General features: G+C 36.4%; 54 protein-coding genes and 2 pseudogenes (1 of these 56 running past the window's edge). 15 read left to right on the top strand and 41 right to left on the bottom strand.

The window, feature by feature from the left end; translation table 11 throughout:
- The 5 genes from hutG to hutP form a co-directional block, all read right to left on the bottom strand.
- Positions 1 to 709: the 5' portion of a formimidoylglutamase gene (gene hutG / locus FH036_RS22755; RefSeq protein ID WP_044793433.1), read on the bottom strand. The gene continues 263 nt to the left of window position 1, outside the view; the window shows 709 of its 972 coding nt (coding positions 1-709); its start codon is at positions 707 to 709; its stop codon lies beyond the left edge, outside the window.
- Positions 688 to 1,959: an imidazolonepropionase gene (hutI, locus tag FH036_RS22750; protein ID WP_000887529.1), complete on the bottom strand. Its 1,272-nt coding sequence runs from the start codon at positions 1,957 to 1,959 to the stop codon at positions 688 to 690. The genes hutG and hutI overlap by 22 nt, the downstream gene beginning before the upstream one ends.
- A gap of 13 nt (positions 1,960 to 1,972) precedes the next feature.
- Positions 1,973 to 3,631, bottom strand: a complete 1,659-nt coding sequence (gene hutU / locus FH036_RS22745) for a urocanate hydratase (RefSeq protein WP_044793434.1) — start codon at positions 3,629 to 3,631, stop codon at positions 1,973 to 1,975.
- A 23-nt stretch (positions 3,632 to 3,654) separates the two neighbouring features.
- Positions 3,655 to 5,172, bottom strand: coding sequence for a histidine ammonia-lyase (gene hutH, locus FH036_RS22740; RefSeq protein ID WP_000631846.1), 1,518 nt, complete (start codon positions 5,170 to 5,172; stop codon positions 3,655 to 3,657).
- 103 nt (positions 5,173 to 5,275) lie between these two features.
- Entirely contained in the window at positions 5,276 to 5,716 is a 441-nt protein-coding gene (gene hutP, locus FH036_RS22735) for a histidine utilization transcription antiterminator HutP (RefSeq protein ID WP_000926516.1), read from the bottom strand.
- A 194-nt stretch (positions 5,717 to 5,910) separates the two neighbouring features.
- Between hutP and FH036_RS27675 the strand changes: the two are divergent.
- A pseudogene (locus FH036_RS27675) lies at positions 5,911 to 5,982 on the top strand (class I SAM-dependent methyltransferase); the annotation flags it as partial.
- Positions 5,983 to 6,058: 76 nt separating this feature from the next.
- Here FH036_RS27675 and FH036_RS22730 read toward each other — a convergent pair.
- Positions 6,059 to 6,631, bottom strand: coding sequence for a DJ-1/PfpI family protein (locus tag FH036_RS22730; protein WP_044793437.1), 573 nt, complete (start codon positions 6,629 to 6,631; stop codon positions 6,059 to 6,061).
- Complete coding sequence (locus tag FH036_RS22725) at positions 6,628 to 7,215, bottom strand: AAA family ATPase (RefSeq protein ID WP_139896245.1); 588 nt, start codon at positions 7,213 to 7,215, stop codon at positions 6,628 to 6,630. The genes FH036_RS22730 and FH036_RS22725 overlap by 4 nt, the downstream gene beginning before the upstream one ends.
- Before the next feature lie 247 nt (positions 7,216 to 7,462).
- Between FH036_RS22725 and FH036_RS22715 the strand changes: the two genes are divergently transcribed.
- Both FH036_RS22715 and FH036_RS22710 read left to right on the top strand, forming a co-directional pair.
- The gene (locus tag FH036_RS22715; protein WP_000262403.1) at positions 7,463 to 7,759 is read left to right on the top strand and encodes a hypothetical protein; all 297 of its coding nucleotides are present in this window, start codon (positions 7,463 to 7,465) and stop codon (positions 7,757 to 7,759) included.
- 103 nt (positions 7,760 to 7,862) lie between these two features.
- Entirely contained in the window at positions 7,863 to 8,303 is a 441-nt protein-coding gene (locus FH036_RS22710; protein ID WP_044793439.1) for a DUF2621 domain-containing protein, read from the top strand.
- A gap of 29 nt (positions 8,304 to 8,332) precedes the next feature.
- On the opposite strand, the gene FH036_RS22705 is transcribed toward FH036_RS22710, so the two are convergent.
- Positions 8,333 to 9,388: a hypothetical protein gene (locus FH036_RS22705; RefSeq protein ID WP_000896233.1), complete on the bottom strand. Its 1,056-nt coding sequence runs from the start codon at positions 9,386 to 9,388 to the stop codon at positions 8,333 to 8,335.
- A gap of 50 nt (positions 9,389 to 9,438) precedes the next feature.
- Entirely contained in the window at positions 9,439 to 10,509 is a 1,071-nt protein-coding gene (locus FH036_RS22700; RefSeq protein ID WP_180358393.1) for a hypothetical protein, read from the bottom strand.
- A 277-nt stretch (positions 10,510 to 10,786) separates the two neighbouring features.
- On the opposite strand from FH036_RS22700, the gene FH036_RS22695 reads away from it, so the two are divergent.
- On the top strand, positions 10,787 to 18,349 hold the full coding sequence (locus FH036_RS22695) for a DUF7507 domain-containing protein (RefSeq protein WP_139896243.1): 7,563 nt from the start codon (positions 10,787 to 10,789) through the stop codon (positions 18,347 to 18,349).
- A gap of 63 nt (positions 18,350 to 18,412) precedes the next feature.
- Here the strand turns inward: FH036_RS22695 and FH036_RS22690 are convergent, their stop codons facing one another.
- Both FH036_RS22690 and ccdA read right to left on the bottom strand, forming a co-directional pair.
- Positions 18,413 to 18,919 carry a CcdC family protein gene (locus tag FH036_RS22690; RefSeq protein ID WP_001028639.1) on the bottom strand — a complete coding sequence of 169 codons (507 nt, stop codon included), beginning with the start codon at positions 18,917 to 18,919 and terminating at the stop codon, positions 18,413 to 18,415.
- A gap of 90 nt (positions 18,920 to 19,009) precedes the next feature.
- Entirely contained in the window at positions 19,010 to 19,717 is a 708-nt protein-coding gene (gene ccdA, locus FH036_RS22685) for a cytochrome c-type biogenesis protein CcdA (RefSeq protein ID WP_001152681.1), read from the bottom strand.
- A gap of 486 nt (positions 19,718 to 20,203) precedes the next feature.
- Between ccdA and FH036_RS22675 the strand changes: the two genes are divergently transcribed.
- Together FH036_RS22675 and FH036_RS22670 are read left to right on the top strand one after the other, a co-directional pair.
- The gene (locus FH036_RS22675; protein ID WP_139896242.1) at positions 20,204 to 21,112 is read left to right on the top strand and encodes an EamA family transporter; all 909 of its coding nucleotides are present in this window, start codon (positions 20,204 to 20,206) and stop codon (positions 21,110 to 21,112) included.
- Between the two features lie 87 nt (positions 21,113 to 21,199).
- The gene (locus tag FH036_RS22670; protein WP_139896241.1) at positions 21,200 to 22,345 is read left to right on the top strand and encodes a M20 peptidase aminoacylase family protein; all 1,146 of its coding nucleotides are present in this window, start codon (positions 21,200 to 21,202) and stop codon (positions 22,343 to 22,345) included.
- 38 nt (positions 22,346 to 22,383) lie between these two features.
- On the opposite strand, the gene FH036_RS22665 is transcribed toward FH036_RS22670, so the two are convergent.
- The 4 genes from FH036_RS22665 to alsR form a co-directional block, all read right to left on the bottom strand.
- Entirely contained in the window at positions 22,384 to 23,328 is a 945-nt protein-coding gene (locus FH036_RS22665; RefSeq protein ID WP_000482766.1) for an ABC transporter permease, read from the bottom strand.
- A complete protein-coding gene (locus FH036_RS22660) occupies positions 23,321 to 24,232 on the bottom strand; it encodes an ABC transporter ATP-binding protein (protein ID WP_000180642.1) in 912 nt (303 codons plus the stop codon). Before FH036_RS22660 ends, FH036_RS22665 begins: the two co-directional genes overlap by 8 nt.
- Positions 24,233 to 24,322: 90 nt before the next feature.
- Complete coding sequence (locus FH036_RS22655; RefSeq protein WP_139896240.1) at positions 24,323 to 24,898, bottom strand: FtsX-like permease family protein; 576 nt, start codon at positions 24,896 to 24,898, stop codon at positions 24,323 to 24,325.
- 231 nt (positions 24,899 to 25,129) lie between these two features.
- A complete protein-coding gene (alsR, locus tag FH036_RS22650) occupies positions 25,130 to 26,035 on the bottom strand; it encodes an acetoin biosynthesis transcriptional regulator AlsR (RefSeq protein WP_000423223.1) in 906 nt (301 codons plus the stop codon).
- A 152-nt stretch (positions 26,036 to 26,187) separates the two neighbouring features.
- Between alsR and FH036_RS22645 the strand changes: the two genes are divergently transcribed.
- Together FH036_RS22645 and FH036_RS22640 are read left to right on the top strand one after the other, a co-directional pair.
- Positions 26,188 to 26,553 carry a CidA/LrgA family holin-like protein gene (locus tag FH036_RS22645; RefSeq protein WP_000872364.1) on the top strand — a complete coding sequence of 122 codons (366 nt, stop codon included), beginning with the start codon at positions 26,188 to 26,190 and terminating at the stop codon, positions 26,551 to 26,553.
- Positions 26,550 to 27,227 carry an LrgB family protein gene (locus FH036_RS22640; protein ID WP_000578957.1) on the top strand — a complete coding sequence of 226 codons (678 nt, stop codon included), beginning with the start codon at positions 26,550 to 26,552 and terminating at the stop codon, positions 27,225 to 27,227. Before FH036_RS22645 ends, FH036_RS22640 begins: the two co-directional genes overlap by 4 nt.
- 12 nt (positions 27,228 to 27,239) lie before the next feature.
- On the opposite strand, the gene FH036_RS22635 is transcribed toward FH036_RS22640, so the two are convergent.
- Positions 27,240 to 27,653 (bottom strand): NUDIX hydrolase, encoded by a 414-nt coding sequence (locus tag FH036_RS22635; protein WP_139896239.1) that lies wholly within the window; start codon positions 27,651 to 27,653, stop codon positions 27,240 to 27,242.
- 141 nt (positions 27,654 to 27,794) lie between these two features.
- On the opposite strand from FH036_RS22635, the gene FH036_RS22630 reads away from it, so the two are divergent.
- The gene (locus tag FH036_RS22630; RefSeq protein ID WP_000576449.1) at positions 27,795 to 27,995 is read left to right on the top strand and encodes a DUF3903 domain-containing protein; all 201 of its coding nucleotides are present in this window, start codon (positions 27,795 to 27,797) and stop codon (positions 27,993 to 27,995) included.
- Between the two features lie 315 nt (positions 27,996 to 28,310).
- On the opposite strand, the gene FH036_RS22625 is transcribed toward FH036_RS22630, so the two are convergent.
- The 15 genes and pseudogenes from FH036_RS22625 to FH036_RS22555 form a co-directional block, all read right to left on the bottom strand.
- Positions 28,311 to 29,066, bottom strand: coding sequence for a sulfite exporter TauE/SafE family protein (locus FH036_RS22625; protein ID WP_000974646.1), 756 nt, complete (start codon positions 29,064 to 29,066; stop codon positions 28,311 to 28,313).
- A gap of 98 nt (positions 29,067 to 29,164) precedes the next feature.
- Complete coding sequence (locus tag FH036_RS22620) at positions 29,165 to 29,311, bottom strand: BC1881 family protein (protein ID WP_000644411.1); 147 nt, start codon at positions 29,309 to 29,311, stop codon at positions 29,165 to 29,167.
- A gap of 221 nt (positions 29,312 to 29,532) precedes the next feature.
- Complete coding sequence (locus FH036_RS22615) at positions 29,533 to 31,260, bottom strand: S-layer homology domain-containing protein (protein ID WP_139896258.1); 1,728 nt, start codon at positions 31,258 to 31,260, stop codon at positions 29,533 to 29,535.
- Between the two features lie 215 nt (positions 31,261 to 31,475).
- Positions 31,476 to 32,042: a hypothetical protein gene (locus FH036_RS22610; protein WP_014481737.1), complete on the bottom strand. Its 567-nt coding sequence runs from the start codon at positions 32,040 to 32,042 to the stop codon at positions 31,476 to 31,478.
- A gap of 6 nt (positions 32,043 to 32,048) precedes the next feature.
- Entirely contained in the window at positions 32,049 to 33,068 is a 1,020-nt protein-coding gene (locus FH036_RS22605; protein ID WP_001110285.1) for a nuclease-related domain-containing protein, read from the bottom strand.
- A 149-nt stretch (positions 33,069 to 33,217) separates the two neighbouring features.
- Positions 33,218 to 33,493: pseudogene (locus tag FH036_RS22600) on the bottom strand (SH3 domain-containing protein); the annotation flags it as partial.
- A 64-nt stretch (positions 33,494 to 33,557) separates the two neighbouring features.
- Positions 33,558 to 35,321, bottom strand: a complete 1,764-nt coding sequence (locus tag FH036_RS22595) for an ABC transporter ATP-binding protein (protein ID WP_139896238.1) — start codon at positions 35,319 to 35,321, stop codon at positions 33,558 to 33,560.
- Positions 35,321 to 37,072, bottom strand: a complete 1,752-nt coding sequence (locus FH036_RS22590) for an ABC transporter ATP-binding protein (protein ID WP_000862463.1) — start codon at positions 37,070 to 37,072, stop codon at positions 35,321 to 35,323. The genes FH036_RS22595 and FH036_RS22590 overlap by 1 nt, the downstream gene beginning before the upstream one ends.
- A gap of 123 nt (positions 37,073 to 37,195) precedes the next feature.
- A complete protein-coding gene (locus FH036_RS22585) occupies positions 37,196 to 37,417 on the bottom strand; it encodes a YneF family protein (RefSeq protein ID WP_001123317.1) in 222 nt (73 codons plus the stop codon).
- Positions 37,418 to 37,495: 78 nt separating this feature from the next.
- On the bottom strand, positions 37,496 to 37,936 hold the full coding sequence (gene sirA, locus FH036_RS22580; protein WP_000860645.1) for a sporulation inhibitor of replication protein SirA: 441 nt from the start codon (positions 37,934 to 37,936) through the stop codon (positions 37,496 to 37,498).
- A gap of 156 nt (positions 37,937 to 38,092) precedes the next feature.
- Positions 38,093 to 40,093, bottom strand: a complete 2,001-nt coding sequence (tkt, locus tag FH036_RS22575) for a transketolase (protein WP_000019767.1) — start codon at positions 40,091 to 40,093, stop codon at positions 38,093 to 38,095.
- A 302-nt stretch (positions 40,094 to 40,395) separates the two neighbouring features.
- Positions 40,396 to 41,199 (bottom strand): phosphonate ABC transporter, permease protein PhnE, encoded by an 804-nt coding sequence (gene phnE, locus FH036_RS22570; protein ID WP_044793449.1) that lies wholly within the window; start codon positions 41,197 to 41,199, stop codon positions 40,396 to 40,398.
- Entirely contained in the window at positions 41,199 to 41,993 is a 795-nt protein-coding gene (gene phnE / locus FH036_RS22565; protein WP_138321303.1) for a phosphonate ABC transporter, permease protein PhnE, read from the bottom strand. Before phnE (FH036_RS22565) ends, phnE (FH036_RS22570) begins: the two co-directional genes overlap by 1 nt.
- On the bottom strand, positions 41,990 to 42,763 hold the full coding sequence (gene phnC, locus FH036_RS22560) for a phosphonate ABC transporter ATP-binding protein (RefSeq protein ID WP_044793451.1): 774 nt from the start codon (positions 42,761 to 42,763) through the stop codon (positions 41,990 to 41,992). Before phnC ends, phnE (FH036_RS22565) begins: the two co-directional genes overlap by 4 nt.
- Before the next feature lie 83 nt (positions 42,764 to 42,846).
- On the bottom strand, positions 42,847 to 43,785 hold the full coding sequence (locus FH036_RS22555; RefSeq protein ID WP_000915049.1) for a phosphate/phosphite/phosphonate ABC transporter substrate-binding protein: 939 nt from the start codon (positions 43,783 to 43,785) through the stop codon (positions 42,847 to 42,849).
- Positions 43,786 to 43,970: 185 nt separating this feature from the next.
- Here FH036_RS22555 and FH036_RS22550 point away from each other — a divergent pair, with 185 nt between their 5' ends.
- On the top strand, positions 43,971 to 45,554 hold the full coding sequence (locus FH036_RS22550) for a bifunctional metallophosphatase/5'-nucleotidase (RefSeq protein WP_001075247.1): 1,584 nt from the start codon (positions 43,971 to 43,973) through the stop codon (positions 45,552 to 45,554).
- A 29-nt stretch (positions 45,555 to 45,583) separates the two neighbouring features.
- Here the strand turns inward: FH036_RS22550 and FH036_RS22545 are convergent, their stop codons facing one another.
- On the bottom strand, positions 45,584 to 45,823 hold the full coding sequence (locus tag FH036_RS22545; RefSeq protein WP_000948565.1) for a DUF896 domain-containing protein: 240 nt from the start codon (positions 45,821 to 45,823) through the stop codon (positions 45,584 to 45,586).
- Between the two features lie 45 nt (positions 45,824 to 45,868).
- Positions 45,869 to 46,525 carry a YneB family resolvase-like protein gene (locus FH036_RS22540; RefSeq protein ID WP_000991471.1) on the bottom strand — a complete coding sequence of 219 codons (657 nt, stop codon included), beginning with the start codon at positions 46,523 to 46,525 and terminating at the stop codon, positions 45,869 to 45,871.
- Between the two features lie 140 nt (positions 46,526 to 46,665).
- Between FH036_RS22540 and lexA the strand changes: the two genes are divergently transcribed.
- On the top strand, positions 46,666 to 47,286 hold the full coding sequence (gene lexA / locus FH036_RS22535; RefSeq protein WP_000413738.1) for a transcriptional repressor LexA: 621 nt from the start codon (positions 46,666 to 46,668) through the stop codon (positions 47,284 to 47,286).
- Positions 47,287 to 47,372: 86 nt separating this feature from the next.
- On the opposite strand, the gene FH036_RS22530 is transcribed toward lexA, so the two are convergent.
- The 7 genes from FH036_RS22530 to hflX all read right to left on the bottom strand — a co-directional run bounded on the left by FH036_RS22530 (position 47,373) and on the right by hflX (position 53,903).
- The gene (locus FH036_RS22530; protein WP_041184133.1) at positions 47,373 to 48,179 is read right to left on the bottom strand and encodes a DUF4097 family beta strand repeat-containing protein; all 807 of its coding nucleotides are present in this window, start codon (positions 48,177 to 48,179) and stop codon (positions 47,373 to 47,375) included.
- Positions 48,180 to 48,722, bottom strand: coding sequence for a DUF1700 domain-containing protein (locus tag FH036_RS22525; RefSeq protein WP_070806710.1), 543 nt, complete (start codon positions 48,720 to 48,722; stop codon positions 48,180 to 48,182). It lies immediately after the preceding gene.
- Positions 48,715 to 49,038, bottom strand: coding sequence for a PadR family transcriptional regulator (locus FH036_RS22520; RefSeq protein ID WP_001102620.1), 324 nt, complete (start codon positions 49,036 to 49,038; stop codon positions 48,715 to 48,717). Before FH036_RS22520 ends, FH036_RS22525 begins: the two co-directional genes overlap by 8 nt.
- 377 nt (positions 49,039 to 49,415) lie before the next feature.
- Entirely contained in the window at positions 49,416 to 50,750 is a 1,335-nt protein-coding gene (glnA, locus tag FH036_RS22515; RefSeq protein WP_000135330.1) for a type I glutamate--ammonia ligase, read from the bottom strand.
- Between the two features lie 48 nt (positions 50,751 to 50,798).
- Positions 50,799 to 51,188 carry a transcriptional repressor GlnR gene (gene glnR, locus FH036_RS22510; RefSeq protein ID WP_000656783.1) on the bottom strand — a complete coding sequence of 130 codons (390 nt, stop codon included), beginning with the start codon at positions 51,186 to 51,188 and terminating at the stop codon, positions 50,799 to 50,801.
- Between the two features lie 176 nt (positions 51,189 to 51,364).
- Positions 51,365 to 52,636 (bottom strand): methionine gamma-lyase family protein, encoded by a 1,272-nt coding sequence (locus FH036_RS22505; protein ID WP_000460296.1) that lies wholly within the window; start codon positions 52,634 to 52,636, stop codon positions 51,365 to 51,367.
- Positions 52,629 to 53,903 carry a GTPase HflX gene (gene hflX, locus FH036_RS22500; protein ID WP_139896237.1) on the bottom strand — a complete coding sequence of 425 codons (1,275 nt, stop codon included), beginning with the start codon at positions 53,901 to 53,903 and terminating at the stop codon, positions 52,629 to 52,631. Before hflX ends, FH036_RS22505 begins: the two co-directional genes overlap by 8 nt.
- 92 nt (positions 53,904 to 53,995) lie before the next feature.
- On the opposite strand from hflX, the gene FH036_RS22495 reads away from it, so the two are divergent.
- Together FH036_RS22495 and FH036_RS27240 are read left to right on the top strand one after the other, a co-directional pair.
- Entirely contained in the window at positions 53,996 to 54,619 is a 624-nt protein-coding gene (locus tag FH036_RS22495; RefSeq protein WP_000312265.1) for a trimeric intracellular cation channel family protein, read from the top strand.
- Positions 54,620 to 54,718: 99 nt separating this feature from the next.
- Positions 54,719 to 54,856 (top strand): hypothetical protein, encoded by a 138-nt coding sequence (locus FH036_RS27240; protein ID WP_000181493.1) that lies wholly within the window; start codon positions 54,719 to 54,721, stop codon positions 54,854 to 54,856.
- A gap of 31 nt (positions 54,857 to 54,887) precedes the next feature.
- On the opposite strand, the gene spoVK is transcribed toward FH036_RS27240, so the two are convergent.
- Positions 54,888 to 55,844 carry a stage V sporulation protein K gene (spoVK, locus tag FH036_RS22490; protein ID WP_000438181.1) on the bottom strand — a complete coding sequence of 319 codons (957 nt, stop codon included), beginning with the start codon at positions 55,842 to 55,844 and terminating at the stop codon, positions 54,888 to 54,890.
- Positions 55,845 to 55,957: 113 nt separating this feature from the next.
- Here spoVK and FH036_RS22485 point away from each other — a divergent pair, with 113 nt between their 5' ends.
- Together FH036_RS22485 and FH036_RS22480 are read left to right on the top strand one after the other, a co-directional pair.
- Positions 55,958 to 56,923 (top strand): tyrosine-type recombinase/integrase, encoded by a 966-nt coding sequence (locus FH036_RS22485; RefSeq protein ID WP_000450311.1) that lies wholly within the window; start codon positions 55,958 to 55,960, stop codon positions 56,921 to 56,923.
- 113 nt (positions 56,924 to 57,036) lie between these two features.
- On the top strand, positions 57,037 to 57,671 hold a 635-nt coding region (locus FH036_RS22480; protein ID WP_139896236.1), incomplete at its 3' end, for a collagen-like protein.

Here is a 57,671-nt window from a genome sequence, read left to right as displayed (position 1 = left end):
AGGTCACGCCTTGCTTTCTTAATACTTCAATACTTTCTATAATAATATCTTTGATTTCTCGCTCTCGTACATCTTTCATTGTATAAACTGTCACACCGTGTTCTTTTGCATATTCATGGTACGCTCGTGCATTTGAAAAATTACGAATTCCGATTTGAACGAGTTGTTTTCCTGTAATAATATCATTTTCTAGTAAACTACGGAACGGAGTACCATTTGACGGACCACCATCATCTAAATTACGTAAATCATGATGGGCATCAAATTGAATAATCCCGACCTTTCCTTTACTGTTTGCAAATCCTGTTATACTCGGAAAACTAATTGAGTGATCCCCGCCAAGAACGATTGGTATCATGTTCGGATTTACTTTCGTTACATGACCAACTGTTTTCGCAATTCGGTTATGACTTTCTTTTATATCCGTCACATGCATCGTAATATCGCCGCAATCATATAAAACACTTTCTTTCATATCGTGTTCTTCTGTAATCGCGTACGTGCTATATGCATCCAACATCGCACGAATCGTTTTTGGCGCAAAACTTGCTCCTGAATGACTAATAGATGGTTTAGAAAGGGGTGCTCCAATTAAGGCAGCACCGAATATTTCCACGCCTTCCTCCCAATCTTTAATCATTTCACTCCATTTCGTCACTTCACGATCGATAAACTTTGCATTCTTCTTTAAATAGTGGCCGTGCTCCACGATTGTTCACCTCTTGTATATGCGATATTACCATTCTTCCATACTGTATTTACATGACTTACGCCGTAATGATACGGTACGTAAGCATAATTGTAAGCATCCCATAAAACTAAATCTGCCTTACGACCAACTCTAATTTTCCCAGCTACATCGCCTCGGTTAATAGCATAAGAAGAGTTAACTGTTACCGCGTTCCAAACTTCTTCTGGTGTCATTTTCAGCTTCAACATTGCGATGCTCATAATAAGCTGAATGTTTTCAGTTGGACAGCTACCTGGGTTAAAGTCTGTAGCTAACGCAACTGCAACACCTTCATCGATCATTTTACGACCGCGGGCAAAGCTTTCTTTATTTAAATAGAAAGTTGTTCCTGGTAATAAAGTGGCTACTGTATTAGAGTTTGCAAGCATTTCAATTCCTTTATCAGAAGCACCAACTAAATGGTCGGCTGATGCTGCACCAATTTCAGCCGCTGCTTCCGCACCACCAAGAGGATCAATTTCATCTGCATGAATTTTCACGTCAAAGCCAAGCTCTTTCGCTTTTAATAAAAACTCTTTCGACTCTTCAACAGAGAACACGCCTGTTTCACAGAAAATATCAACGAATTCAGCTAATTGCTTCTCCTTCATTTCTGGTAGTAGGTCTAACATCCATTGTAAAAATTCTTTCGATCTACCTTTATACTCTTTCGGAACTGCATGAGCACCTAAAAATGTAGAAACTAAATCGATGGGATGCTCTTTTTGTAATTGTGCAGTTGCCTCTAATTGTTTCCATTCTGTCTCATCATCTAATCCGTAACCACTCTTCGCTTCTACAGTTGTAACTCCGAAAGATAGCATACGGTCTAAATGGAATTTCGCTTTTTGAACAAGTTCTTCTTTCGACGCCTGTTTCGTTGCATTTACAGTTGAAAGAATACCTCCGCCTTGTTCTAAAATTTCTAAGTACGGAACTCCTTGTAGTTTTAGTGCAATTTCATTTTCACGAGATCCACCAAATACAAGATGAGTATGCGGGTCAACAAGACCAGGAGAAACCATTTTCCCGCCACAATCAATAACTTCTTTCGCCTGAAGTCCTTTTGCTTCTTCTGCTGTTCCAACGAAAGTGATTACACCATTTTCAATTCCAACCGCACCGTTTTCGATAACAGGAAGCGTGTTCATCGCTTCCCGTCTTAACAAGCCATCTTCTTGATCCATTGTTAGCAATTGACCGATATTTATTAGTAAAGTGTCCAGCATGTTTTTCTCCTCCTTATTTCATCATTGGAATATTAACGCCTTTTTCTTTCGCAGTTTCCACAGCTAAGTCATACCCTGCATCCACGTGACGAACAACACCCATACCAGGGTCAGAAGTTAATACGCGCTCAATACGTTTTGCTGCTGCTTCTGTTCCATCTGCAACGATAACCATTCCAGCGTGAAGTGAATAACCCATACCAACGCCACCACCGTGGTGAACAGATACCCAGCTTGCACCGTTTACACTGTTAATTAATGCATTCAAAATTGGCCAGTCAGCTACTGCATCACTACCATCTTTCATCGCTTCTGTTTCACGGTTTGGAGATGCTACTGATCCGCAATCTAAATGGTCACGACCGATAACAATTGGTGCTGATAATTCACCATTTGCAACCATTTCATTAATGATGCGACCAAATTTCGCACGCTCACCGTAACCAAGCCAACAAATACGTGATGGAAGGCCTTGGAATTCAACTTGCTGACGAGCCATACGGATCCAATTACATAAATGCTCATTATCCGCGAACTCACGTAAAATTACTTCGTCTGTTTTATAAATATCTTCTGGATCACCAGAAAGTGCTACCCAGCGGAATGGTCCTTTTCCTTCGCAGAATAATGGACGGATAAATGCTGGAACGAATCCAGGGAAATCGAATGCATTTTTCAAACCTTCATCGAAAGCAACTTGGCGAATGTTATTTCCGTAATCAAATGTAATTGCGCCTTTTGCTTGCATAGCAAGCATTGCTTCCACATGTTTTGTCATGCTTTCTTTTGATAATTGTACGTAACGTTCTGGATCTTCTTCACGAAGTTTTGCCGCTTCTTCTAACGTGTAACCTACTGGAATATAGCCGTTTAATGGGTCATGAGCAGATGTTTGATCCGTAACTAAATCTGGCGTAATATTACGCTTCACTAGCTCTGGTAAAATTTCTGCCGCATTTCCTAATAAACCAATAGAAATCGGTTCTTTCTTCTCTTTATACTCGTTCGCAACCGTTAACGCTTCTTCTAACGATTCTGTATACATATCACAGTATCTCTTTTCAATACGGCGATCGATACTGCGCTTATCAACATCAATAGCGATAACAACACCGCCGTTCATCGTTACAGCAAGAGGTTGTGCACCGCCCATACCACCTAAACCAGCAGTAAGTGTTAATGTACCTTTTAATGAACCACCGAAATGTTGACGTGCCGCTTCACCAAATGTTTCATATGTTCCTTGTAAAATACCTTGTGTTCCGATGTAAATCCAGCTACCTGCTGTCATTTGTCCGTACATCATAAGACCTTTTTTCTCTAGTTCACGGAAGTGATCCCAGTTCGCCCACTTCGGTACTAAGTTTGAGTTTGCTAACAAAACGCGTGGCGCATCTTCATGTGATTTAAAAATAGCAACTGGTTTTCCTGATTGAACAAGTAATGTTTCATCGCTTTCTAACATTTTTAATGAATCTACAATTGCATTGTAGCTTTCCCAGTTACGAGCTGCACGGCCAATTCCGCCATATACAACTAATTCTTCTGGCTTTTCAGCAACTTCCGGATCTAAATTGTTCATTAACATACGAAGTGCAGCTTCTTGAACCCACCCTTTCGTTTGTAACTCAGTACCTCTTGGCGCGCGAATTGTTTGTTTTACTTTTTCCATTTCAATCTCTCCCTTTTCTCATTTTATAGTGCTGCGTTTACATCTAATCTTTCTTTAATCGAATAATTCGTTTTTAACCAATGCGCAATATTTTCAATATCTGTTGAGAATATGCGGTCATTTGTAATAGAAGGCACTTGCTGACGACCTTGATGGTAGAAGCTCTTCGTCACTGTACTCATATTTTCAATACCACGATATTCTGCTGCTTGCATCGCACAAATCATTTCAATTGAAAGAACACGTCTTACGTTTTGAATAATTTGATGTGCATGGCGTGAAGCGATTGTTCCCATACTTACGTGATCTTCTTGGTTAGCTGATGACGGGATTGAATCAACACTCGCCGGATGTGCTAACGTTTTATTTTCAGAAACTAGTGACGCTGCTGCGTATTGCATAATCATTGCACCAGACTGAAGTCCTGGTTCTGGACTTAAAAATGGAGGTAAATCATTTAATTGCGGATTTACTAAACGCTCAATACGACGCTCTGAAATATTTGCAAGTTCCGCCATTCCTACTTTTAAGAAGTCCATCGCAAACGCAATCGGTTGACCGTGGAAATTCCCACCCGAAATTACTTTTTCTCCGCCATCAAAGATCAGCGGATTATCTGTTGCTGCATTCATTTCAATTTCTAATTTTTCTTTCACATAATTTAAAACCTGCCAAGAAGCACCATGTACTTGCGGGATACAGCGAAGTGAATAGGCATCCTGTACTCGTAGTTCTCCTTGTTTTGTTGTTAACTTACTATCGTGAAGGATGTCACGAATTCTGCTCGCTACTTCCACTTGCTCTTTATAACCACGTGCTTTATGAACATTTTCATCAAATGCATCAATAATGCCTTGTAACCCTTCAATTGTCATTGAAGCGATTAATTCAGCTTGATACGCAGTTGCTTCTGCTTCTATATAAGAAAGAACTCCTTGCGCTGTCATCGCCTGCGTACCATTGATTAATGCAAGCCCTTCTTTCGCTTCAAGTTCAATCGGCTCAAGACCTTCTTCTGTAAGAGCCACCATCGCATGAACGCGTTTCCCTTTATAGAACACTTCACCTTCGCCTAATAATACGAGCGCAAGATGAGATAAAGGCGCTAAATCGCCACTCGCACCAAGTGAACCTTGTTGCGGAACGACTGGGTGAATTTTACGATTTACAAACTCAAGAAGCATATTTACAACAAGCGGTCTAACGCCAGATACGCCTTTAAGCATCGTGTTCGCTCGCAAAATTAACATACCGCGTGATACTTCTTCAGGGAATGGATCGCCTATCCCGCATGCATGTGACTGAATTAAATTGTGTTGAAGTGCCTTTACATCATCTTTTTGAATAAGCACATCACTGAACTTTCCAAATCCAGTTGTAATACCGTAAACGACTTTTCCGTCTTCTACAATTTTCTCAACAACTTCGCGGCACTCCGCCACCTTTTGCATACTAGTTGGACAAGCTGTTACACCTTCTCCTTCAAGTAACAACCTCTTCATTTCTTCAATTGTCAATGTGTGTCCTGTTAACGTAATCATTGTTTTTCCTCCTTAAAAAGGCAAAAGGGGACCTTATCTTTTTAAGACAGACTTCTGTCCTAAAAAAGTAAGGCCCCCTTCTAACTAATAGACTATGGGCAAATCATATGTGATTAATTCCTAAACCAATCGCCTCATGCTCAGATCCTTTTACAGGTGCACCAATCGTTCCATATAATGCAACAGCAACCCATTCGCCTTCTTTTTTTCCGTCGTATGGTGTACCGCGCACAATCGCAAAGCGAAGTCCTACTGTACGAAGAACGTCTGCTAACTGAATTTGACCTCTCGTCACTCCGTACAAAGCTTCCATAATTGCGTGATAAAGTGCATGTGTTTCTCTGTAAACGTCTGTTTCAATAACTTGGTTGCTCTTAGCCGCTGTTTCCATTGCTGCGACAACCTTTTGCGAATTCATCGAACCCACTTTCCCCGTACAATACTTCCAACCTTTTGGAATAGATAATACAGGACTTTCATTCTCATCCGCAAGTGCCAACAGCATGGCCATACGACCAATTCGATGTGTTCCTTGAAGAAGCATGTGACTCTCTCATTTCTTTTAATTATTTGAATATTTCTTAATTTAAGAATATATGAAAACGGTTAAATCGTCAATAGTTTAAACTCACATTCAAATAATTTTTTCATCTCCTCCATTTGTGTACACAAATGATTTACACAATTTTTTCAGGCATGCTATAGTCTCACTAACAGATGCAAAGGAGCGAATTTTCAATGACAAAGCGAAAAGATATTCATTTTCGAATTGAAGAAAAATTACTTGAAAGGTTTGAATCTGCAATTCATAACGGTATATGGCGTGATCCGAAAACGTTAGCCATTTATCGATGTCAAAAAGAAAAAAGCTAGCAAATGCTAGCTTTTATACATTCTCAGGCAAAAGCTCCTCCATCATCACATTCCCCTTACCACTGTAAAAATTTATATTATGTTCGTTTGTTACTCCAAAATAAGAGGCAATCGCTATTCCAAATGGTACAAATGCATGCCCCTGTGCTGTAATAATATTTGATTGTTGCACAACTTCTTCATAGACAAAATTTTCTACTGGAAAACAATCTAATTTTTGGTAGTCCATAGTCACCGTATATGAGATTTCTTTGCATAAGCCTGCTTTTGCTAGCGCATACGGCCCAGCACAAATAGCAGCTACTAATTTTTCTTGTTCATGAAATTGACGGATAACTGAAAAGAGTACTTCTGCATCCTTCATATGTATCGCATCTCCGCCTGGAATAATAATCCCCTCATATTCTTCTACACGCACTTCTCTTAATTCTATATGTGGTTGCACTTTCAAACCTGTTTCACTTATAATCAATTCTTTCGTTAAACTCGCTGTAATAATTTCATATTTGTTTTTCAACAATGCCGTTGCTACCGTAATTTCAAACTCCGCAAATGTAGGATATACAAATAAAAGTATTTTTTTCACAGCCCTCTCTCCTTCAACCATCTCATAAAATATATCTCTAATTCGTCCACTGTTAATCTATTCGTGTCCACATAAGTTACAGGAAATTGTTTATACCAGTCTTTTTCCATTTCTACTAATTTAAATTGCTCCTCAAATGTACTTCTGTTTCTTGTTCTATCATTATTTTTTCTATTATATAAATTACTTTCCGAGCCATCTAAATAAAAAATAGCATCTGAACGACATTCTCTTAATTTATATAATTCATCTCTTAATGCAGTTTCTATATCCCACTCTTCTCCTATAATCTTTGGATAAAAGAGCGTAAAAAACTCAATATCTTCTGGCCCGCGATCAAAAATCACAACTGAATCTTTTACATTTTGAAACTCCTTTATTTTTGCTTCCATAAACATTTTTTGATTTAAAATAAACCCTTCTTTTGAATTCATATCCAAATTTAATACTCTTCGCTTTTCTACAATTGGATAAGGATTTTCATATATAACTGAAAACCCACATCGCTCTAACCTTTTAGCCAATGTCGTTTTTCCGCTTGCCATCGGTCCTTGGAGTGAAATTACATATGCCATTCCTCTCATTCCCTTGCGCTTTAGTAAAACTATAATATACAGAATCTTGAAAACTATCAACAAAATATATATCATCTTGTTTCTTATTCTTATGTAACTTATAATAAAAAATAGAGATTATGACGAACGCATCAATAATGTAAGCTTGGAAATCCAAGCTTACATTATTTTTTGCTTTCCCTTTTCTAATAAAAAGAGTATACTAGATTAGAACGTATGTTCTTAATGATTACATACAGTAAGGAGATAGAACAAAATGGTATACGACACAAAAGCAATTTCTTGGAATGAGTCTTTAAAACAACTTCAACGCCGCTATACAAACAAACAAGTTGACCGAAAAGAATTTGAGGATATTGAACTGATGGAATTCTTCCGCGATAACGACTACATTTCTTTACCTACACATATAAGCGGCCTATCAACAGCACGTTTTACTTCTTACTCTATTTTCACAACTGAAGATAAAGATCGTAAAGTTGGCACATTAATCATTGAATATGTAGAAGATGATAATAATAATTTATGTGTGGAACAACTATACTTTGTTTAAATGATAACGCTTAGTCAAAATGACCAAGCGTTCTTGCTTTCTATGAATCTCACTGTTTATAATATGAATAATAGAAAACCGCAATCATTAAGGGGGGATATATTTGCTCGAAGGATGGTTCAGTTGGTTTATTGTGCTATGGACTGTTATTTTATTAGGGCTTATGTCTATCGGTGGATATTTTATGTTCAGAAAATTCCTGAAACGATTACCAAAAGAAGATGGTATGTCCATTTTAGATTGGGAAGAGCACTATATTAATAAAACTAGACATTTGTGGGATGACGAACAAAAACAATTGTTAGAAGAGCTCGTAAGTCCTGTTCCAGAACTATTTCGCGATGTTGCTAAATCGAAAATTGCCGGAAAAATCGGAGAACTTGCATTACAAGAAAAAGCCTCTCAAATTACACAAGATTTAATTATTAAAGGATATATTATCGCTACACCAAAACGCGACCATAAATTTTTAGTGAAAAAACTACAAGAAAAAGAGATTGATTATTCTAACTATCAATCATTACTAACAAAATACCTCTCATAAAAAAGATTGCTAACTTATAGCAATCTTTTTTAACTTACAGTTACTGATTTTACTGCTGTTAATTTAGCCTCCGCCAAGTCTATTTGTAATCCAACCGCACTTGTATAAATTGTATCTCCGGTACCTGTAATATTTACTTGTGTAGATGTCGTATTTGGTGCAATAGAACCTGTAGCATTTACATTTGTAATATCAAACTCAGCTCTTGCATTTGCAGTTGTAGTCGTTCCAGAAAAATTCCGATCTGCAAAACTACCAATTGTATTTAAATTTCCATTAATATCATTTACTTGCCCTCTAAAAAAGTTCCCTATTGGATTATTTGGTCCTGTTAATGTCACAGAGTTCAATTGAAAATTATCACCTGTAAAATTCGGATCACCATTTACCGCCATTACAAAAGCTCTTGCTGTCACCGTCCCTGTAGCTGGTGTAAAAAATCCAGAAAGGGTTTGCGGTGTACCTGATAATAAAAAACCTGGAAATAAACTCACATTTCTCATCGGATATGAGGAATCACGATATACAACAATCAACGACCATCCTGCACCATAACCAACTGGCTGACGCGTAGGTAATCTTGTCACACTATATCTTCCTGCTGCGCGATTTGGTAGCCCTTGTAGTAAAGATGTAACGTCTGCTGCTCGATTATATACATTGGCTATAAAAGGTAAATTCGTCCCTCCTGATGACCATGCTGAATTTATTGTCACTTGTGTACTCGTTCCATCAGGCGTAACTAAATTTGGTGGATTCGCATCAACAACAGCGGTTGTAACAGCCGTATCTAACCCACCTGACCAAACAAGTAATGCAAAATCTACAACTGCTGTAGTTGGAACGATAGTAGTTGATGGATTTAATTCAGCCCATGAACCATCTAGTGTCCAATCATTTGTCGTACCTCCAAATGTATTTGGATCCGTCGATGAAGGCACCCCTCCGAAAGTGGTGTCAGTATTTAATGTAATAAGTGCATTATAAGCAAAGTTTGTATTAGCAGTACCTCGCATTCCCATCGTATTGCCTGTATGCATCATAAATAAGTTATCGTTTTTACCGTAAGCTTGAACAAAAGCCAATAGAATTCACTCCTATTAGGATAAAAAATTTTATTAAAGTTTTCAATTTTTCAACTTACTATTACTGATTTTGTAGCAGTTAAACGTGCCTCCGCTAAATCTATTTGTAAACCGACAGCACCAGCGTAAATATAATCAAATGTATTTGGGATATTCACGGTAGTAGAAGTGGATCCAGCTGTTAACACGCCATTTGCAGGCACATTTGTCACATCAAATTCCGCACGACGGTTAGTCGCAAAAGTACCAATTGGCATATTTCTATCCCCAAAACTTCCGATTGTATTTAAATTTCCTAAATAATTATTTACCTGTGAAGCAAAAAAGTTGTTTATTAAATTATTAGGTCCTGAAAGTCCCGTACCGTTTAAGTTAAATCTATCACCTGTCGCATCAGTATCACCATTAATTGCCATTGTAAATACACGAGCATTAACCGGCGCTACAGCTGGAGTGATAAAATTTGAAATCGTTGCTGTCTCACCCAATGTAGAAATGAGTAAACCAGTATATAAACTAACATTCCTAATAGGATATGAATTATCGCGATATACAACAACCAATGCCCATCCTACGCCTGTCCCTTGCGTCGGAGGATTTGCCGTGGGAACCCTTTCTACAAAATAATCCCCCGCTGCTCGATTTGAAAGCCCTTGTAGAATATTTGTTACATTTGCAGCACGTGTATAAATGGTACCTTGAAATGTTCCGCTTGATCTCGTCTCTCCCCATGCAGGAACACTCGTAATTGTATGAGTGACCCCATCCGGTGTTTGTAAAGTAGGTATGTTGTTATTTACTACAGTTTCTGTCACAGTTGCACTCAATGTCCCTTGCCAAACTAACATAGCAAAGTCTACAGTTGCTGTTGCTGGTACGTCTGTTACTGAAGGATTAAGCCTTGCCCAAGAACCATTTAATGTCCAATCATTTGTCGTTCCTGCAAAAGTTAATGGATCTACCGAAGAAGGAACCCCTGCAAAACTTAAATTTGTATCGCTTGTTATTAATGCATTGTATTGATACGCCGTCGCTGTTGTAATACCACGCATGCCAACTGTATTCCCTGTGTGTACCATAAATAAAGAGTCCGTTTTCGTATATGTTTGTACAAAAGCCAACAATTCCACTCCCCTTCCATATAAGATAAATATTTATTCGCTATTTCATTTAATGCAAACAAGTAAAAAAAGTTCCATTTGTATATGCACAGACTAATTTGGGCAAAAAAAAAGCCTTTGCCTATTCCTATTCATTTAAATTTGAATAGGATGCAATGACGAGCTCATTTTATACTAATATTTACACATAGTATTGTTTCTAGATTATTAAATAATGCTGTTTGTAAATATTCGATGCCTTGACCGGATTTAAATTTAGACAGAAAGGACGAATCTAATGGCAATAGCAACAATAGGAAGTCGTTTAACCTATACAATCGTTGTCCAAAATACCGGAACACTTCCTGCCCAAAACGTTACATTTACAGACCCCATACCTGCTGGCACTACTTTCGTTCCAAACAGCGTTACAATTGATGGCGTTGCAACAGCTGGAAATCCTGCTACTGGTATTCCCATTAGCAACATTCCTGCTGGCGGCTCTGTTACAATTACCTTTCAAGTAGATGTTACAAGTGTCCCTACCCCACCAATCGCAAGTAACGTAGCATCATTTGGATACGAATTTCAACCTGCACCTAACGCACCCACTATCACACGTACAACAACAAGCAATATTGTTAATACAGACATTTTCACAGCTAATGTCGCATTAACAAAAGCAGTAGATAAAACAATTGCTACTATCGGTGATACGATTACGTATACAATTACAGCCACAAATCAAGCCACATTAGCTGCTAATAATGTTATCATTACAGACACGCCTCCTGCCGGCACATCGTTCGTACCGGGTAGCGTTACAGTTAATGGTACTTCTACTACAGATAATCCTGCTACTGGAATAAATGTAGGAACGATTGCTGCAAACGGGAATGCTACAATTACGTTTCAAGTTCAAGTTAATACTCTCCCTACACCAAACCCTATTCCAAATAGTGCAACTTCAAGCTTTCAATATAATCCACCAAACCAACCACCAATTAACAGAAACTCTACAAGTAATATAGTTGAAACACAAATTAATGCTACTATCATAAATCCAACTAAAAGTGCAAACCAACAAATTGTAAATATTGGTGACATCATTACGTATACGATTACTGTTCCAAATAACGGTAATACTTCAGCAACAAATGTTTCCATCACCGACCCTATCCCTACTGGCACTACTTTTATTCCAAACAGTGTTACAGTTAATGGAACGGCACAATCTGGCGTAACTCCAACAAATATTCCGCTAGGTACAATTCCTGCTGGTCAAACTACAACTGTCACATTTCAAGTTCAAGTCACTTCTCTTCCAGCTAATGGAACGATTACTAACGAAGCAAATATAACATTTACGTCGCAACCGAACCCTACTGAACCTCCAACGACAACTACGACAACACCACCTCCAACAACTACTTCTGTACGAACTGCAATTGTAAATCCTACAAAATCTGCTAGTCCACAAGTTGTCGATATTGGCGATATGATTACGTATACGATTACATTACCGAATACAGGAAATATTTCTGCAACTAATGTTATTGTGACTGATCCGATCCCGGCTGGAACTACTTTCGTTCCAAACAGTGTGACAATAAATAGTACCGTACAACCTGGTGTAAATCCATCTGGCAGCATACAAGTTGGAACCATTGCAGCTGGCTCCACATCAACGGTTACTTTCCAAGTTCAAGTAACCTCCCTCCCTGCAAACGGAGTCATTCGAAATGTGGGAAATGTAACATTTACCTATCAACCTGACTCAACAAAACCCGCTATTACAACAACAAACCCTACACCACCTACTACTACTCCTGTTAACACCGCTATTACAAACCCTGTTAAAACGGCGGATAAAACTACTGTTGATATCGGTGATGTTATTACGTATACGATTACTTTCACTAATGATGGTACGATCCCTGCTACAAATGTAGTTTTTACTGATACCATTCCTACTGGTACAACATTCATTCCGAATAGCGTAATCTTAAATAATGTACCGGTTCCAAATTCAAATCCCGCACTAGGAATCCCAGTTGGAACAATTGATCCCGGTGAAACCAAAACACTATCTTTCCAAGTTCTTGTTACACAAATTCCAGCTGGCGGTGTTATTACAAACGAAGCTTCAACGACATATACGTACCAGCCAGATCCAACAAGACCGCCGGTTACCACAACCGAACCGACAGCACCTACTACAGTCTCTGTTAATACCGCTACAGTTAACCCTACAAAATCTGCTAATCGTACTTTCGTTGATATTGGTGATGTTATTACGTATACAATTAGTTTACAAAATAACGGCACTGTTCCCTCAATAAATATTGTACTAACAGATCCAATTCCAAACGGTACAACATTTATTCCAAATAGCGTCACGATTGATGGTGTCTCACAACCTAACAGTAATCCTGAAAACGGTATATCAATCGGTACTTTAAATCCAAATCAAGCAAAAACAATTACATTCCAAGTTCAAGTTACAAGTGTCCCACCAAATGGAATTATAGAAAACCAAGGCAGTGTATCATTTAATTATATTGTTAATCCAAATGAGCCTCCTGTTACAACAACTACCCCAACTCCTAAAACAGAAACTCAAGTTGGGACCGTTATTACAGCGCCTACAAAATCTGCCGACAAACAAGTTGCTGATTTAGGAGATACGATTACCTACACGGTCACATTTACAAATAACGGGACCGTTCCGGCTACAAATGTAGTCGTTACAGACCCTACACCTAACGGGACTATTTTCGTTCCAAATAGTGTTACAATCGATGGCATTACAACGCCAGGAGCAGCCCCATCACTTGGTATACCACTTGGTACCATTTCTGTCGGAGAAACAAAAACAATCACGTATCAAGTTGTCGTTACAAACTTACCACCTGATGGAATAATTAGAAACCAAGCATCCTTCACTTACCAATATCAACCGAACCCAAGTGAGCCTCCTGTTACAACAACTACCACCACTCCAAGTGTAAACATTCCAATTAATAATCCTAATCCAACGACTACAAAATCTGCTGATCGACAAGTTGCTGATATAGGGGATACGATTACTTTTACTGTAACATTCCAAAATAGAGGGACCGTCCCCGCTACAAATGTTATTATAAAAGATGCACTTCCATCTGGTGTTTCTTTCGTTCCAGGTAGCGTTGTCGTAAATGGCACATCACAACTTGGAGAAAACCCTGAAATTGGTATACCCGTCGGCACTGTAAATCCCGGTCAAAGTATTACAGTTACGTTCCAAGGTGTAGTAAATAGTATCCCGCCCGGAGGAGTTATTAGAAATCAAGCAAATATTACATTCACATACGAGCCAAATCCAAATGAACCTCCCGTTACGACAACTATTACAACTCCTGAAACAGAAACAGCAGTTAATACCGCTACACTAAATCCACAAAAAACAGCAGATCGCTCCTTCGTTGCATTAAATGATGTCATTACCTATACTCTCTCATTTCAAAACACCGGTACTGTTCCTGCTACGAATATAACAGTAATAGATTCTATCCCTGCCGGTACTGTATTTATTCCAGATAGTGTTACGATTAATGGGATTCCTCAAGCAGGAACAAATCCATCATCAGGAATTTCACTTGGAACTTTAGCGCCATCCGAACGCGCAACGATTACTTTCCAAGTACGAGTAATAAACATCCCTGCTAGCGGCGAAATCCGAAATCAAGGTAGTGCAACATTTAATTATCAACCGGATCCAAATTTACCTCCAGTCACAAAAACAGAAACAACTCCTGAAACAACGACTCCTATCCAAACTGTAGTCATAAGTCCGACAAAAACAGCAAACCTTACGTTTGCAGAAATTGGCGATATTGTAACTTATACTGTCACATTTACAAACCAAGGAACTATACCTGCTACAGGTGTAACAGTTACAGACTCTTTGCCACCGGGTACAACTTTTATTACGAATAGTGTTACTGTAAACAATGTCGCTCAACCCGGCGTAAGTCCAGTCACAGGAATTCCTGTTGGAACAGTTAATCCCGGCGAGACAGTTACTGTTACATTCCAGATTCAAATAAACGCTATTCCTCCTAATGGAAAAATAGAAAATACAGCAAGTGTTACCTACACTTCTCAGCCTAATCCTAGCGAACCTCCTATTACAACAACAGAAACGACTCCTACCGTAACTTTACCTGTTCGTACCGCTAACCCGAACCCGCAAAAAACAGTGGATCGTGAGTTTGCAAGTATTGGTGATACGCTCACTTATACAATCACCCTTCAAAATACTGGTAATATACCTGCAACTAATGTCATTATTACAGATTCTATCCCTACTGGAACTACATTTATCCCTGGTAGCGTTACGATTAATGGCATTCCACAACCTAATTTGACCCCTGAAATAGGAATCCCAGTTGGCACATTAAACCCTAGACAAATAGTGACTGTTACTTTAGAAGTACAAATAACAGCTTTACCACCAAATGGCATTATCTCAAATGAAGCAAATGTCACTTACACATCTCAACCAGATCCGACACTCCCGCCTATTACAACAACCACACCGACTCCAATCGCAGAAACAATTGTACAAAATGCAGAATTAGAGTCAACTAAAACAGTAGATTTATCAGTTGCTAACATTGGAGATGCACTCACGTATACAATCACTCTTGAAAACCTCGGAAATATTCCAATGACAAATGTATCCGTCATGGATCAAGCACCAGTAGGCACACAATTTATTGTGGATTCTGTTACAATAAATGGGATTTTGCAACCAGGTATTGATCCAAGTATCGGGATACCTATCGGCACAATACAGCCTAATCAAATAGTAACCATCACGTTCCAGGTAACGATTACAAATATACCTCCTAACGGTGTTGTTACAAATATTGGTTCAATCAACTTTACATCTCAGCCTAACCCAAATGAACCTCCTATTACAAAAACAGAAGAAACTCCTCCAGTTAATACTGAAATTATTAACAGCATTATTAATCCAGCAAAAACAGCTGATCGAAACAATGTTGATATAGGTGATATCATTACGTACACCGTTACCTTCCAAAACTTACAAACTGTTGAACTAACAAATATTATTTTCACAGATTCGATTCCAATTGGTACGACTTTCATTCCAAATAGTGTAACAATTAATGGTATCTCAACGAGCGATGTTGATCCAGCTCTTGGCATTCCTCTTGGCACATTAAATCCTAGTCAATCAGTTGTTGTAACTTTCCAAGTTCGTGTTGTTTCCATACCACCTAACGGAATTATTGTAAATGAAGCTACTATCACCTACACATTCCAACCTAATCCTGGAGAACCCCCAGTAACAGTAACTACACCGACTCCACCTACTACTACAAATGTCAATACCGCAACAACGAACCCTACAAAATCCGCAGATAAAGTATTTGCTTTATTAGGCGACACAATCACCTATACAATCTCCTTACAAAATACAGGAACTGTCCCTGCAACAAATGTACTTGTAACCGACCCTATTCCAGCTGGTACTACTTTCATTCCGAATAGCGTTACGATAAACGGCATTCCACAACCAGATATCGTTCCTAGTTCTGGAATTCTTATCGGTACATTAGAACCTAACACTTCAGCCGTCGTAACTTTCCAAGTTCAAGTAACATCGATACCACCGACAGGTTTTATCGAAAATGAAGGAAGCGTTTCATTCCAGTACCAGCCAGATCCAAATTTACCTCCCGTATCCGTTACTACGCCTACACCTACTACAAAGACGCAAGTAAGTGAAGTTACTACTAATCCTAACAAACAAGCTACTCCTCAAGTTATTAACCTTGGTGATACTGTCACTTATACAATTACGTTCCAAAATGTAGGGAATATTAATGCGTCAGATGTTATTATTGCAGACCCTACTCCAGCTGGTACTACTTTCATTCCGAACAGTGTTACGATTAATGGTGTTGCTTCACCTGGAGCAAATCCAAATAGTGGTGTAAACGTTGGGACTGTAACTCCAGGACAAATTGTTACATTAACTTATCAAGTTACTGTAACTGAACTCCCACCAGACGGTATTATTAAAAACACTGCAACTGTCACTTACACATTCCAGCCAAACCCTAGCGAACCCCCTATTACTATTACAGATCCTACTCCAACTGTTGAAGTATCCGTTATTACACCTACACCTAACCCAAATAAACTAGCCGACAAACAAATTGTAGATATAAATGAAATCATAACGTATACTGTAACCTTCCAAAATCGCGGATCAGTCCCTGCAACTTCCGTTATCATTACTGATCCGTTAGCAAATGGGTTAACGTTTCTTCCAGGTACTGTTGTAATAAATGGCATTCCAGATCTTGGAGCAAATCCTGTTGTAGGTATACCTGTTGGAACAGTCAATCCAAACGATACAATTACTGTTCAATTCCAAGCAAGAGTCACAAGTGTACCACCTGGTGGTATTATTCGAAATCAAGCAACTGTTACTTTCACATATGAACCAGGTCCTGGTGAACCTCCTATTACAATTACAGACCCTACTCCAATTAACACAACGAATGTAAATACAGCTATATTAAATCCGAAAAAAACAGCCACGCCGGAAACAGTTACTTTAGGTGATATCATTACGTATACGATTTCTCTCCAAAATACAGGTACCATTCCTGCTAATCATATACTTGTAACTGATACAATTCCTATCGGTACTTCGTTCATCCAAAATAGTGTAACAATTAACAACGTGCCGCAACCAACTGCAAATCCATCAGCAGGCATCCCAATTTCAACACTTGCTCCTTCTGAATCCGCAACGATTTCTTTCCGTGTCCTAGTTACTTCAATTCCACCAAGCGGAGAAATTCAAAACCAAGGTAACGTTTCCTTCCAGTACCAACCCGATCCTACTAAACCACCTGTATCCGTTACTACGCCTACACCTACTACAATTACTCCTGTAAACGTTGGGACTATTAACCCGATAAAAACCGCTGATAAATCCATCGTTTCAGTAGGTGATACGATTACATTTACTATCACATTCCAAAATGAAGGTACGATTCCTGTCACTGACATTTCTGTTACAGACTCACTTCCTGTCGGCACATCATTCGTTCCAAATAGTGTCACAATTAATAACATTCCCGTTCCAAACGCAAATCCATCCACAGGCATTCCAGTCGGAACTCTTAATCCAACAGAATCCGTAACTATTTCATTCCAAGTACAGGTTATTACACTTCCAGCTAATAGAATGATTACAAATATCGCATCCATTACGTATACTTCTCAACCCGACCCGACTAGACCACCTATCACAACAACGACTACAACACCACCAATTACGATAGAAGTAAACCCTAATGAGCCAAACACATTTATTAAGACCGCAAATGTAAATAGCGCCCATCTCGGTGATTTCATCACATATACACTTACCTTTACTAACAATGGCACCATCCCAGTAAATAACGTACTCATTACCGACCCACTTCCTCCTGAGGTTACTTTCTATCCAAATTCAGTAACAGTAAATGGAGTAGCACGTCCCGGAACTAACCCAACTATCGGTATTCTTATCAATACTGTTAATCCAAGTGAATCCGTTGTTGTTCGTTTTATCGTTCAAGTAACAGCAGAGCCACGAAATGGTCTCATTCGAAATACCGCTCGCATTCGCTATACACTCAGACCAGATCCTACTAAACCACCGATTTCCGTTGATGAAACTTCAGAGCCAAACATTATTCCGTTTATCGGTCCGTTCGTCTCACCAAATTTAAATTGTTTCTTTAATGGGGAACGTTTTATCCGGCGCGGTTGGAATAGAAGATGTTAGCAATATAAAATAAAAAGACAGCGTCAAAAAACGCTGTCTTTTTATTTTATACATATACAGTTTTTAAGTTAATTTCATATCTTTTTCATTATAAAAACCATCTTCTTTTTCCATTTCCTTCTGTAATTTTGTAAAGGAACGGTACATTGCAATTCTCCATGACACAATCATCGCAAATGCCAGCAAGAAGAACATACCACTAAGTTGTCCTAAATCAAGAGATTGGCTTAAGTATGTTTTAAATACAATCCGCACGACAAGTAATCCAATTAATATAAAAACAAATGCTTTGGAACGCTTCAAATAAATCTCTTGTCCTCTAATCTCAAATTTAGATGTTTTAATAAGAAAAATAGAGAAAAACAAACCGACGCCAATTGCTTCTAACATTTCTGCTGGAGTTAATCGAAATTCAGGAAAAACATACATCAACGCTCCCGTACTCATAAAAAATGGTGGAAGTATAATTTTTTTCAATGTTGCAGGTTTCTTAGCTGCTTTTAAACGAATAAACATCGCACCAACAGCCATACAAACAGCAACGATACTGGATAAAACAACTATGTTCATATTTTCTCATCCTTTTTTGTGGCTATATGCAAAATATACTTTCATTATATGCTTTTCCGTTAGTATTTCCAACATTTTCACAGAATAATACTAAAAACCCGTAAAACCACCAAATAAACTTGAGAAATATACGATAATTTTTGTCATCCAGTTAAAGTATAAGAAGATACCCATGATAATCATAATGTATCCCCCGATTTTCATGAACTTCATACTGTTTCTTTTAATCCAAGACATTTTCGTAATAAAGAATGATAGTACGAAGAACGGGATAGCAAATCCAAGTATGTATGCAATCATATAAATCATTGCTGATTCTGGATTTGTTGCTGCTAATCCAATAACCGATACTAAAATAGGTCCTGTACAAGGTGTCCATCCTGCCGCAAATGCCAACCCAATTAGAACGGATCCAAAATAACCACTCGGACGATTTTTAAACGTGAATTTGCGATCTTGCATTAAAAACTTCGGCTTAAACACACCGACAATAATAAGACCGAACACGATGATAAATATACCACCTAACTGTCTAATTAAATCTTTATAATTTGTAAAGATGCCTCCAATAAAACTTGTACCAAATCCAATTGCAATAAATATAATTGAAAATCCAAGTAAGAAAAACGCTGTATGTATCATACTTCTTTTGCGAAGCATTGCATTTTCTTCTTTCAACTCAGAAACCGACATACCTGTTATGTACGATAAAAATGCCGGATAAAGCGGTAAGCAACATGGGGAAATAAATGATAAAAACCCGGCGCCAAACGCTAAAAAAATACTAATATCTTGCATTGTTCCACTCCTCTCTTTACATATTGTAGCAAAAACATATAAAAATACTGTGAACAATTCGTGAAATCACTTTTCCAACGTGATAATAAGAAAAACTACCCTTTCACGCTTTTTCTAAAAAAACGTTTTCAGTTCCTTCTATTATATAGAAAAATCTCAATTAAACTACAAAACCTCTCTAATGTTATTAACATAACAAAGGTAACATAGTTTCTCAAATGATTAGCATATTATTCGTATGTCTATATACATATTGATTAAAAAATATTTTTTTCAAATGCTGTCTTTATACAATACAAAGCTGATTTTACAATACTTCTATTATTACTAATTTCAAGATTATGCATAAATATCATACTTTTATTATTATTCTATAAAATGTCACACTTTTCTTTTATTTGACCCTTCATTTTTAATTTTGTATACTTCCCTCTAGTTATATATGTCCGTTACGGAACAAGTTCATATAGATGGGAGGAATTTTTCATGCTTCGTTATTCTCTTTTAGTTTTATTAGGAGCGTGTAGTTATGGGATTTTAGCTATTTTCGTTAAACTTGCATATGCAGAAGGATTTTCACTTGGAGAGGTAATTGGCAGCCAATATTTGTTCGGTTGGATTATTTTGCTTGCTATTACACTTCTATTTTCTAGACATCGTGTTCCATTAAAACAAGCATTAACTTTATTCGTTGCAGGTACATCTGCAAGTTTCACTGGAATTTTTTATTATGCTTCATTAAAAACTGTACCAGCATCTATTGCAATTATACTTTTATTTCAATTCGTTTGGGTCGGAATTATTATTGAAGCAGTCGCAACAAAAACATTACCTTCAAGAGAAAAGGTTATTTCCGTTATTTTCTTACTTGCAGGTACATTTTTATCAAGTGGTTTACTAGAAAAATCAGCAGGTGATTTCGATACGACAGGAATTATACTAGGCCTGTTATCTGCTGTTACATTTGCAACATACATTTTTGTGAGCGGAAAAGTTGCTGTTGAAGTACCTTCATTACCACGCGGTGTTCTTTTAATGGCTGGTGCTTTAACTTTAGTAATGATCGTATTCCCTCCAACATTTATTTTTAACGGTGCAATTTCTGAAGGGCTTTGGAAATACGGTTTAGGTTTAGGAACATTCAGTATCGTCATTCCTTCTATCGCCTTTACAATTGGTATTCCAAAGATTGGTTCTGGCTTAGCGACTATTCTTGGCGCTGCGGAACTACCAGTTACAACAATTATGTCTGTATTCGTTTTAAAAGAAGCTGTACTATCTTCACAATGGTTCGGTGTATCACTTATCTTAATCGGGATTGCAATCCCGCAAATTGCCTATGCAATGCGTGGACGTTATCGTAAACATCATACACACAAAAAATTGGCAGCATAAACGAGAGAGGATTTTCATTTGAGAATCCTCTCTTTTAATATTGTATACTTGATGTAAATACTTTATTTAAGAAAGAAGGCATTATACGTGGCTGCAAATCTAGAGCAATTAACTGAGACGCTAATTTCTATTCGTAGAAATTTACATGAGAATCCAGAATTATCCTACGAAGAATTCAAAACGACGAAAGCTATAAAGAATTGGTTAGAAGAAAAAAATATTACAATTATCAATTCTAGTTTAGAAACGGGCGTTATTGCTGAAATTTCGGGGAATAGTAACGGACCGCTTATAGCAATCCGTGCTGATATTGATGCCCTTCCTATTCAGGAAGAAACAAATTTATCCTACGCTTCAAAAATCCATGGAAAAATGCACGCTTGTGGGCATGATTTTCATACAGCTGCTATTATAGGTGCAGCTTATTTATTAAAAGAAAGGGAACCTTCCCTAAATGGAACTGTTCGCTTTATATTCCAGCCGGCTGAAGAGAGTAGTAATGGCGCTTGCAAAGTTATTGAAGCTGGGCATTTACATGGCGTACAAGCTATTTTCGGTATGCATAACAAACCTGATTTACCAGTAGGTACAATCGGTATTAAAGATGGTCCACTTATGGCCGGAGTTGATCGATTTGAAATTAAAATTCACGGAGTTGGTACACATGCAGCTGTACCAGATGCTGGGGTAGATCCAATTGTCGCATCCTCTCAAATTGTGATGGCACTACAAACTATTGTAAGCCGAAATATAAGTTCTTCACATAATGCCGTCGTCAGTGTCACAAACATCCATTCAGGAAATACGTGGAACGTTATTCCTGAAAAAGCAATATTAGAAGGTACTGTTCGTACTTTCCAAGCTGAAACACGCGAAAAAATTCCAGCCTTAATGGAACGTATCATTAAGGGCGTTTCTGATGCACTAGGTGTAAAAACAGAATTCCATTTTCATTCAGGTCCTCCTGCCGTCCATAATGATGAAAGTCTTACTCATTTATGTACACAAACTGCACAGGAAATGTCACTAGACGTGATTACCCCTACTCCTTCCATGGCTGGCGAAGATTTCTCTTTTTATCAACAACACATACCAGGATCATTCGTCTTTATGGGAACGAGTGGTACACATGAATGGCATCATCCAAGCTTTACAGTAGATGAGCGAGCGTTACCCATAAGTGCAGAATACTTCACTTTGTTAGCTGAAAAAGCACTTAAACACTTTTCCTAAAAAAGGAGCCGTTAAGAAATGCTTAACGGCTCTTTTTTTTAAGTTAAATCACGTTTTAAAAATACTGTATAGGAAATGATTAAAAATACAAATAAATACAGTACTAACATACATGATGCAAACGGGAACGTTACTCCATCAATAAAGCTTCCATTCTTTGCAATACTATATAAATCTGTGTTTGCTGGCAATAAATATTTCGCCCAATCATATCTAGTTGCTGCTAGTAATGCGATGTTTCCTGATAAAGCGAGAAATAGTGAAATACCAATCGCGCCTCCGCTAGATCTTGTTAGCACAGAAATCATAAATGCAAACGCTGCGTACACAATCGTCGGCAACCACGATAAAATATAATACTTACTAGCTTCTACAAAAATATTTTGTTTTATAATATTTCCATCTTGGAAAATAAACTCGCTCCATGCAGGCTGCTGGAATTTATAAATAACAAGCCCACATAAAATGGAAAAAATCATATTAAATATAAACAATAACGCTGCAAATATGACAATTGCTAAAAACTTAGCTGTCAAAATTTTAAAGCGACTCGCTGGTCGTATTGTTAAAAATTTATATGTTCCCCAGCTATATTCATTCGCAAAAATTGTACTTGCATACACGAGGATAAACGGAAGTAATATTGGAAATACGATAAAGCCTGTATCTCTCATGAAAGAAAGTGGAGAACTACTTGCAGGTGCTGTATCTGTATCTAAATGCTTCATCTTAAGCTGATATTCCTTTACAAGCTCATCCCCAGATCGTTCCGCTAAAATCGCTTCTTTTTCCATGCCTAGCTTTTTCTCAATTTCTACAGTTCGTTCTGTATAATCAGCTTTCCATCCTTTTGTTTCCGGCTCCAAATACTTTACAGTAACCCATCCTAATCCGATTATTAATACTGCAATAACTGCAAATGGAATAATCGTTCGCTTTCGCTTAAATATTTTATACAATTCGTTATACACTAAATTAAACAATATCTTTTCCCCCTGTTAATTCTAAAAATTGCTCTTCTAACGTTTTTCTTTCTTCATATACACGATACACTTGAATGTTTTTCTCAAGCAATGTACGAATAACATTTGGGATTTCTTCATCTTTTACATGAATAAGTAAATCATTACCTTTTATTAAAACATCTTGGTCTAACATTTCTGCCGCTTTATTCGCATCATCTACGCGTATACGGATTGTCTCCATCTCTTCACTTTGATTATGCTGAATATTTTGCGTCGCGACATATTCTCCGTGCTGAATAATGATAACTCTATCACACATTAATTCAACTTCCGAAAGTAAGTGACTAGATACCAGTACCGCTTTTCCTTGTTCATGTGCAATTTTTTTTATGTACATTCTCATTTCATGTATTCCACTAGGGTCTAATCCATTCGTTGGTTCATCTAATATTAATACATCGGGATCGTGAATAAGCGCTTGAGCAATTCCTAATCGTTGTCTCATGCCGAGTGAATATGCTTTTACTTTGCGATCAATTACTTGTCCCATCCCTAGCAATTTCACTACTTCATCGATACGTTCTTCTGTCACGTTACCATTCATGCGTCCGAAATATGTTAAATTCTCATAGCCGCTCAAAAATGGATAAAATTCCGGTGTCTCAATTACTGCTCCAATTTTCGAGGCAGTACTTTCAAATTGCTGTTTTACAGATTGACCGTCAATCCAAACTTCGCCCTCTGTCATACGAATCATGCCGACCATCATTCTCATTAAAGTCGTTTTTCCAGCACCATTTGGTCCAAGCAAACCAACTACTTCACCTTTTTTAACTTCGAAACTAATATTTTCTACAAGTGTCTTTGAACCGATTCGCTTCGTTAACCGCTCGACCTTTACAATTGATTGTTCATTTGTCATGCTATACAACCTTTCCTTCCCATTCTTTGTCAGGTCTTTACACTGTAACATGATTATTTTTATGTGTAAAATGGAAAAAGGCATGATTGCTCATGCCCTTTCTTTAAACTGAAATGAATTTTCATCTTGTAAACTTTGAACAAATCGAATACATTGCACCATCGATAATAGAAGAATAACAATCATAATTATACTCACTACTACTATTGCATATATTGTAATCGGTGCACTATTTATCCCTTGTATTCCTGTTATTTTCATAAAGATAATCGTAAATAATTTTAAAAATAACATCCCATTAACTAATCCAAAAACAAACGCTGCTCCATAAATAAATAATTGCTCCTGACATAATAAACATAGTACATCATTTCTCTTCCTATTCTCTGCTACATAAGATTTAATTTCTTCTTTCCTCGCTTGCAGAAGAGAATAAGTCATTTTATATGTAATAAACGTACATATGAAAATGACTACGATAAACAACGTGTAAAAACACATTTGAAATAAAAGTGTAGTCCCTAATTCCCCAGCAACTACTTCATTAAATTGTAGCGATATCATAAAAAACAAAATCATAATACTCATAGCAATCCACATAAATTGCTTCTTCCTTTTGGTAGCAAATGTTCTTATATTTTTTCTCGCTAACCGACATAAAGACATAAAATTCTTCCCCTACCTTATTACATACGCATTCTATACTACTAGTGTATAAAAATATGACATTTTAAACATCGCACTACAATCGGAGTTTTTTCTAAGCCTTTAGTCCTAGAAAACAAAAATGAACATGTTTATCTCTTTAGTATAGAACTAAAAAAAGAACAATAAAGCGGAAAGGCAATTATATTGCCTTTCCGCTTTATTGTTTAATGAGGTGTACTTTTTAATAACTTAATTAATCTCATCCTCAACTTCTATTCTTTTCTTCTCTCTTGCAATTTTTAAAAACTCTAGTAGCTCTGGATTGCTATTCATTTTTTTGTAAGCTACTGACATTTCTGCAACAAAATTAGAATCATATAGCTCTTTATATACAACTTCTGTTTTATATAATTTATTTGCCGATACGGGTATGACTGTAATTCCAATCCCCGCTGCTACAAGTCCCATAACTGTTTGATATTCCGTCGCTTCTTGTACGATACGCGGACTAAACCCGACGTCGCGGCAAAGTGATAAAATTGTATCGTATAACGCTGGCCATACTGGTCTCGTAATAAATACAAACGGTTCATCCCGTAAATCTTCTATATGTATTTCATCTTTCTCTGCAAGTGGATGAGCCTTCGGTAAACATAAAGTACAAGATAGTTTTTGTATTGGCTCTAACTCTAGTAATTGTGTTGGGATTGGTGGACGCAAAAATCCAATATCAATTCGATTATCATGAAGTGCATGCACTTGATCTGGAGTAGATAATTCATGTAATGCAACAGACACCCTCGGAAATTTCTTTCTATACTCCCTTACGATAGATGGTAAAATATCATATATCGCCGCACCTACAAAACCAATTGAAAGTGAGCCCACTTCTCCCCTTTGGGCACTTTGTGCAATTTCTACCGCTTTTTCAATTTGTTCGAACGCTTTTTTTACTTCTTTCAAAAACATTTCTCCAGCTTCTGTTAATTCAACCTTTCTCTTCGTTCTTGAAAATAACATAACTCCCATTTCTTTTTCTAATTGCTGAATTTGTTGACTAAGCGGTGGTTGTGTCATTTGTAAACGAGCAGCCGCTCGTCCAAAGTGTAACTCCTCTGCCACTACAACAAAATATTGCAAATGCCGTAATTCCATTTTGGACACCCTTTTCCATTTCAATTAATACGTCTAATATATTAATAACATATAATTTATATATTAGACAAATTTTTTGAATGAACGTATAGTAGAAATTGTTAATTCTTTTTTACAATTTTTATGTAAAAAAAGAAAGAGGTGGTTACTGTATGAAATGGTGGAAATTAAGCGGACAAATTTTACTATTATTTTGTTTCGCTTGGACAGGTGAATGGATTGCAAAACAGGCACACCTCCCAGTTCCAGGAAGTATTATCGGTATTTTTTTATTATTAATCTCATTAAAATTTAACCTAGTGAAAAAAGAGTGGATACAAGACGGTGCAGACTTTTTATTAAAAGAACTTATTTTATTTTTCATTCCTTCTGCAGTCGCTGTCATACGCTACAAAGATACACTATCACAATATGGAATCGATCTCATCTTAATTATTATGATTAGTACACTTTGTGTCACTCTCGTTACAGGACTCTTAACAGAATTGCTACTAAAGCGGAAAGGATCCGTGCAATGATCGGCTTTCTTTGTTTACTATTAACACTATTCACATATTGGATATCGAAGAAAATGTATCAACGCTGGAATTGGAGCTTACTTTCTCCTCTTCTCGTATGTCCTATTATTTTAATCGCGTTATTACTCGGACTAGACACATCTTATGAAACGTATGAAACTGGAGGCCACTGGTTAACAGAATTATTAAAACCTGCAACAGTTGCTTTTGCATGGCCAATCTATAAATACTTTGATTTACTTAAGAAACATGGAATAGCTATTTTACTTAATGTCATTGTTGGTTCGTTTCTATCAGTTATTACTTCAGCACTACTAGCAAATTATTTTCAAATTGATTCATCGTTAGAACATAGTTTAGCACCTCATATTGTAACGACGCCAATTGCAATGGCCATTTCAGAAATGATTGGTGGTATGTCACAATTAACAGCAGTGTTTGTTGTTTTAACTGCGTTAACAGGAGCATTGCTCGGACCTTCTCTCATTCGTATATGCCGTATTAAAACAGCAATTGCAAAAGGTATTATGTTAGGAACGAGCGCAAATGGAACCGGTACATCAAAAGCATTCGAAATCGGTCCTGTAGAAGGAACGATTGCAAGTTTATCTATGCTTTTAACTGCAGGAGCTAGTTTAGTTATCGTTCCGCTTTTCTTATCGTGGATACATTAAAAAAGCAAGTGTTTACACACTCGCTTTTTTATTTATGTATTTGTTTAAAATCTCATAATCCTCCGGGAAAGATAGCGTTAATTCCTTCATTTCATCTATCCCCTTCCAAGCAATTTCATGTATTAACTCATCAGGATCTTGGATTTTCATACTACCGCCTATTTTTTTTACGACATAATAATGAACGTATACAGGAACCCCATATGTAATCGCTTCTTTTTCGTATATTTTACTTACAACTTCCACATTGTAGCCTGTTTCTTCCCAAACCTCTCGGATACAACATTCCTCTAGTGTTTCTCCTTTTTCAAGTCCTCCACTTGGGACGGACCACCTTTTTTCTTCACCCTTTTGTCCTTGCAATACCATTAAAACCTCATTTCTTTCATTTACACATACTGCTGCACAACCTATCCATCTTTCCATATACATCCCTCCCCTACTACTATTCGTCTCCTTTTTTATTTTCCCCTTGAAAAAAGAGGAAAAAAGGAAAACAATGACGAAAATTTACATCAACTTCATAGGCAGTTCCTTCTTAGAAATTAAAAACGGAAGGATGAAAGCATGATTTTTAAATATGTTGTGGAATGTGTCTTTTGTGAAGAAAATCGAAAACCTCGCCAAGCTATCGTCACAGTTCCTGCTACTACTCAGCTACTAGCCATTGAAAAAGTGCGTGCAGAATGTAAACGTCGTTTCGGAAAAGCTTTATTATTACAAACTGAAATTAAAGAAGAAATAGTTTTTGAACAAAAAGAAAGCTGACCATAAATTGGTCAGCTTTCATATCCGATCATATTTTCACATGAAGATTAGGGGCATCCTCTTTAAGGATCGGGATTTTCCCATTATGTACGTTCCATAATGGTCATCGAACAATATATTTCTATACAATTAAATATTGAATAGAATAGGGCAAAACTTGTTCGCATTTTTAGAAAAGGGATAGGGATATAATTCAAGTAGTACTTCGAATACTCGAACTTTACACTCATTATATTAAAGCAAATCCTTTTATATGGGAAATATGAATTACTTACATAATTCATTCGTAAAACATATTAGTTTGCTATATTATTTTTATCCCATTAATAACATACATCCAGCGAAAACTGGTGTCATAATCATTGAAAACTTCAAAAGCATACGTGGTGCATAATTTGTAAACTTCGCACCGATATAAGCTCCTAGCATCGTCCCAATTAATACTTGCAATAATAATATATAATCTAGATACCCTTCTGAACTATACCCTAACCCACCCCCAATCGCAATGGGCAATATAACAAGCATTGTTGTTCCTACAGATTGCTGAATCGTCAATCCTAATAGACCCATTAATCCAAGTTGAATAAATGGTGCAGAACCAATCCCAAATGAACCAGCCATCATTCCAGTGACTAATCCAAGACATATACATTTCATTATGTTCTCTTTCGAAAAATCTTTAATCTCTGCTAAAAGTAACTCTTCCCTATTTTGAAACTTAATTAATTTAATAAACATAAAAATTGCAGATAAAAATAACATCCCAGCTGTAAACCAATGAAGAAGATGTCCTGGTATAAGTGAACCAATTTTTGAACCGATATAAGAACCAAGCGCTCCACATCCCCCAACAATCCCGCCTATAGTAAGTACTACATTTCCTTCACGATAATGACTTATAACCCCAGATAATGTCGTAAATGCCATAGCAGTTAAAGACGTTGCAAGTGCAACGTGAATAGGAATATGGAATACTAAAGTGAGTATCGCGATAATAAACCCGGCTCCCCCAGCTCCAACAAACCCTAATAAAATCCCCATTACTAACATCGTTATAATAATTGCCACATACTCTCCCTCCAGTAAGGCAATTATCCACCATATTCTTTCTTCTACACAAATAAAAAGCATCCATCTAGGATACTTTTTATTTCAATACTATGTACTTAATCTTGATTAATCAAAATAACCGCGGGGCCAGCGACTACTACTCCAGCTACTTCGATTTTTTCAAATTCCTTTACTGTAATAGATATAACGCCTTCTCTTTCCATCAATTCTTTACTCAGGACATCAGTCGGTATAGCTTTCACCGTCTTACCTCCTTTTCATTTATACAATATGATAAAGTAAAACTTTAACCAGTATGGATTTTCAATCAGGCTGCTCGCAAATAGCTCGTTAAAAACAATCCAACGCATCTATATATATGCATCACCTCCGCTTTCATTCCTTATTCCACTCAAAAACCTCCGCTCCCTTCCATAACATATTGAAAAATAAAAAAGCACTCGCAAAAGCGAGTGCATTTTCATTATTTACTTTCTATTATTTTTAACATTCTATTAATAAATGCTGCCGATTCTCCACGCGTTGCAGAACCTTTCGGCATAAATTCATTATTTTCATTTCCTTTTACAATACCTAATCCATAAACACGTTGTACAGCTTGTTTATCATATGCTAAATCTTGATCTGAAAATGGTAACGAGACTAAGTTACCTTTAATTTTTTTATATTGCAGTGCACGGTCAATCATGATAACAGCTTCATCTCGTTTAATCGTATCGTTTGGAGCAAATATACCATTTCCTCTACCACTTATTATCCCAGCACTTGCTGCACGATTAATACCATCTATTAGCGATGGATGTGCTGTATTTAAGTCATTAAAATTCGATGATCCTTCAGGTAGCTGCAATGATCTTGATATTAAATTTGCAAATTCACCACGTGTCACAAGGCGCTCTGGCCAATAAGAACCTTTTCCATCTCCAACCATAATACCGCGCTTATCTAATTCACGAATGTCTGCTTCATACCAACCACCCGTTATATCATCTTTATGGTTCGCATCATAATAAACTTTTGTTCCTTGTAAGAATGGTTCCCACCCATTATTTTTAATCATAATGGCTGGACAAATCTTCCCACTCCAAAATTGATGTTTTTTCACATTTTCTAAAGGAATATTTAATTCCCCCATTAAATAAGCTGCTAGTTTACGAGCATTTTCAACAGCTTTATTATAATCACCATCTTCGTTTACAGCAATTTCAATCGCAATTGATTCTCGATTCCCAGTTCCTTCTGCTCCATCTCCTGCATGCCAAGCATTTTCGTTTAATGGCAGGTGTTGATAAATCTCTTTATCGTCTACCGTAAAGTGCCACGACGCTGAACGATCTTCCGTTCCCGTTGCTTGGTTATATAAATATATCGCATGGTTTCTAGCATTTGCCCCAACACTATAATTATCGGTCTCATGAATCGTAATATACTTCGGGTTCATCGCATAACCTGGACGAATATTTTCATTTCCTTTTGGTACAATCATTTCTTTTAAAGGTACACCATAAATATCCGTTGTTTTCTCTTCTATTGGCGCAGCATACATAGCTGCTGCACGTTTTGTACGTGTTGGTGCTGCATCTTGTATAAGTGAAGCTTTTGTTCCTTCAAATTTTGCTGAAGGTGAATGAATCCATTTCATCTCATTATTTATTTTTACTTGGAACCATTCTCCCGCCTGTCCAATTGCTTGAATAGTTTGCGGCTCCAGTACATTTTCTTCTTTGTATGAAGTAAATGGTTCAGAGTAAGTAGAGCTTCCTTCATTAATAACTAACTTTTCACTTAATAACGGGTGAATTTCTTTAACCTCTACATTTCCATCACTATTTTGTATCCATCCCGTTCCCGATGAAGTTTGAACATAGTAAGCGTTTCCTTTTCTCTTCTCAGCTTTTACAACTTGATTCGAAATACGAATCCCTGTCTCTTTTTGGAAATTACTAGAATCGTATAAAGGTACTTCTTTCACTATATGTACAAGAAACTCACCTTGCACTTCACTTCTTACTCCTTTATCTTCCCCTCGACCATCTTCATCTTTCATATGGTTTTCAATACTTTTTAAAGCTTGTTCATCAGATGAAACTGTAACAGTTTTTCCAAGCTCATTAGCATAGGAATAATTTGGAATCGTTACCATACTAAATACAATTGATGCAGCTAAAACGTTATAAAATCCTTTTTTCATCATACTACTTAACACGCATATCATTAAATTCGTGTTAAAATTCCCCTCCTCAACCAAAATATAGATTATCTACTAAACTATTAAGCAACATAACCATTTACAATATAACAGACTCCTTTCAATTCGTATAGATAGGAATGACTACTATTTGCCTACATTTACTATATTGGAATATAAAAAAGAAGCTATAATATATAGCTTCTCTCAACGGTTCTTTAATCGGTATGCACCTTATATTCCACAACTTTACCATCTCTATCAAATTGTAAAACAAGATGTTCACTATCTATGGGAATAAAGCCACGTTCAGTTCCAAGATAGTACGAAGTGATAACCCCGTTTTCTCCATTTCTCGTTTCAGTAGGCGTTCCTAATAATTGTGTAATTTCTTCATTTGATTTTCCTGTTAATTTATATTTTTGCAATAGATCATCTACCATATGTACCCGTTTATCTTCAGCATGTAACCACCGATCTTGGTTAAACTTGGAAGTGTACGTATTCATACTTAATTGTGCAGTACATACTACTAACGGAATAAGTGCTACTATTAATACTCCCGACATTTGCTTCTTTTCTTCATTACGATTTTTAGCCACATATAAGATCGACTTTTGAATCATAACTAATAAAACAAATGGCATGACTATTATAAAAATGCTCGTTACACTTAATGACGTATGAGCCATACCAATAATAAACATAAAAGCAAGATACATGAGTATATACAAACAAATATAAACATACAAAATACCCCTTAATATAGCACTCAGAAAGCCCACCTCTTTTTAATTCATTATATAATTCATTCGATTAATGGTTTCTCGAAGTTTTTCTAACTCTTGACCTGTATATATTATTTTCCCCGTTAAGAATTCATTTCTGAAAAACGATACAAGTTGCTCTCTATCTTTTAATCTCGGCGTTTTTTCTTCAGAAAGATCTAACACTTCTTTCCCATTCTCATTATAAAAATATACAATCGGATTTATGTTTTCCTTTACAATATCAACTTGCATTTCTTTCAAACAATTGTATAGAATATGAGATAGTTTCTTCGCTCTATATACTGGATTCCCTTCATTTTTCACTTGTATCGTTAATGAATCTTCACCTGTAATATATTCAAACGTCTCTTCTTTCTCTATCTCTTGTTGATACTTGCCAATTTCATCAATCATAAATGAATATGTACTAGCATTTTCTTTCGTTAAGCCATGAATTAATTTCCCTGTCCATTCTTTCGTTTCAAGTACATACATACCCGTTTTACTTAAAACAAGATGATGAATTCGAAAATCATTTCTTCCATGCTGATTCCTCATAAAAACATTCGGCATAATATGAAATTCATTATCTAGTATTATGCCTTGCTCTACGAAGCCACGCTTCATATACTGTAATGTTTCGTGTGTACTCACTTCGGCTCCATTTTTCGTATACTCTCGCAAATCTGCAATTAACTTTTGAAACATATGTATTTCGTTACTATGTTTTTCTTGCATTTCACTGCGTTCTTTACTATGTTGCACAGCTAATTGATTTTTCATCATACGCATATTTTCAAGTTCTCTCGCTGCACTTATTTGTAAATCATTGTATTTTTTCTGTTCCATATTTTTTAATGTATTTTGCTGCTCTTTATGTTCTGTAACCGTAGCTGCAATTTCATTTTCGTACGTTTCAATTGCTTGTTTTTTTTCAAATTCCGCTTGCTGACTCTCTGATTCTAGCTGTTTATTTTTATAAAACAGCACGAATACTGCAGCTAATAATAATAAAATTACACCTATTAGCACATAATTCATATTTTTTCTCCTTTATTGCATTTTCAATTATTTTTATAAACATCCATTATATTATACTATGCTTTTAATATACACTTTGTAAAAATTACATATTTATAATAAAAGGCATCTCAAGCGAGATACCTTTTACGTTCATTTGATTGTACACTATACTGAATATAACTCGGATCATAGTATATCCATTCGCTTTCACCTAAAGCAAGCCAACTATCTTGTTCGTCCAAAACTTCATATGATTCTCTTCTATTTAGCTGACGGATTACATTTGACTGTAAAGATGGTCCACCCTATAAATTTACATTATCGCCATTAATTACAGTAACACCATAGACTGCAGTAGCAGTAATGGGCAGGGAAACATTTCCATAACCATAACCATTTGTTCCATTTCCTTGCAAAGCTTCTAATGAAACCGCTGCTGTGACGACGTTTATCCTATAGACATAAAGAGCAAACATATTTTATAAACAAAGTAAAAAAGCCTTGTAATTACAAGGCCTTTTGTAAACTTCCTTTATTTTGTAGTAAATACATATTATAATACAATCCTTGTTCACTCAGTAATTCTTGATGTGTCCCTCTTTCTACTATCTCTCCATCGTGCATAACAAAAATTTGATCTGCATCTTGTATGGTAGATAATCTGTGTGCAATCGCTATCGTAGTCCGTCCTTTTCGCATTTGCTGTAACGCTGTTTGGATTGCATCTTCAGTTTCTGTATCAATATTTGCTGTTGCTTCATCTAATACTAACACTTTCGGATTCGTCGCTATCGTTCTAGCGAAAGCAATTAATTGTCGTTGACCACTAGAAAATGCAGCTCCTCTTTCTACTACTTCCGTTTCATACTGCTCTGGTAATTTTTCAATAAACGTATTCGCTTGCACAAATTGTGCCGCTTCTTTTACTTCTTCATCCGTAATTTCTTCATTATACATACGAATATTTTGTTTTACATTTCCCGCAAATAAAAATGCATCTTGCAATACAAGTCCTATTTTCTTTCTAATTTCTTGTTCTTCAAATTTCTCTAACTCTACACCATCTATTACAATATTTCCGGACTTAATATTATAGAATCTCAGTAATAAATTCATAATAGTACTCTTTCCGCTGCCAGTGTGCCCAACGAAAGCAACCGTTTGCCCTTGTTTCACGTGAAAAGATACATTTTTTAAAACATCACGTTTTCCATCGTACGAAAAAGTAACATTTTTAAATTCAATATCTCCATTAATAACTTGAGGATTTCCATCCCCTTTTTGAACTGGCGCTAAATCTTTCTCATCCATTAAATGAAATACACGTGATGATGAAACCAGTGCCTGTTGGAAAAATGATAATTTCATCATCATCTCATTTACAGGCTGGAAGAAACGATGGATATAGTTAACAAACGCATATAAAACGCCTACTTCAACAGGACTCTTCAAAGCATCAATTCCAAATAAACCAAGTACTAACGCAATAGCTACAATATGAACTAAATCAGTTGCTGGACGTAAAAGCAATGCATCTAACTTTAATGTACGTCGCCCTGCACTATAATGTTTATTATTCACTTCTTCAAATTCTTTTCTCATACGCTTTTCTTGTCTGAACACTTGAACAATATTCATCCCTTGAATGGACTCGTTTAACTTTGCATTTAACACACTTAATTGATTACGGACTTCTAAATAAAAAGCTGCACTTTTCCGACGATATAGCACCATAATCGCAAACATGATCGGAATTAATACGAGAGAAAATAGCGCTAATTTTACATTTAATAAAAACATCGCTACTAAAATCCCTACTAAAAATACGATATTTTTAACAAATGTTGATAATACACTGACATAAAAATCTTTAATTGCTTCTGTATCATTCGTTATGCGCGATACGAGTGTACCAATCGGCGTACGATCAAAGAAACTTAATGACAACTTTTGAACATGCTCATATACTTCAACACGCATATCTTGAACAATTTTAAAAGCGATATTTTGAAAATATAACAAGTCTAAATAAGTAAATAATACTTTTAATATGTGAGCAACAATATACACTACAAATAGAGTAACAAGTGCTGATTGATCAAAGTTACGTGGTACTAAGTGTTCATCAAGGAATTGTTTAATTAAAAAAGGACCCATCATTTCTGTTACAGTTGCACCAACTAGAAATAAAAATGCTAATGCTAACAGTCCTTTATATGGCCTCATATAAGACAGTAATCTTCTTAAATCGCTCTGTTTTTTCTCAGCCATCATACGCCTCCTTTCTCGACTAATGCTTCTAACTGCTGGCTCTCATACATTTCTTTATACCAACCATGTTCTTTCATTAGTTGTTCATGTGTACCTCGTTGTACAATTTTACCTTCATCCACAACAAGAATAAGATTGGCATGCTGAATTGCACTTAAACGATGGGCAGTAATAATTGTCGTTTTCCCTGCTCTCTCCCTCTTTAAAGCATTTAAAATCGTTTCTTCTGTTTTTGCATCTACTGCTGATAAACAATCATCTAAAATTAAAATTTCAGCATCCGTTAATAAAGCACGCGCAATAGAAATTCTCTGTTTTTGACCTCCAGATAAAGAAACACCTCTTTCCCCAACTACTGTTTCATATCCTTCTGAAAATTGAAGGATGTCATTGTGAATACAAGCAATCTCTGCAGCACGGGTAATTTCATTATATGTAGCATCCGCCTTTCCAAAGGCAATATTCTCCCCAATACTCGCTGAAAATAAAAAATGATCTTGCGGCACATATGAAATAGCAGAACGGACACCGTAAAGTGTTACATCTCTAATATCCCGCTCTCCAACTTTTAATTCACCATTAAAATGATCATACTCACGGATTAAACATTTTAATAAAGTCGTTTTCCCTGCACCTGTACGTCCCACGACCCCTAAAGTTTCCCCCTTCTTCAAATCAAAGTGAATATCTGTTAAATGTAACAGTTCATTTTTCTTATACGAAAACGAATCGACCGCAAATGAAACATCACCGCTCGCTACTGTATGCACAGCATTTTCTCTATTTACTACATCTGATTTTTGTGAGAGAATTTTTTCTACACGGTCATACGAAGCACGCCCACGCTCCATAATATTAAACAGCCATCCAAACGCTAACATCGGCCAAACGAGGGTACCTAAATACGTCGTAAATGTAACGAGATCACCTACTGTTAATTCACCTCTCACAACTAATACTGACCCGTAACATACTGCGATTAAAAATGAAAATCCTACGATAAGAGCGATTGTTGGATCAAATAACGAATCAATACGTGCAACTAACATATTTTTATGTACGACATCTTCTGATTTTTTTCGGAACGCTTGCAAATCTTCTTTTTCTTGTCCAAGCGATCGAATTACCTTCATCCCACTCATACTCTCTTGCACTTTATCATTGATTTCCGAAAACGATTGCTGTGCTTTATGAAACCTTTTATGTAATAAAGTGCCGTAATAATTTGTCGATATTGCTACAATCGGCATTGGAATTAAGCTTAACAATGTTAACTTCCAACTAATTGTAAAACCCATTGCTACGAGTACACATCCTCCAACAGCCAATGAATCAACAAGTGTTAAAACACCCGCCCCAGCAGTTTGCTGAATTGCTTGAATATCATTGGTCGCGTGCGCCATTAAATCTCCTGTGCGATTTGACTGATAGAAAGATGGACTCATCTTTGTAAAATGTTCATACAAATTTTTCCGTAATTGGCGCGCTAACTTTAATGAAGACCCAAAAATCATAATGCGCCACACGTAACGTAATATGTACATTGTAATACCTACAATTACTAATAGTACAACCCATTTCAGTAACTTATCAGTCGTTAATGTTCCATCGTTAATTTCATCTACAACAATCCCAATCACTTTTGGTGCTACAAGTTCTAAAAGTGCGACGCCAAATAATAAAATAATTCCGGTTATGTACGCTCGTTTTTCTTGTTTAAAAAACCACGCTAAATTCATAAACACTTTCATATTTTTCCTCCTCCCTTAAAATGAGCGATGTTTTCAGTTTAACAAAAATACAGAATTTTTAAAAGTTTTAAACTCTATTCGTATAAAAAAGAAAAGACACTCTTAGCGAGTGTCTTTTAGCGCTTATTTCATTTGTTGCTTGTTCATCGCGCTCATCATTTGATTGATTTTCTTTTGGGAAGGTTTTTGTCCCATTTGCATCATCATCATTTTTAACATTTGTTCGTTAATTGGTGGATTTTTTTGTAAGTAATTCATCATGTATTTGCGGGCAATGAAAAATCCTAACGCCACGCCTGCTACTAGTGCTACTACGCCCACTAGAATACCTAACCAAATTGGCATATATTTTCCTCCTTCATGTTGTCTACCTTACAGTGTACTAAAACCTTTTCAATAAGACAAGATACAATTCGACATTTTTTACACATATGTTCGTACTTGTTTTAGAGGATTCAGCCATCCGTACTTTGTATTTTCATAATCCATAGCTAAAAATGTTAATTCACACTTCCGAAGCACCTCAAAGAAAGTCGTTTCCATAGAAACATTTCCAGAGGTATTCATGCGAATATAGTGTGGTTTCACCATTATTTCGCCATATTCTGCCCCTGTATAAAGTGTATGTGTATGATGTGTTCGATCATATTTACCAAGAACGCGCAAAGCTTGTTCTAATTTATGATGAATTTTCATTACTTGTAATGGCATCGTTATATACATCATTTGTTTATATAGCACTTTTTTCTCCGAAAGGGACCCAGATTCTGAAAATCGAGCAAATAAATCAAAAAACAAATATTCACGACCAAAGTAAGCTTTCGCAATATCCTCTTGAATTAAATACAATTCATACGTTTTCATCTTTCGCCTCCCAATCTGGACAACCTTTTCTCTTCATTATATAGAAGAAATTTTGCAATGATTGTCTGACTGCGGAGAGAGAAAAAACTTTTTCTGTCGAAAAAACTCATTTACATAGAAAAAACTCTCCATGCCGGAGAGATTTTTCTAAAATCATTAAAGCATTTCTTTTACTTTACGAACAACGTTCTCTACAGTAAATCCATACTCTTCCATAATCTTCTCACCAGGAGCAGAAGCACCGAATGTATCGATACCTAACACATCTCCTTCAAGACCTACGTAACGGTGCCATCCGAATGTAGCACCCATTTCGATTGCGAAACGTTTTGTTACTGCTTTTGGTAATACAGATTCTTTGTACTCAGCAGTTTGAGCTTCAAAGCGATCCATAGATGGCATGCTGACAACAGATGCGTCAACACCGTCTACTGCTAATGCTTTTTGAGCCTCAACAGCTAGACTTACTTCTGATCCAGTTGCAAGTAAGATTACATCAGCTGTTTCTTTCTTGCTTGCAGAAACTACATATGCACCTTTTGCTACTTTTTCATACGTATCGTCTTTTGCACCTTCTAATGTTGGAAGATCTTGACGAGTTAATACTAAAGCAGTTGGTTTGTTTGTAGATTCTAGAGCTAGTCTCCAAGCCGCAACAGACTCGTTACCGTCAGCTGGACGAATAACAGATACATTTGGCATTGCACGTAGCGCCGCTAATTGCTCGATTGGTTCATGTGTTGGACCATCTTCACCAACAGCGATACTGTCGTGTGTGAATACATACGTTACCGGCAATTGCATTAATGCTGCAAGACGAATTGCTGGACGTAAGTAGTCAGAGAATACGAAGAACGTACCACCGTAAGTTTTTAAACCACCATGTAGTGCAATACCGTTCATTGCTGCACCCATTGCGAACTCACGTACACCGTACCAAATGTTCTTACCGCTGTAATCATCTCTTGTAAAGTCTTTTTCGTTATTCATGTATGTTTTGTTAGAACCAGCAAGGTCAGCAGATCCACCGAAGAATGATGGTACAGACTCTGCAATTGCATTAATTACAGCACCAGAAGAATTACGAGTTGCTGCTTTTGATCCTAATTCATAAGTCGGTAAGTTTTGCTCCCAACCTTCTGGAAGTTGACCGTTCATTGCTGCTTGGAATTCGTTTGCTAATTCTGGGTATGCTTGTGCATATTCACCTAGCATCGTGTTCCACTCAGCTTGCGCAGTTTCACCAACATCTTGTACTGTTTTACGGAAGTTGTCATATACTTCTTCTGCTACATGGAAGTCTTGCTCAGCAGTCCAAGCATATGCTTCTTTCGTTAATTTTGTTTCTTCTACACCAAGTGGAGAACCATGTGAAGCTGATTTTCCTGATTTGTTTGGAGAACCGAAACCAATTGTCGTTCTTACTTCAATTAGCGTTGGGCGTTTTTCGTCAGCTTTCGCTTCTTCAATTGCTTTCGCGATTGCTTCAATATCGTTTCCATCCTCAACACGGATTACTTGCCATCCGTATGCTTTGTAACGATCTTCTACACTTTCAGAGAATGAACGATTTAAATCGCCATCTAATGAAATATCGTTTGAATCGTAAAGCACAACAAGACGACCTAATTGTAAATGAGCAGCTAATGAAGATGCTTCAGCAGAAACGCCTTCCATTAAATCTCCATCACCACAAATAGCGTATGTATAATGATCTACTACATTATACGCATCACGGTTATATTTAGCAGCTAAATGTCTTTCTGCCATTGCCATACCTACAGCAGTTGCAATACCTTGTCCAAGTGGACCAGTCGTTGCATCTACACCAGCTGTATGACCGTACTCAGGATGTCCTGGAGTTTTGCTTCCCCATTGACGGAAGTTCTTTAAGTCATCCATTGTTACATCATAACCAGATAGGTGAAGTAGGCTGTATAATAACATTGAACCATGACCTGCAGATAATACGAAACGATCACGGTTAAACCACGTTGGGTTATTTGGATTGTGTTTCATAAATTGAGTCCATAATGTATAAGCCATTGGTGCTGCACCCATTGGCATTCCTGGGTGACCAGAGTTTGCTTTTTCAATCGCATCGATGGATAATGTGCGAATCGTGTTGATAGAAAGTTGTTCGATTGAATGTGACATGCTATTCTTCCCTTCGCTTATATTAGTAAACGTTTTATACATTTATATGATAGCTTCCCACGCAAGATTATACAACATGTATCGACAAATATGTTGATGTTTTTTTGATTTTTTATAAAAAAATCAATGTTTCCGGGAATGTATGGGCATTCAATATGACATACTTTTTCATTATTTTTATTTTAAAAAGAAAGAGAATTATCTGTATATTTATACAGATATACAAAATTCTTCTATACTAACTTTTTCAATCCGCTTTAAAAATACAAAAAAGCATCTAAATTCGATGCTTTTCAAATCAGTTAAACAATCCGTTTCCGAATCGAACTTGAAATAAAATCAATGATAATGACCATTAAAATGATGCCCAATAAAATAATTCCCACGCGAGACCAATTGCGTGAACTCAGTGCAAAAATTAGAGGTGTGCCAATTCCACCTGCTCCAATAACACCTAAAATGGCAGCGGATCGCACATTAATTTCGAACCTGTATAACGTATACGATAGAAAATCTGGTAATACTTGCGGCAATACTGCATACCAAAGTATTTGAAAGCGATTCGCACCTGTTGCTATTAACGCTTCCGTCGGTCCTTTATCTATATTTTCAATTCCTTCTGAATATAATTTCCCTAACATTCCAATAGAGTGTAACCCTAAAGCTAGAACGCCGGCAAAAGAACCTGGTCCAACAGCTTTTATAAATAGAAGGGCCATAACTAATTCAGGAAATGTACGGACAAAACTAAGTACAAATTTCCCAGTTCCCGAAGTTAATTTTCCACTACTCATATTCGTCGCCGCCCAAAAAGCGAATGGAACAGATAAAAAGGCAGAAATAAATGTACCTAATATCGCAATTGCCAACGTATCAATTAAACCATGTAATAAATCTTCACCATCTGACAAAGATACATACGACCAATCTGGATTCAATACACCTGTCATAATTGCTTTTGTAATTTCTCCCGCCGTATCTTTGATTCCCTCTAGCGGTACTCCCGAAAAAGCCCATACATAAACAAATGTAAGTGCTATGAAAATAATCCAGCGATACATACTCGGTTTCTTCGGTTTTGGTACGATTAACGTCGTTTTACTCATTATAATTTCTCCCGCAACAATGTACTTACATAATCAATTAACAATACAACAACAAGGGTATAAATAATAATAGATGCAGTTTGTTCATATTGTAAAAATCCAAGTGTACGATCATAATATAATCCGATACCGCCAGCTCCTACTAAACCTAAAACAGCTGCTGCACGTACGTTTACCTCAAATGTATAAAGAACATAGGAGACAAAATGCGCTTTCACTTGCGGAATTACCCCATAAATAATCCATTGCACCTTATTTGCTCCTACTGCTGTCATCGCTTCTAATGGACCTGGATCAATCGATTCAATTGACTCATACAACAATTTAGCCACGAGCCCAATTGAGAAAAAAGTAAGAGCCAAAATACCTGGAAGTGGTCCTATTCCAAAAATAGCTACAAAAATCGCCGCTAATAATAAATCTGGTATCGTTCGGATAAAATTTAAAATCAATCGAGCTGGACTGTACAAAAATGCACTAGTAAACACATTATTTGCCGCAAATAGTGCCAGTGGAATAGCTAAAATCGCACCTAAAGTCGTCCCAATAATCGCCATACGTATTGTATCTAACATTGCTGTTGTAATAACTTGAAAATAACTCCAATCTGGTGGCACCATCTCTTTTAGCAAATCCATCATATTAGGAAAACCAACTACTAGTTTTGAAAATGATGCGTCGACCTGTATACTACTTCCCCACAACAGTAAAAAGACTAGAATTAACGTTAACATATGTTTTAACTTACTCGGCGGCTTCGGTATCGATTTCGAATATATCGTCACGTCATTCATTTAACTGCCACCTCTAACAATTCGCTTTTCTGCGCTACGTCACCATAAATTTCAGCAAATTTTTCATCCGTTGCCTCTTCTACTAGGCCATCAAAAACAATTTCGCCTGCATGTAATCCAATAATGCGTGTCGCATATTGTCTAGCTAAATCAATAGAATGTAAGTTTACAATTGTTGTAATTCCAAAATCTTCATTAATTTTTTTCAAATCATCTAATACTTGCTTTGTTGTTAGCGGATCTAACGACGCAACAGGTTCATCTGCCAATATGATTTTTGCTTCTTGCGCCAATGCTCTAGCAATTGATACACGTTGTTGTTGTCCTCCTGATAATTCATCAGCCCGCGCATATGCTTTTTCTAAAATATTTACTCTTTTTAACGATTGAAAGGCAAGCTCCAAATCTTCTTTCGGAAATAGGCCTAACGTTGTACGTAATGTCGAATGATACCCGACACGGCCAGCTAATACGTTCTTTAATACCGTTGATCGCTTTACAAGATTAAAACTTTGAAAAATCATACCAATATCCCGGCGCATGCGGCGTAATCCTTTTCCTTTTGCAGCAGTAATAGACTCACCTTCAATCATGATTTCACCTTCTGTAATCTCATGAAGACGATTTACCGATCTTAAAAGTGTAGACTTTCCAGCTCCGGACAGCCCTACCATTACAACAAACTCACCTTTTTGAATTTTCAAATTTATATCATTCAATCCTTTTGTACCATTTGGATACACTTTGGAAACATTTCGAAACTCTATCACACATCTTACCTACCTTCTATGAATTCAAAACGGCAAACTAACTGAAAACATACCTTTCCAGTTAGCTGCCATTTCCATATGTATTATTGCGTTTTTACTTTCTTCCCATATTCACGAACGATATCAAATTTACTATCATCAGATTTAACATATCCTTCATGTGAATATACTTCTTTAATGATTTTGTGACCTTCCTCATTCTTTCCAATTTCAATGAAAGCATCCTGTAATTTCTTGCTCCACTCTTCATCTAAATCAGAACGTACCGAAATCGTATCGTTTGGAATTTTCTCCGTAAATTTCACTATTTTCGTTTGATCGAATATATTCGGATAATCTTTTTTTACAATATTACGAGCATCTTGGAATACAACAGCTGCATCTACATCACCATTTAAAAGAGCAATAAGCGACTGATCGTGACCTTTTAATGTAACAGGTTTCACATCTTTTAACGGATCAACGCCCTCTTTTAATAGTACAGCCGCAGGCCACACATATCCCGCTGATGACGTTACATCTTGATAACCAATTTTTTTACCTTTTAAATCTTTTACACTATTAATATTTGAATCTTTCTTAACAACAAATTCAGATTTATAGAAGTCTACTAAATCTTTTGTAGGAGCTCCAGTTTCATCATCTACTCCAAAACGTTGTGCTTGTAAAATTACGTTTGCAGCTTTTTTCTCATGTGCTAGCACATACGCTGTTGGAGGTAAAAATCCTACATCTACTTGCTTAGATGCCATCGCTTCTACAATTGTATTGTAATTCGTCGAAATACTAACTTTTACTGGAATATTTAACTTATCACTTAATAGCTTCTCAAGTGGTTTTGCCTTCGCCTCTAACGTATCTGCATTTTGAGAAGGAACAAATTGAACATTTAAAGTCTTCGGTACATACCCTTTTTTCGTATCTGCATTTTTACTTGCGCTTGATTCCTTCGTTCCACAGCCACTTAACAAACCCGCTGCTAATACAACTGTTGTGCTCATTGCAAAAACTTTTTTCAACATGTTAATGCCTCCATTTTTCATTGTTATAAAATAACCTTTCATAAACATGAAGAAATATATCACACATTTTTACAAATAATTGATTATTTACAGAATCTTTACACATTCTATACACTCACATTAAAATTCTCTCCATATATTTGATATGCTTAATCGGTAGATAATAATAGAAAAGGTGAATGATATTGAATCAAAATCAAATTGTAACTTTAAACATCCTATTAACAAGTGATATACATGGTACTGTTTATCCAATTCACTACCAAGATAACTCTCCAGCAGAAATTGGTTTAGCTAAGATTTCTACTCTTATAAAAAAAGAACGGTCCCAAAATAAAAACGTTCTTTTAATTGATAACGGTGACTTCATACAAGGAACACCATTTACTTACCATTACGCTACATATGAAAAAGATAAGAAAAACCCAATGTCATTAATAGCAAACTATTTACGTTATGACGCTGCAGTGATTGGAAACCATGAATTTAATTATGGAATGGATGTATTAAACAATGCTATTTCTACTGCAAACTCCCCATATTTATCAGCAAATATTTTAGACAAAAGCAGTAAAAAACCTTATTTCGGGAAACCATATATAATAAAACATATTGAAGCAAATATAAAAATTGCTATTTTAGGGGTGACAACGCATTATATTCCAAATTGGGAACAACCCCATCACATTAAAGACTTGCAATTTGAAAATGCGTTAGAAACAACAAAAAATTGGGTTTCTTACATTCACGAACATGAGAAACCAGATTTACTAGTCGTAGCGTATCATGGGGGATTTGAACGCGATTTACAAACTGGAGAACCGACTGAAGTTTTAACAGGCGAAAACCAAGGGTATGCTATGTGTCATGAAATTGAGGGCATAGATATTTTATTAACAGGCCATCAGCACCGAAAAATTGCTCAAACAGTGGGTAATGATGTAACAATTTTACAGACTGGATGTAATGGACATTCAGTTGGAAAAGTAACTGTAACATTTGAAAAAATGAAACAAGAGTGGGTAAAAAAAGAGAGTTATTCAGAACTATTGACTGTGCAAGAAATCGAGGCAGATCCAGATGTTCTTTACTTGGTAACCGATTATGAAGAGAAAACACAAAAATGGCTTGATCAACCTATTGGAACCATCCACGGTGACATGCAAATTTCAGATGCTATGCAAACTCGTTTGCAAGACCATCCTTTTATTGAATTCATAAATAAAATACAGATGGATATAGCTAATGTTTCTATTTCTTGTACAAGCTTATTCCATAATACATCTCCAGGTTTCCCGACATATGTAACAATGCGTGACATCGTTTCTAATTATATTTATCCAAATACATTAAAAGTAATTAGAATAACTGGAGCTGATATAAAAGATGCTCTCGAACTCTCTGCTTCTTATTTCACATTAAAAGACGATGGAACCATCATCGTAAACCCTAGCTACATAGAACCAAAACCGCAACACTATAATTACGATATGTGGGAAGGAATTTCGTACGTATTAAACATTTCAAAACCAATTGGCGAAAGAGTAGAATCTTTACAACATAAAGGCACTCCCCTTAATATGAACGAAGAATATGACGTCGTCATGAATAATTATCGCGCAAGCGGCGGAGGGAACTTCTTTATGTTTCAAAATAAGCCCGTAATAAAAGACATACCAACAAATATGTCTGAACTTATTGCTAACTATATATTGAAACATAAAAAGATAGAAGCAACCGTTAATAACAACTGGAAAGTTATTAAATAAATAAAAAAGATGGGCTTTTCGCCCATCTTTTAGTTTAATTTTGCATTATCTTGCTTTTTTAAAGCTTTTAATTTCGCCGGTGTAACATCAGTACCTTGTTCGTTAACGACTTTAATTCCTTTTAGTTCGTTTAACATATTTTGACGAAATCCTTTTAAATATTGTTCACGTAGCGATTGACGCTCACGTTGTTCTTCTTCAGTTAAACCTTCAGCTTTTGCTTTTTTCGCTAAGAAGTTAATGCGTTCAACGAGTTCGTGACTAAGCATCTCGAATCCCCCTTCTACTCAAAACTGATTATTATCATACAATAGTTACTCTTCTTTATCAAGCAATTGCTTTGTATACTCTACATATCTACGATGTACCGTCGCTTTTGAAACATTATGACCAAAGCCACGTAGTGTTGCTGCAATTTCTTCGAAAGTAAGTTCACTCTTGCGCAAACGTACAATTTCCTCAATTGGCACTTCTTTCTTCTCTCGTCCTACACTTAAATGACGATTCTTTAAATTATTTTCTGGACGATAGCCTTTTTCTACTGCTCGTTGCATACCACGTTTAATTTTTAAATTATGAATCTTTCTTTGATACTCTTCAACAATACCAATAATATCTAATACCATTGAATCAGAATCCGACAATTGCAATTCACCATTATGTGTATGTGTATATACTTTTATTCCTTCTTTATGTAAACAGTGCATTAACGCAATCTTTGCATTACCCCTACCAAGGCGCGTTTCATCTTGTATAAGTAGCACATCAATTTGTTCATCTCGAATTGTATCTAGCACTTCTAATATGCCGTCACGTTCAATTGTATAGCCACTAGCCTGTTCCTCAATCACCTTAGTAACATTCATTTGATAGCGCTCCGCTAAATGCAATAATTCATCTTTTTGACGTAATAATGATGTTTCTTGTGCTTCTTTTGTTGTACTCACACGCGCATAAATAATTGCATTCATTATGAACCCCTCTTTCTCACTATAATTTCCCTTTAGTGTAACATAAATTCGTCTTTTGTTCGAACTTATGTTTGTAGAATGTTTTTTCACATGTTATACTTATTAATAAGAAAATGAAAGAAAACGAGGTGTTAGAAAACATGGAAAAGTTAACGAAACGCCAGCAAGACATTCTCGACTTTATTAAGCTAAAAGTACAAGAAAAAGGATATCCACCTTCCGTACGTGAAATTGGTCAAGCAGTCGGCCTCGCTTCTAGTTCTACAGTGCACGGACATTTATCAAGATTAGAAGAAAAAGGATACATTCGACGCGATCCAACAAAACCACGTGCAATTGAAATTTTAGGTGAAGACCGAATGGATACAGAAACACAATCTGTTATTCAAGTTCCAATTGTCGGGAAAGTTACTGCTGGATTACCAATTACAGCAGTCGAAAGCGTTGAGGAACACTTCCCTCTTCCAGCTAGCATTGTCGCAGGAGCAGATCAAGTGTTTATGTTACGTATTTCTGGAGATAGTATGATTGAAGCTGGTATTTTCGATGGAGATTTAGTTGTTGTTCGCCAACAACAGTCTGCATATAATGGTGAAATTGTAGTCGCTTTAACAGAAGATAATGAAGCAACTGTTAAACGTTTCTATAAAGAAAAAGACCATTTCCGTCTACAACCGGAAAACTCTTCATTAGAACCTATCATTTTAAAGCAAGTGTCAGTTATCGGTAAAGTAATTGGCGTATATCGTGATTTACATTAAGAATATAAAAGAAGATAATTACCTTATTTATATACGGTAATTATCTTCTTTTTTGTATTTTGATAGATTTTCACACATTCTATTTCTTATGAACGCGTTTCAATCGTCACATCGCCCGCAGCTGTTTTACCGCTAATCTTTTTACTCCCATTACCAATCGTTACGTCTTTATTTTCTTCATTAAAAATTGTTACATCCCCGGCAGCACTTTGCCCAGTAATTACCGCATCTTTTGGTTTTTCCGATAAAGTAATATTTATATCTCCCGCAGTTGAACTTGCTTCTAGATTGTACTTAGAATCATGATCTAGAATATTTATTTCCCCACTGGTCGTTTTTGCAGTCACTTTCCCTATTACTTTTTTAAAGTTTACTTCACCAGCTTTTGTAGATCCCTCCACATTCTTAGCCGTTACATGTTTCAAATCCACTTCTCCAGTAAGTGTTCTAGCACTTACACGGTCACTTTTCACATCACTTATTTCAATTTGTCCAGCAGATGAATTTACTTTTACATCTTGGTAAGAGCGTTCAGGCACAAGGAGAGTCAATGTAGACGTTTGAAACCTAAAATCGTAAAAAGAAAAATCAAATGAAGCATCTTTTTCTCTTTCCCCAATGATTTTTAATGTGTCACCATCTTCAGTAATACGAATCTCTTGTTTACGCGCATCTCCTGATTGCTTTACATAAAAAGAAGCGTCAGGAGATTTTTGGACAACAATATCCCCGACATCTAACTTAACTTCTATATTTTTTAGTGTTTCATTTTTAATTTTATCTTCTTTGTTTCCTTCTTCTGCAGCTTGCACTGCTTTTTCATATGTTTGTGAAATCCCAATTACTCCAATAATGATACAAGCGATTGCTGCTAACAATATTTTTTTCATCATCTACTCCCCTTTTATCATTTTGAAGTTCCATATTACATAACGTACGCAAAGCTTTTTAAACCACTTCGTACTATAATAAGCGATTATACATAACAACAAACCTACTCCAACAAAAGTTATACCAACGAATAAATCTAACCATATAAAGGTACCCATAAATACTTTTCCAATTACGAAAAATGGTGTCACTACACTAGCAATCCCACCGACCCAAAAAGAAAATATAAAAGCAATAATTGCAAATAACGGGCCTAACACAATAATGAAATTAAACAAACTAAGTCCAATCGCCGCCATGACAGCTCTTGTCACATTTGAAGTTGATGGATCTTTTTTCATTTCATCGAAACGATACATCGCAAGCAATTCTTTTGCAATTACTTTCGGAGAACCAAGCCCCTTTATTATTTCCGATTCAGTTTTTCCCTCTTCTATCCCAAACTGAAAATGCTCTTCATAATCAAATAAAATATCTTTTCTCTCTTCGTCCGGTAACTTTCTAAGGTGACTTGATAATTCCTTAAGAAACTGTTCTTTACTCATCCCATTCCACCCCTTCAATAATTTCTTGTACACCTTTCGCAAAATCACGCCACTCTGTTACTAACAAATTCAGTTGCGTTTCCCCTTGCTCAGTTAGTTGATAATATTTGCGAGGTGGTCCTTCCGTAGATTCTTTTAAATACGTTTGAAAATATCCTTCTTTCGTTAAACGACGTAATAAAGGGTATACTGACCCTTCCGATATTAAAAATTTATTTGAGATTTGCTGAACAAGTTCATAGCCGTAACAATCCTTACGTTTCACAAGTGCCAGTACACACAGTTCTAACACACCTTTTTTAAACTGAACGTTCAAGTGTAATCCCCCTTTCTCATTTCAGTACTGTTCAATACACGTTACCCGACATATCCATAATATACCACTTAGTATTGTTTATTGCAAGGTACTGTATTTTTAAACACTCGAACTTTAGTATGAAACATATCCAATACCGAACACAACATATCATTCAATTTTTTATATCCATAGATATTACGCATGTTACTTTTACTTATCCACCCTTTTGGAACACAAAACAATTCGAATTTCACCACGTTACATTAAAGATATGGAATAGAAATTTAAATACCGTCATAATTTTTTCAGACATCTATTCAATTCATTTCAACTAACACCTATATTACCAACAAATAAAAAAGCCCTGATACCGTAGTATCAGGGCTCCTCACCTCTTAGTAAAGAGACATATATTGATCGCGTTCCCATTGGTGAACTTGTGTACGGAAGATATCCCACTCAATTTCTTTCGCTTCGATGAAGTGCTCAAGTAAGTGATCTCCTAATGCGTTACTAATTACTTCGTTAGATTGTAATGTAACTAAAGCTTGCGCTAATGTTGCTGGTAAGTCAACGATACCTGCTTCTTCGCGCTCTTCTTTTGTCATTACGTAGATGTTACGATCTACTGCAGCTGGTGGAGTTAATTTGTTTTTAATTCCATCAAGACCTGCTGCTAATAATGTAGCCATTACTAAATATGGGTTTGCAGCTGGGTCAACACTACGTACTTCTACGCGTGTACTAATACCACGAGATGCAGGGATACGTACTAATGGACTACGGTTTTGTGCAGACCACGCTACGTAACAAGGAGCTTCGTATCCAGGTACTAAACGCTTGTAAGAGTTTACAGTTGGGTTTGCTACCGCTGTAAATGCTGGTGCATGTTTTAAAATACCTGCGATGAAGTGACGAGCGTCATCACTTAATTGTAAGTCACCGTTTTGATCATAGAATACGTTCTCACCATTTTTGAATAGTGATAAGTTACAGTGCATACCTGAACCGTTCACACCGTATAATGGTTTTGGCATAAATGTTGCGTGTAAACCGTGTTTACGAGCAATTGTTTTTACAACAAGTTTAAATGTTTGAATGTCATCACATGAACGAATTGCATTTGCATATTTGAAGTCAATTTCGTGCTGCCCTGGAGCAACCTCATGGTGAGACGCTTCAATTTCAAAGCCCATTTCTTCAAGTTCAAGAACGATATCACGACGACAGTTTTCCCCTAGATCCATCGGCGCAAGGTCGAAGTATCCACCGTTATCGTTTAATTCTAATGTTGGATTTCCTTTTTCATCTACTTTGAATAGGAAGAATTCTGGCTCTGGTCCAAGATTGAAATCTGAGAATCCTAAAGCTTCCATTTCTTTTAATACACGTTTTAAGTTGTTACGTGGATCTCCTTCAAATGGAGTACCATCTGCATTGTAAATATCACAGATTAATCGAGCTACTTTACCTTTTTCAGCTGTCCAAGGGAAAATCACCCAAGTATCTAAGTCTGGATATAAGTACATATCAGATTCTTCAATACGTACGAAACCTTCAATAGAAGATCCATCAAACATCATTTTGTTATCAAGAGCTTTTGTTAATTGGCTCACTGGAATTTCTACGTTTTTAATTACTCCTAAAAGGTCCGTAAATTGTAAACGGATATACTTTACATTCTCTTCTTTCGCCAAACGGAAAATATCTTCTTTTGTGTACCTAGCCATTATAAATTCCTCCTTAGTCCCTCTAAACACCTTCAGAATCAGTTCTCTTTAGTGAAAAAACCTTGAAATATCACCTTGTCGCAATGAAGTTCGATTAAATCTACCTGTATGTTGTAGTTCGTCTCGAAGTATTTTGCGAAGCTCAGTTTTTGAAATTTCTTTCGTTTCTTCTTTTACTTTCACTGCTTCTGTTTGATTTTCTTTCATTAGTAACACTTGTTTAATACCAGCCATATTCAAGCCTTGATCTAATAAATCTTTAATCTCTAACAACTTATCTACATCGTTAAATGAAAATAATCTACGATTCCCCTTTGTACGGGTTGGAGAAACAAGATTATGCTCTTCATAGTAGCGAATTTGACGTGCAGATAATTGTGTTAAATCCATAACAATACCAATAGGAAACAGCGGGGCAGAACGTCTATCTTCTTTCATTGTTTCAGTTCCTCCTTCGCCTTAACTGCTTCTCATTTTATACCATGTTATGTTTAGTGTCAATAGATGTTAGCTTTTCTTACATGATTTTTTTAAAAATTTTTTCATTCTTTTTTCTAATGCAATAAATCATTACTTTCACACGAAAAAAAGCTGTCGAAATCGACAGCTTCCCTTTAAGAAATTGTTAATAATTCTTTTTCAATTAATGCATCAATTGCAGAACAGATCGCAATCTTCACATGCGAATAAGTTAGCCCACCTTGTACGTAAGCAACATAAGGCGGACGAATTGGACCATCAGCTGACAATTCAATACTTGCACCTTGAATAAAAGTTCCCGCAGCCATAATTACATCATCTTCATACCCCGGCATATAGTTAGCATATGGAGTGAAGTGAGAATTAATCGGGGATGCATATTGAATTGCTTGGCAGAATGCAATCATGCGATCTTTGTCATCAAATTGAACAGATTGAATTAAATCCGTTCTTGGTGCATTCCACGCTGGTGATGTATTCATTCCTAACTTTTCTAAAAATGCAGCTGTAAAAATCGCACCTTTTAGCGCTTGTCCTGCTACATGCGGCGCTAAGAAGAAACCTTGATACATTTCTTGCAGACTGTATAAAGATGCCCCTGCTTCCGCACCGATTCCTGGAGATGTTAAACGATATGCACACGCTTCAACATACTGTTCTTTACCAACAATGTAACCACCAGTTTTAACAATTCCCCCACCCGGGTTTTTAATAAGCGAACCTGCCATTAAATCTGCACCAACATGACATGGCTCTTGCTCTTCAATAAACTCACCATAACAGTTATCTACAAACACAACAACATCAGGTTTAATTTCTTTAACAAACGCTATCATTTCTTTAATTTGAGAAATAGTAAACGACGGACGAGTAGCATAACCTTTCGAGCGCTGAATACCGATCATTTTCGTATTACTATGAATGGCAGCCGCAACAGCTCCAAAATCAACAAGCCCCTCTTCAGTAAGCGGAACTGCATTATAACCAATATTATATTCTTTGAATGACCCTACACCTTTTCCACGCACACCAACAATTTCCTCTAACGTATCATACGGCTTACCCGTGATGTACAATAACTCATCTCCCGGACGTAAAATACCGAATAGCGCTGTTGAAATTGCGTGAGTACCTGAAATAATTTGCGGACGAACAAGACCAGCTTCCGCTCCAAATACATCTGCATACACTTTTTCTAACGTATCACGGCCAATATCATCATAACCGTAACCTGTCGTCGGAATAAAATGTGAATCGCTAATTTTGTGTTTACGAAAACTTTCTAATACACGAAACTGATTACTTTCAATTACTTCATCCGCACGTTTATGTACTTCTGTAATTTGGCTCTCTACTTCTTTTACGATCGGAGCAATTTTTTCTCCATTTTTCAAACGATCAAACATTTTTATTTTCTCCTTCTTCCACTAAAAATCTCTTTAATTGTACATTAAGCGATGAATGAGCAAAAATATACCCCGCGCAACCATATACAAATTTCTCTTCCAAAAACTCCATTTTCGTTAATAGTGTCTCTGTCTTTAATAGAGTTAATAACTTACCTTCACTCGGGGGTATTTCCACTTGATAACGATTCATTTCTTCCTTCATTTTCGTTTCTATCGCTTCTTTTATATGTAATAGATCCTTTTCTTCAAAAGCACTAGTCATTAAAAAATCACTTTTCGGAAACGGAATAAAGTTTTGATGTAATTCATCTTTTTTATTATATAGCGTAATGATAGGAATATGATTAATTTCGAGTTCTGACAATAATTGTTTTACTGTTTTCTCATGCCCTATATAATTAGGGTCTGCAGAATCCACAACATGTAAAATAACATCCGCTTCACCAGCTTCTTCTAATGTCGAGCGGAATGCAGCAATTAATGATGTAGGTAAATCTTGTATAAAACCAACCGTATCAGTTAGTAATACTGTATAACCAGAAGGTAACGGCATCTTCCTTGTTGTCGGGTCTAGCGTTGCAAACAACAAGTTCTCTTCAAATGTATCAGCTTCCGTTAATCTATTAAACAACGTAGATTTCCCCGCATTTGTATATCCTATTAACGAAACTTGAAATACTTTATTATCTTTTCTTCTCTCACGATATCTTTTTCGATGTTCCACAACAACTGCAAGTTGTTTCTTTATTTCATCAACGCGCGCTCGAATATGACGACGATCCGTCTCAAGTTTCGTTTCACCTGGCCCTCTCGTTCCAATACCACCACCAAGACGTGATAAAGACAATCCTTGCCCCATAAGACGCGGCATTGTATATTGCAACTGAGCTAATTCTACCTGAAGCTTCCCTTCTCTCGACTTCGCACGTTGCGCAAAAATATCTAATATAAGTTGCGTTCGATCAATTACCCTCGCATCTAATACTGAGGATAAATTCCGAATTTGACTCGGTGTTAATTCGTTATTAAATACGATAACATCCGGTTCTAATTCTTCAGTTAACATTGTAAGCTCTTCTAATTTACCTTTACCTATATAAGTCGCTGGATGAAACTTCGGTCGTTTTTGCGTTGTAGACACTAACAATTCTGCTCGTGCAGTTTTCGCTAATGATGCAAGTTCTTTCATGGAATGCATAAATTTTTCATCATCATCTTGCGGCAATTGACAGCCCACTAATATGACTTTCTCTTTTTCTTCCATCAAATATGTTCACTCATCCTTTTCGAAATTTAAACCTTCTAATATAATAGCAGAGGAAGCACATTTCATCTAGTTAGCGGGGGAGAAAATTCATGGCATGGGAGATTTTTAGCATCATAGGCACAATTGCTTTCGCATTAAGCGGGGCTATTGTTGCAATGGAAGAGGATTATGATATTTTCGGGGTGTATATTTTAGGAATGGCAACCGCATTTGGGGGAGGTGCCCTTCGTAATTTATTAATCGGTTATCCGATTGTCGCGTTTTGGCAACAAGACATGTTATTCCAAATCGCACTTTTATCAATGACGATTATTTTTCTTTTTCCAAATAAATTAATTAGACACTGGAAAAAGTGGGAAAACATCACTGATGCTATCGGCTTATCAGCATTTGCCGTACAAGGGGCATTATACGCTCAAAAATTAAATTTACCAATTAGCGCTACAATCGTAGCAGCTGTTTTAACTGGCATTGGAGGCGGTATTATCCGCGATCTTTTAGCCCGTAGAAAACCTCTCGTTCTTCGAGCTGATGTATATGCTTTTTGGACAATTCTGGCAGGTTTCTTAATCGGCGCTCAAATTATTGTTAGCGATTGGGCTCTATACACCTTATTCATTTTAATTGTTTGCTTCCGCATGGTTTCTATTCATTACAAATGGCATTTACCGCATAGACGCATCGACACAAACGAACGTTCAATGCATAAATAGCAATCCAACCTCTTTACAAATCGTAAAGGGGTTTTTCTTTTCTAATGAGTTTTTCTTTACAGAATGTTTATACTAATCCTCAAAGCGAGGTGAATACAAATGACAAACCATGTGAATAAAGGGGCTCAAAAAAGCTCAGTAGGTCAAATTGAACACGACCCTAATTCCGCACACGAAAAAAGTGCTAAAATGGAACGATTCCATAAATCTTATCAAGAAAAAGCAAAAAAACAATAGAAGCACTTATACAGAAAAACAGACGCACAGCTTACGTACTGTGCGTCTCCTCTTCAAGCATCAAATCACTGCTTGATATTCCAATCAAATCATATTTATCATATGCATCCTCTTGTAACAACCGCATAGCTTGTGTACGAATCGATTTTTCAACAATATTCCGGACATATCGTCCATTACTAAAGGATGTAATTTGCGATGAGTACTTTACAGCATGTAAATGATCTCTAAATTTCCATTCAGCCTCTTTCGATAACTGATATTCACGCTCTTCATACATCCTCTTCCCTATTTCTAACAACTGATTTACTGAGTAGTCCGCAAACTCAATTATAAATGGAAAACGAGATTGCAGTCCTGGATTCAATGAAAGAAAGTGATTCATCTCTCTTGAATATCCAGCTAAAATCAATACAAAACCGTGTTGTTTATCTTCCATATGTTTTACGAGCGTATCAATTGCTTCTTTTCCAAAATCTTTTTCTCCCCCTCGTGCTAATGAATACGCCTCATCAATAAACAAAATTCCTCCCATTGCTTTTTTTATTAAATCTCTTGTTTTTTGAGCTGTATGACCGATGTACTCTCCTACAAGATCCGCACGTTCAGCTTCAACTAAGTGCCCTTTTGATAGAATATTCATCTCAAATAATAATTTCCCTATCATTCTAGCAACAGTTGTCTTCCCTGTACCTGGATTCCCTTTAAATAACATATGAAGTACTTGTTTCTCAGACTTCAATCCTATTTCTTGTCTTTTTTTATTCACATAAATCCAAGCATATATTTCTTTTATTATCTTTTTTATATCATCCATCCCAACGAGTTTTCCCATCTCTTCTTCAATTCTTTGCAGCATCTCATGTTTCGTAGTAGTTTCATTTGAAATTACTGTTTTATTTTCTGCAGCCGGTAAAGAAATTTTCTTTCGATGATTTAACACAATGTTAATTTGATTATTATTTTTCTTTCGCATCGATTGTTCCATACAATCACCTCATTTTATCCACTCACCAAATATTATTATTCTTGTCTCCTTTGCAAATGACTATTTTCAGAAAAGTTTGCTATAATAAAAGAAATAATGAAGGTGGTGGGACTATGGAGACAACGGAATTCCATGATACAATACAAGCCTTTTCTATTTTTTTATTGAATAAAGGCCGAAAACCTTCAACCATTAAACGTTATGTTTATGACATTGAAGATTTCGGACATTGGTTAGAAAAAAACAAAAAGCTCCCTTCCAGTAATATATGGGCTACACTTTGTACAAAAGACTACGAAGATTACTTTTCCGACTTAAAAAAGAATCGACATTACTCAGAGAAAACGATGCACCGTGTATTCATTGTATTAAATCGAATGCATCACTTTCTAAATATTCCTAACCCATTAAAGAACATGGAAATTTCTATTCAACCAGACCGCACACTCCGCAATGAAGATTTCATTTCATCTGATGAAGAAAAAAGATTAAAACATATAGTCACTTCATTAGAAGGACTTTCAGAAAAACAACGTCCTGTACGCCCTTTATTGATGGATCGTAATATCGCTATTTTAAATTTATTAATTGACTATGGATTATCCTTACAGGAACTTACAGCATTAACTATGCATCACGTCCACTTTGAAACTAACACGTTATCTATACCTGCAACCGCAGGAGTAGAAAGAACAATTACTTTAACTAACGAAGACAAAAAACAACTATATACTTATTACAAAAGCATCCCTGAACCCGTTCGTCCAAAATATCATAGTAATGACCCATTATTTGTCGCATTCGATTTTAATCGTGGAACATACAGATGGGTATACGAAAATGATGCACCGAAGGGATTAACAGAAATCGCTATCCAAAAAATGATTCGCCTTGAAGTATCCAGAGCTAATTTACGCAAAGGAATCTCAGGACAACACTTTCGTAACACCTATATTTTAAACTTAATAAAAAAAGAAACTCCGGAGTCAGAAATTATAAAGCTAGCTGGGTTCAAATCAAAGATTTCACTAAAACGATATTATCAATATGCAGAAAATAGAAAAAACGCCTTATCATAAGGCGTTTTTTCTATTTTTTCTTCAAACAAACGATTTTACTATGACCATTTAACTAATTTTTGCATCTACTATGATGAGTTTCGTTCATATCCTCATTAGAAAGGAGAGATTTAATGTCTCATTATAACGACAGTCAGAACAAATTCTCCAAACCATGCTTTCCAAGTAGCGCTGGACGAATTCCAAATACTCCATCAATCCCAGTTACTAAGGCACAACTTAGAACATTCCGCGCAATCATTATCGATTTAACAAAAATAATCCCAAAACTTTTCGCAAATCCATCTCCCCAAAATATTGAAGATCTAATTGATACATTGAACCTACTAAGTAAATTTATTTGTTCACTAGATGCTACTTCCTCCCTGAAAGCACAAGGGTTAGCTATTATTAAAAACTTAATAACTATATTAAAAAATCCAACTTTCGTAGCAAGCGCTGTATTTATCGAGCTTCAAAATCTAATTAATTATTTACTATCCATTACAAAACTATTCCGAATTGACCCTTGCACACTTCAAGAGCTTCTTAAATTAATCGCAGCATTACAAACCGCTCTAGTTAATTCTGCCTCATTCATTCAAGGGCCTACTGGACCTACTGGGCCAGCAGGGGCTACCGGTGCTACTGGACCTCAAGGTGCTCAAGGTAACACAGGTGCTACCGGTGCCACTGGACCTCAAGGTGCTCAAGGTAACACAGGTGCTACCGGTGCCACTGGACCTCAAGGTGCTCAAGGTAACACAGG

Origin of the sequence: Bacillus sp. CD3-5 (genome assembly GCF_006349665.1) — a bacterium.
Lineage (GTDB): Bacteria > Bacillota > Bacilli > Bacillales > Bacillaceae_G > Bacillus_A > Bacillus_A paranthracis.
This window is presented reverse-complemented; position numbering and strand designations above follow the sequence as displayed.

Excerpts from the sequence above, each read along its gene's own strand:
- hutI (WP_000887529.1), bottom strand. The coding sequence starts at position 1,959 with ATGCTGGACACTTTACTAATAAATATCGGTCAATTGCTAACAATGGAT.
- hutU (WP_044793434.1), bottom strand. The coding sequence starts at position 3,631 with ATGGAAAAAGTAAAACAAACAATTCGCGCGCCAAGAGGTACTGAGTTA.
- hutH (WP_000631846.1), bottom strand. The coding sequence starts at position 5,172 with ATGATTACGTTAACAGGACACACATTGACAATTGAAGAAATGAAGAGG.
- hutP (WP_000926516.1), bottom strand. The coding sequence starts at position 5,716 with ATGCTTCTTCAAGGAACACATCGAATTGGTCGTATGGCCATGCTGTTG.
- FH036_RS22725 (WP_139896245.1), bottom strand. The coding sequence starts at position 7,215 with ATGAGAGGAATGGCATATGTAATTTCACTCCAAGGACCGATGGCAAGC.
- FH036_RS22715 (WP_000262403.1), top strand. The coding sequence starts at position 7,463 with ATGGTATACGACACAAAAGCAATTTCTTGGAATGAGTCTTTAAAACAA.
- FH036_RS22695 (WP_139896243.1), top strand. The coding sequence starts at position 10,787 with ATGGCAATAGCAACAATAGGAAGTCGTTTAACCTATACAATCGTTGTC.
- FH036_RS22690 (WP_001028639.1), bottom strand. The coding sequence starts at position 18,919 with ATGAACATAGTTGTTTTATCCAGTATCGTTGCTGTTTGTATGGCTGTT.
- ccdA (WP_001152681.1), bottom strand. The coding sequence starts at position 19,717 with ATGCAAGATATTAGTATTTTTTTAGCGTTTGGCGCCGGGTTTTTATCA.
- FH036_RS22675 (WP_139896242.1), top strand. The coding sequence starts at position 20,204 with ATGCTTCGTTATTCTCTTTTAGTTTTATTAGGAGCGTGTAGTTATGGG.
- FH036_RS22660 (WP_000180642.1), bottom strand. The coding sequence starts at position 24,232 with ATGACAAATGAACAATCAATTGTAAAGGTCGAGCGGTTAACGAAGCGA.
- FH036_RS22655 (WP_139896240.1), bottom strand. The coding sequence starts at position 24,898 with ATGTCTTTATGTCGGTTAGCGAGAAAAAATATAAGAACATTTGCTACC.
- alsR (WP_000423223.1), bottom strand. The coding sequence starts at position 26,035 with ATGGAATTACGGCATTTGCAATATTTTGTTGTAGTGGCAGAGGAGTTA.
- FH036_RS22645 (WP_000872364.1), top strand. The coding sequence starts at position 26,188 with ATGAAATGGTGGAAATTAAGCGGACAAATTTTACTATTATTTTGTTTC.
- FH036_RS22640 (WP_000578957.1), top strand. The coding sequence starts at position 26,550 with ATGATCGGCTTTCTTTGTTTACTATTAACACTATTCACATATTGGATA.
- FH036_RS22635 (WP_139896239.1), bottom strand. The coding sequence starts at position 27,653 with ATGGAAAGATGGATAGGTTGTGCAGCAGTATGTGTAAATGAAAGAAAT.
- FH036_RS22630 (WP_000576449.1), top strand. The coding sequence starts at position 27,795 with ATGATTTTTAAATATGTTGTGGAATGTGTCTTTTGTGAAGAAAATCGA.
- FH036_RS22615 (WP_139896258.1), bottom strand. The coding sequence starts at position 31,260 with ATGAAAAAAGGATTTTATAACGTTTTAGCTGCATCAATTGTATTTAGT.
- FH036_RS22605 (WP_001110285.1), bottom strand. The coding sequence starts at position 33,068 with ATGAATTATGTGCTAATAGGTGTAATTTTATTATTATTAGCTGCAGTA.
- FH036_RS22595 (WP_139896238.1), bottom strand. The coding sequence starts at position 35,321 with ATGGCTGAGAAAAAACAGAGCGATTTAAGAAGATTACTGTCTTATATG.
- FH036_RS22590 (WP_000862463.1), bottom strand. The coding sequence starts at position 37,072 with ATGAAAGTGTTTATGAATTTAGCGTGGTTTTTTAAACAAGAAAAACGA.
- FH036_RS22585 (WP_001123317.1), bottom strand. The coding sequence starts at position 37,417 with ATGCCAATTTGGTTAGGTATTCTAGTGGGCGTAGTAGCACTAGTAGCA.
- sirA (WP_000860645.1), bottom strand. The coding sequence starts at position 37,936 with ATGAAAACGTATGAATTGTATTTAATTCAAGAGGATATTGCGAAAGCT.
- tkt (WP_000019767.1), bottom strand. The coding sequence starts at position 40,093 with ATGTCACATTCAATCGAACAACTTTCTATCAACACGATTCGCACATTA.
- phnE (WP_044793449.1), bottom strand. The coding sequence starts at position 41,199 with ATGAGTAAAACGACGTTAATCGTACCAAAACCGAAGAAACCGAGTATG.
- phnE (WP_138321303.1), bottom strand. The coding sequence starts at position 41,993 with ATGAATGACGTGACGATATATTCGAAATCGATACCGAAGCCGCCGAGT.
- FH036_RS22555 (WP_000915049.1), bottom strand. The coding sequence starts at position 43,785 with ATGTTGAAAAAAGTTTTTGCAATGAGCACAACAGTTGTATTAGCAGCG.
- FH036_RS22545 (WP_000948565.1), bottom strand. The coding sequence starts at position 45,823 with ATGCTTAGTCACGAACTCGTTGAACGCATTAACTTCTTAGCGAAAAAA.
- FH036_RS22540 (WP_000991471.1), bottom strand. The coding sequence starts at position 46,525 with ATGAATGCAATTATTTATGCGCGTGTGAGTACAACAAAAGAAGCACAA.
- lexA (WP_000413738.1), top strand. The coding sequence starts at position 46,666 with ATGGAAAAGTTAACGAAACGCCAGCAAGACATTCTCGACTTTATTAAG.
- FH036_RS22530 (WP_041184133.1), bottom strand. The coding sequence starts at position 48,179 with ATGATGAAAAAAATATTGTTAGCAGCAATCGCTTGTATCATTATTGGA.
- FH036_RS22525 (WP_070806710.1), bottom strand. The coding sequence starts at position 48,722 with ATGAGTAAAGAACAGTTTCTTAAGGAATTATCAAGTCACCTTAGAAAG.
- glnA (WP_000135330.1), bottom strand. The coding sequence starts at position 50,750 with ATGGCTAGGTACACAAAAGAAGATATTTTCCGTTTGGCGAAAGAAGAG.
- glnR (WP_000656783.1), bottom strand. The coding sequence starts at position 51,188 with ATGAAAGAAGATAGACGTTCTGCCCCGCTGTTTCCTATTGGTATTGTT.
- FH036_RS22505 (WP_000460296.1), bottom strand. The coding sequence starts at position 52,636 with ATGTTTGATCGTTTGAAAAATGGAGAAAAAATTGCTCCGATCGTAAAA.
- hflX (WP_139896237.1), bottom strand. The coding sequence starts at position 53,903 with ATGGAAGAAAAAGAGAAAGTCATATTAGTGGGCTGTCAATTGCCGCAA.
- FH036_RS22495 (WP_000312265.1), top strand. The coding sequence starts at position 53,996 with ATGGCATGGGAGATTTTTAGCATCATAGGCACAATTGCTTTCGCATTA.
- FH036_RS27240 (WP_000181493.1), top strand. The coding sequence starts at position 54,719 with ATGACAAACCATGTGAATAAAGGGGCTCAAAAAAGCTCAGTAGGTCAA.
- spoVK (WP_000438181.1), bottom strand. The coding sequence starts at position 55,844 with ATGGAACAATCGATGCGAAAGAAAAATAATAATCAAATTAACATTGTG.
- FH036_RS22485 (WP_000450311.1), top strand. The coding sequence starts at position 55,958 with ATGGAGACAACGGAATTCCATGATACAATACAAGCCTTTTCTATTTTT.